At 43.4% G+C, this 57671-nt stretch carries 59 protein-coding genes, 1 rRNA gene and 1 riboswitch (1 of these 61 running past the window's edge); of the genes, 21 read left to right on the forward strand and 39 right to left on the reverse strand.

The genetic code is table 11. The features are described from left to right. Together ABE021_RS04825 and ABE021_RS04830 are read right to left on the reverse strand one after the other, a co-directional pair. A 16S ribosomal RNA gene (locus ABE021_RS04825) occupies positions 1-71 on the reverse strand; the annotation flags it as partial. 325 nt (positions 72-396) lie between these two features. Continuing rightward, a complete protein-coding gene (locus ABE021_RS04830) occupies positions 397-1281 on the reverse strand; it encodes a DMT family transporter (RefSeq protein WP_430287167.1) in 885 nt (294 codons plus the stop codon). A gap of 192 nt (positions 1282-1473) precedes the next feature. Between ABE021_RS04830 and ABE021_RS04835 the strand changes: the two genes are divergently transcribed. Further along, entirely contained in the window at positions 1474-2472 is a 999-nt protein-coding gene (locus tag ABE021_RS04835; RefSeq protein WP_430287168.1) for a cation diffusion facilitator family transporter, read from the forward strand. A gap of 45 nt (positions 2473-2517) precedes the next feature. On the opposite strand, the gene ABE021_RS04840 is transcribed toward ABE021_RS04835, so the two are convergent. From ABE021_RS04840 to pruA, 4 genes are all read right to left on the reverse strand, one after another. Continuing rightward, a complete protein-coding gene (locus ABE021_RS04840; protein WP_430287169.1) occupies positions 2518-3681 on the reverse strand; it encodes an iron-containing alcohol dehydrogenase in 1164 nt (387 codons plus the stop codon). Positions 3682-3801: 120 nt separating this feature from the next. Further along, the gene (locus ABE021_RS04845) at positions 3802-5046 is read right to left on the reverse strand and encodes a Glu/Leu/Phe/Val family dehydrogenase (protein ID WP_430287170.1); all 1245 of its coding nucleotides are present in this window, start codon (positions 5044-5046) and stop codon (positions 3802-3804) included. Positions 5047-5126: 80 nt separating this feature from the next. Next, on the reverse strand, positions 5127-6320 hold the full coding sequence (locus tag ABE021_RS04850; protein WP_430287171.1) for an ornithine--oxo-acid transaminase: 1194 nt from the start codon (positions 6318-6320) through the stop codon (positions 5127-5129). 72 nt (positions 6321-6392) lie between these two features. Then, positions 6393-7940, reverse strand: a complete 1548-nt coding sequence (gene pruA, locus ABE021_RS04855) for an L-glutamate gamma-semialdehyde dehydrogenase (RefSeq protein ID WP_430287350.1) — start codon at positions 7938-7940, stop codon at positions 6393-6395. Between the two features lie 133 nt (positions 7941-8073). Between pruA and ABE021_RS04860 the strand changes: the two genes are divergently transcribed. Continuing rightward, positions 8074-9393 (forward strand): sigma 54-interacting transcriptional regulator, encoded by a 1320-nt coding sequence (locus ABE021_RS04860; protein ID WP_430287172.1) that lies wholly within the window; start codon positions 8074-8076, stop codon positions 9391-9393. A gap of 15 nt (positions 9394-9408) precedes the next feature. On the opposite strand, the gene yugI is transcribed toward ABE021_RS04860, so the two are convergent. Then, on the reverse strand, positions 9409-9783 hold the full coding sequence (gene yugI / locus ABE021_RS04865; RefSeq protein ID WP_430287173.1) for a S1 domain-containing post-transcriptional regulator GSP13: 375 nt from the start codon (positions 9781-9783) through the stop codon (positions 9409-9411). A gap of 128 nt (positions 9784-9911) precedes the next feature. Beyond that, on the reverse strand, positions 9912-10175 hold the full coding sequence (locus tag ABE021_RS04870) for a DUF1871 family protein (RefSeq protein ID WP_430287175.1): 264 nt from the start codon (positions 10173-10175) through the stop codon (positions 9912-9914). 77 nt (positions 10176-10252) lie between these two features. On the opposite strand from ABE021_RS04870, the gene ABE021_RS04875 reads away from it, so the two are divergent. Continuing rightward, the gene (locus tag ABE021_RS04875) at positions 10253-11428 is read left to right on the forward strand and encodes a MalY/PatB family protein (protein ID WP_430287176.1); all 1176 of its coding nucleotides are present in this window, start codon (positions 10253-10255) and stop codon (positions 11426-11428) included. 13 nt (positions 11429-11441) lie between these two features. On the opposite strand, the gene ABE021_RS04880 is transcribed toward ABE021_RS04875, so the two are convergent. Next, positions 11442-11666, reverse strand: a complete 225-nt coding sequence (locus ABE021_RS04880) for a hypothetical protein (RefSeq protein WP_430287177.1) — start codon at positions 11664-11666, stop codon at positions 11442-11444. Positions 11667-11701: 35 nt separating this feature from the next. Beyond that, positions 11702-12292 carry a peptidylprolyl isomerase gene (locus ABE021_RS04885; RefSeq protein WP_430287351.1) on the reverse strand — a complete coding sequence of 197 codons (591 nt, stop codon included), beginning with the start codon at positions 12290-12292 and terminating at the stop codon, positions 11702-11704. Positions 12293-12579: 287 nt separating this feature from the next. Here ABE021_RS04885 and ABE021_RS04890 point away from each other — a divergent pair, with 287 nt between their 5' ends. Then, entirely contained in the window at positions 12580-13809 is a 1230-nt protein-coding gene (locus ABE021_RS04890) for an MFS transporter (protein ID WP_430287178.1), read from the forward strand. 73 nt (positions 13810-13882) lie between these two features. Next, on the forward strand, positions 13883-15736 hold the full coding sequence (locus ABE021_RS04895) for a transglycosylase domain-containing protein (RefSeq protein ID WP_430287179.1): 1854 nt from the start codon (positions 13883-13885) through the stop codon (positions 15734-15736). On the opposite strand, the gene ABE021_RS04900 is transcribed toward ABE021_RS04895, so the two are convergent. Further along, a complete protein-coding gene (locus ABE021_RS04900) occupies positions 15733-16335 on the reverse strand; it encodes a DUF5366 family protein (protein ID WP_430287180.1) in 603 nt (200 codons plus the stop codon). The two genes, ABE021_RS04895 and ABE021_RS04900, sit on opposite strands and share 4 nt — an antisense overlap. A 314-nt stretch (positions 16336-16649) precedes the next feature. Here ABE021_RS04900 and ABE021_RS04905 point away from each other — a divergent pair, with 314 nt between their 5' ends. The 7 genes from ABE021_RS04905 to mnhG are packed head-to-tail and all read left to right on the forward strand — an operon-like array spanning position 16650 to position 22392. Further along, positions 16650-19055, forward strand: a complete 2406-nt coding sequence (locus ABE021_RS04905) for a Na+/H+ antiporter subunit A (RefSeq protein ID WP_430287182.1) — start codon at positions 16650-16652, stop codon at positions 19053-19055. Then, positions 19045-19467, forward strand: coding sequence for a Na(+)/H(+) antiporter subunit B (locus ABE021_RS04910; RefSeq protein ID WP_430287184.1), 423 nt, complete (start codon positions 19045-19047; stop codon positions 19465-19467). Before ABE021_RS04905 ends, ABE021_RS04910 begins: the two co-directional genes overlap by 11 nt. Further along, positions 19467-19808 carry a Na(+)/H(+) antiporter subunit C gene (locus ABE021_RS04915; protein ID WP_191690395.1) on the forward strand — a complete coding sequence of 114 codons (342 nt, stop codon included), beginning with the start codon at positions 19467-19469 and terminating at the stop codon, positions 19806-19808. The genes ABE021_RS04910 and ABE021_RS04915 overlap by 1 nt, the downstream gene beginning before the upstream one ends. Continuing rightward, positions 19801-21282, forward strand: a complete 1482-nt coding sequence (locus ABE021_RS04920) for a Na+/H+ antiporter subunit D (RefSeq protein WP_430287186.1) — start codon at positions 19801-19803, stop codon at positions 21280-21282. Before ABE021_RS04915 ends, ABE021_RS04920 begins: the two co-directional genes overlap by 8 nt. A 6-nt stretch (positions 21283-21288) precedes the next feature. Then, positions 21289-21768: a Na+/H+ antiporter subunit E gene (locus ABE021_RS04925; RefSeq protein ID WP_191690397.1), complete on the forward strand. Its 480-nt coding sequence runs from the start codon at positions 21289-21291 to the stop codon at positions 21766-21768. Continuing rightward, positions 21765-22046: a Na(+)/H(+) antiporter subunit F1 gene (locus tag ABE021_RS04930; protein WP_025782963.1), complete on the forward strand. Its 282-nt coding sequence runs from the start codon at positions 21765-21767 to the stop codon at positions 22044-22046. The genes ABE021_RS04925 and ABE021_RS04930 overlap by 4 nt, the downstream gene beginning before the upstream one ends. After that, positions 22030-22392 (forward strand): monovalent cation/H(+) antiporter subunit G, encoded by a 363-nt coding sequence (gene mnhG, locus ABE021_RS04935; RefSeq protein ID WP_430287188.1) that lies wholly within the window; start codon positions 22030-22032, stop codon positions 22390-22392. The genes ABE021_RS04930 and mnhG overlap by 17 nt, the downstream gene beginning before the upstream one ends. A 44-nt stretch (positions 22393-22436) precedes the next feature. On the opposite strand, the gene ABE021_RS04940 is transcribed toward mnhG, so the two are convergent. Together ABE021_RS04940 and ABE021_RS04945 are read right to left on the reverse strand one after the other, a co-directional pair. After that, positions 22437-22697, reverse strand: a complete 261-nt coding sequence (locus tag ABE021_RS04940; protein WP_430287189.1) for a hypothetical protein — start codon at positions 22695-22697, stop codon at positions 22437-22439. A 62-nt stretch (positions 22698-22759) separates the two neighbouring features. Further along, on the reverse strand, positions 22760-24274 hold the full coding sequence (locus ABE021_RS04945; protein ID WP_430287190.1) for a leucyl aminopeptidase: 1515 nt from the start codon (positions 24272-24274) through the stop codon (positions 22760-22762). Between the two features lie 102 nt (positions 24275-24376). Here ABE021_RS04945 and ABE021_RS04950 point away from each other — a divergent pair, with 102 nt between their 5' ends. Beyond that, a complete protein-coding gene (locus tag ABE021_RS04950; protein ID WP_430287191.1) occupies positions 24377-24853 on the forward strand; it encodes a divergent PAP2 family protein in 477 nt (158 codons plus the stop codon). Positions 24854-24888: 35 nt separating this feature from the next. Here the strand turns inward: ABE021_RS04950 and ABE021_RS04955 are convergent, their stop codons facing one another. From ABE021_RS04955 to ABE021_RS04965, 3 genes are all read right to left on the reverse strand, one after another. After that, positions 24889-25218 (reverse strand): YuiB family protein, encoded by a 330-nt coding sequence (locus ABE021_RS04955; protein WP_430287352.1) that lies wholly within the window; start codon positions 25216-25218, stop codon positions 24889-24891. Between the two features lie 430 nt (positions 25219-25648). Continuing rightward, the gene (locus tag ABE021_RS04960) at positions 25649-26866 is read right to left on the reverse strand and encodes an NAD(P)/FAD-dependent oxidoreductase (RefSeq protein ID WP_430287193.1); all 1218 of its coding nucleotides are present in this window, start codon (positions 26864-26866) and stop codon (positions 25649-25651) included. Between the two features lie 860 nt (positions 26867-27726). After that, positions 27727-28092, reverse strand: coding sequence for a HesB/IscA family protein (locus tag ABE021_RS04965; protein ID WP_430287194.1), 366 nt, complete (start codon positions 28090-28092; stop codon positions 27727-27729). A gap of 119 nt (positions 28093-28211) precedes the next feature. Between ABE021_RS04965 and ABE021_RS04970 the strand changes: the two genes are divergently transcribed. Beyond that, positions 28212-28889, forward strand: a complete 678-nt coding sequence (locus ABE021_RS04970; protein WP_430287195.1) for a DUF2225 domain-containing protein — start codon at positions 28212-28214, stop codon at positions 28887-28889. 47 nt (positions 28890-28936) lie between these two features. On the opposite strand, the gene ABE021_RS04975 is transcribed toward ABE021_RS04970, so the two are convergent. Further along, the gene (locus ABE021_RS04975; RefSeq protein ID WP_025782972.1) at positions 28937-29173 is read right to left on the reverse strand and encodes a NifU family protein; all 237 of its coding nucleotides are present in this window, start codon (positions 29171-29173) and stop codon (positions 28937-28939) included. An 82-nt stretch (positions 29174-29255) separates the two neighbouring features. Here ABE021_RS04975 and ABE021_RS04980 point away from each other — a divergent pair, with 82 nt between their 5' ends. The 4 genes from ABE021_RS04980 to ABE021_RS04995 all read left to right on the forward strand — a co-directional run bounded on the left by ABE021_RS04980 (position 29256) and on the right by ABE021_RS04995 (position 33179). Next, positions 29256-29585 carry a YuzD family protein gene (locus tag ABE021_RS04980; RefSeq protein WP_430287196.1) on the forward strand — a complete coding sequence of 110 codons (330 nt, stop codon included), beginning with the start codon at positions 29256-29258 and terminating at the stop codon, positions 29583-29585. A gap of 595 nt (positions 29586-30180) precedes the next feature. Further along, positions 30181-31026, forward strand: a complete 846-nt coding sequence (locus ABE021_RS04985) for an MBL fold metallo-hydrolase (protein ID WP_430287197.1) — start codon at positions 30181-30183, stop codon at positions 31024-31026. A gap of 156 nt (positions 31027-31182) precedes the next feature. Beyond that, a complete protein-coding gene (locus ABE021_RS04990; protein WP_430287198.1) occupies positions 31183-31809 on the forward strand; it encodes a LysE family transporter in 627 nt (208 codons plus the stop codon). 137 nt (positions 31810-31946) lie between these two features. Beyond that, entirely contained in the window at positions 31947-33179 is a 1233-nt protein-coding gene (locus ABE021_RS04995) for an MFS transporter (RefSeq protein ID WP_430287199.1), read from the forward strand. Positions 33180-33314: 135 nt separating this feature from the next. Here the strand turns inward: ABE021_RS04995 and ABE021_RS05000 are convergent, their stop codons facing one another. After that, complete coding sequence (locus ABE021_RS05000; RefSeq protein ID WP_430287354.1) at positions 33315-33590, reverse strand: YqhV family protein; 276 nt, start codon at positions 33588-33590, stop codon at positions 33315-33317. Between the two features lie 444 nt (positions 33591-34034). On the opposite strand from ABE021_RS05000, the gene ABE021_RS05005 reads away from it, so the two are divergent. After that, positions 34035-34895, forward strand: a complete 861-nt coding sequence (locus ABE021_RS05005) for a manganese catalase family protein (RefSeq protein WP_430287200.1) — start codon at positions 34035-34037, stop codon at positions 34893-34895. Positions 34896-35335: 440 nt separating this feature from the next. Here the strand turns inward: ABE021_RS05005 and ABE021_RS05010 are convergent, their stop codons facing one another. Next, positions 35336-36079: a polysaccharide deacetylase family protein gene (locus tag ABE021_RS05010; RefSeq protein WP_430287201.1), complete on the reverse strand. Its 744-nt coding sequence runs from the start codon at positions 36077-36079 to the stop codon at positions 35336-35338. 375 nt (positions 36080-36454) lie between these two features. On the opposite strand from ABE021_RS05010, the gene ABE021_RS05015 reads away from it, so the two are divergent. Beyond that, on the forward strand, positions 36455-36754 hold the full coding sequence (locus ABE021_RS05015) for a hypothetical protein (protein ID WP_430287203.1): 300 nt from the start codon (positions 36455-36457) through the stop codon (positions 36752-36754). 1322 nt (positions 36755-38076) lie between these two features. On the opposite strand, the gene ABE021_RS05020 is transcribed toward ABE021_RS05015, so the two are convergent. Next, positions 38077-39141 carry an NAD(P)/FAD-dependent oxidoreductase gene (locus ABE021_RS05020; protein WP_430287204.1) on the reverse strand — a complete coding sequence of 355 codons (1065 nt, stop codon included), beginning with the start codon at positions 39139-39141 and terminating at the stop codon, positions 38077-38079. 139 nt (positions 39142-39280) lie between these two features. Here ABE021_RS05020 and ABE021_RS05025 point away from each other — a divergent pair, with 139 nt between their 5' ends. After that, positions 39281-39517, forward strand: coding sequence for a YuzB family protein (locus ABE021_RS05025; RefSeq protein ID WP_430287355.1), 237 nt, complete (start codon positions 39281-39283; stop codon positions 39515-39517). Positions 39518-39551: 34 nt separating this feature from the next. Here the strand turns inward: ABE021_RS05025 and ABE021_RS05030 are convergent, their stop codons facing one another. The 19 genes from ABE021_RS05030 to sufD all read right to left on the reverse strand — a co-directional run. Next, positions 39552-40331 (reverse strand): TIGR01457 family HAD-type hydrolase, encoded by a 780-nt coding sequence (locus tag ABE021_RS05030; protein WP_430287206.1) that lies wholly within the window; start codon positions 40329-40331, stop codon positions 39552-39554. Continuing rightward, positions 40318-40782 carry a type VII toxin-antitoxin system HepT family RNase toxin gene (hepT, locus tag ABE021_RS05035; RefSeq protein ID WP_430287207.1) on the reverse strand — a complete coding sequence of 155 codons (465 nt, stop codon included), beginning with the start codon at positions 40780-40782 and terminating at the stop codon, positions 40318-40320. The genes ABE021_RS05030 and hepT overlap by 14 nt, the downstream gene beginning before the upstream one ends. An 88-nt stretch (positions 40783-40870) precedes the next feature. Beyond that, positions 40871-41230, reverse strand: coding sequence for a YutD family protein (locus ABE021_RS05040; protein ID WP_430287208.1), 360 nt, complete (start codon positions 41228-41230; stop codon positions 40871-40873). A 6-nt stretch (positions 41231-41236) separates the two neighbouring features. Continuing rightward, on the reverse strand, positions 41237-42166 hold the full coding sequence (gene lipA / locus ABE021_RS05045; protein ID WP_430287356.1) for a lipoyl synthase: 930 nt from the start codon (positions 42164-42166) through the stop codon (positions 41237-41239). Between the two features lie 355 nt (positions 42167-42521). Continuing rightward, positions 42522-43229 carry an ABC transporter ATP-binding protein gene (locus tag ABE021_RS05050; RefSeq protein WP_430287358.1) on the reverse strand — a complete coding sequence of 236 codons (708 nt, stop codon included), beginning with the start codon at positions 43227-43229 and terminating at the stop codon, positions 42522-42524. A gap of 2 nt (positions 43230-43231) precedes the next feature. Next, positions 43232-44008: an ABC transporter ATP-binding protein gene (locus tag ABE021_RS05055; protein ID WP_430287209.1), complete on the reverse strand. Its 777-nt coding sequence runs from the start codon at positions 44006-44008 to the stop codon at positions 43232-43234. Further along, on the reverse strand, positions 43998-44948 hold the full coding sequence (locus ABE021_RS05060; protein ID WP_430287210.1) for a branched-chain amino acid ABC transporter permease: 951 nt from the start codon (positions 44946-44948) through the stop codon (positions 43998-44000). The genes ABE021_RS05055 and ABE021_RS05060 overlap by 11 nt, the downstream gene beginning before the upstream one ends. Before the next feature lie 13 nt (positions 44949-44961). Beyond that, a complete protein-coding gene (locus ABE021_RS05065; RefSeq protein WP_430287212.1) occupies positions 44962-45837 on the reverse strand; it encodes a branched-chain amino acid ABC transporter permease in 876 nt (291 codons plus the stop codon). 79 nt (positions 45838-45916) lie between these two features. After that, positions 45917-47104 (reverse strand): ABC transporter substrate-binding protein, encoded by a 1188-nt coding sequence (locus tag ABE021_RS05070; protein ID WP_430287213.1) that lies wholly within the window; start codon positions 47102-47104, stop codon positions 45917-45919. Positions 47105-47395: 291 nt separating this feature from the next. After that, a complete protein-coding gene (locus ABE021_RS05075) occupies positions 47396-48973 on the reverse strand; it encodes a Na+/H+ antiporter NhaC family protein (protein ID WP_430287214.1) in 1578 nt (525 codons plus the stop codon). Positions 48974-49107: 134 nt separating this feature from the next. After that, a riboswitch (Lysine riboswitch) is annotated at positions 49108-49288 on the reverse strand. 54 nt (positions 49289-49342) lie between these two features. Further along, entirely contained in the window at positions 49343-50110 is a 768-nt protein-coding gene (gene yunB / locus ABE021_RS05080) for a sporulation protein YunB (RefSeq protein WP_430287216.1), read from the reverse strand. A 54-nt stretch (positions 50111-50164) separates the two neighbouring features. Continuing rightward, positions 50165-51547 (reverse strand): bifunctional metallophosphatase/5'-nucleotidase, encoded by a 1383-nt coding sequence (locus ABE021_RS05085; RefSeq protein WP_430287218.1) that lies wholly within the window; start codon positions 51545-51547, stop codon positions 50165-50167. Continuing rightward, entirely contained in the window at positions 51544-52368 is an 825-nt protein-coding gene (locus ABE021_RS05090) for a sulfite exporter TauE/SafE family protein (RefSeq protein ID WP_430287220.1), read from the reverse strand. The genes ABE021_RS05085 and ABE021_RS05090 overlap by 4 nt, the downstream gene beginning before the upstream one ends. A 2-nt stretch (positions 52369-52370) precedes the next feature. Further along, positions 52371-53231, reverse strand: coding sequence for a DUF72 domain-containing protein (locus ABE021_RS05095; protein WP_430287221.1), 861 nt, complete (start codon positions 53229-53231; stop codon positions 52371-52373). Between the two features lie 439 nt (positions 53232-53670). Then, entirely contained in the window at positions 53671-54375 is a 705-nt protein-coding gene (locus tag ABE021_RS05100; protein ID WP_430287222.1) for an N-acetylmuramoyl-L-alanine amidase family protein, read from the reverse strand. A 127-nt stretch (positions 54376-54502) separates the two neighbouring features. Then, the gene (gene sufB / locus ABE021_RS05105; RefSeq protein ID WP_430287224.1) at positions 54503-55900 is read right to left on the reverse strand and encodes a Fe-S cluster assembly protein SufB; all 1398 of its coding nucleotides are present in this window, start codon (positions 55898-55900) and stop codon (positions 54503-54505) included. 22 nt (positions 55901-55922) lie between these two features. Next, positions 55923-56360 carry a Fe-S cluster assembly sulfur transfer protein SufU gene (sufU, locus tag ABE021_RS05110; protein WP_430287225.1) on the reverse strand — a complete coding sequence of 146 codons (438 nt, stop codon included), beginning with the start codon at positions 56358-56360 and terminating at the stop codon, positions 55923-55925. Continuing rightward, the gene (locus tag ABE021_RS05115; protein WP_430287226.1) at positions 56360-57580 is read right to left on the reverse strand and encodes a cysteine desulfurase; all 1221 of its coding nucleotides are present in this window, start codon (positions 57578-57580) and stop codon (positions 56360-56362) included. Before ABE021_RS05115 ends, sufU begins: the two co-directional genes overlap by 1 nt. Beyond that, positions 57580-57671 carry the 3' portion of a Fe-S cluster assembly protein SufD gene (sufD, locus tag ABE021_RS05120; protein ID WP_430287228.1) on the reverse strand. Its footprint extends 1216 nt past the window's final position, so the window shows 92 of its 1308 coding nt (coding positions 1217-1308); its start codon lies beyond the right edge, outside the window — the gene reads right to left on this strand; the stop codon is at positions 57580-57582. Before sufD ends, ABE021_RS05115 begins: the two co-directional genes overlap by 1 nt.

Consider the following 57671-nt stretch of genomic DNA (forward strand, 5'->3'; position numbering starts at 1 on the left):
ATTCGCTCGACTTGCATGTATTAGGCATGCCGCCAGCGTTCGTCCTGAGCCAGGATCAAACTCTCCATAAAAGAGAATTGATTGCTCAATTCGTACTGGCATCATTTAAGATGTCTATCAGATCCGTTAAGATCTGTTGTGTTTGTTCCACCGGCAGAACCAGTTTCCCAAACGATAATTCGTTGACATTTTGCTGTTCAGTTTTCAAGGTTCATAGTGTTAATGTTATTCGCTGTGCTGTTGTTTCAGCGACTTTTACATCATAACATGGTGTAATCATCGTGTCAACAACTATTTTAAAAAAATATTACTTGCCTTTGAAACCGATTAAACGTGTTCCGAAGGACAAGTAATAATATACATCATATAGCATCCAGTTGGCAAGCTTTTTTTTAATTAAACCGGATTTTTTTTGCGTCCATCGATAACAAACAGCAAAATCCCCAGTAAAACAACGATTCCTCCCACGATTTGAGCTGTCGATAAACTTTCATGGAAGATGTAATACGCTAAGATCGACGCGCCTACAGGTTCGAAAAGTATTGCAATTGAAATCGCATTTGTACTCACCCATCGAATCGCCCAGTTAAATAAAGTGTGCCCCAGTAAGTTCGGTATGAGCGCTAAAAGTACAAACCACATCCAGTCTGACTGCGAATGCGGACCGAATGATTCCCCTTTTATTAATACATAGAAGAAAAGAGTAACCGTACTGATTGAGTAAACTACAAAGGTATACGTTACAAGAGACAACCTTTGACGGACATCCTGGCCGAATAATAGATAAGCTGTAATTAACGCACAACCGATCAACGCAAGGATATCACCAAAAAACGCAGTTCCTCCAAGTTGAAAATCACCAAAACTAATAATGACACTTCCGCTTATTGCGATAACTGCTGACATGATAGTTTTGAAAGACAATTTTTCTTTAAAGAAAAAGTAAGTTCCTGCAAAAGCAAAAATCGGTTGAAGTGTCACTAAAACTGTAGAACTTGCCACAGATGTATAATTCAGTGATTCAAACCAAAAGATGAAGTGGAACGCTAAAAACACACCTGCAAGTGTTGAGAATATCCAATCCCTCTTTTTCAGCACCGTTATTTCTTTTCGGTATTTCAATAAGAATATCGGCAACATGAAGAGGACCGAGAATAACATTCTGTAAAATGCAGTAACCCCCGCCTCTGCGGATACTAATTTCACAAAAATTGCCGATAAAGCCACCGAGATAACCCCTATAATGATCGGGATAGCAGGGTGTATAGCTGGTTTTTCCATGAACTCACATCACTTTCCTTCTATTGATGATTACAATAGTTTGTTTGTGGATATAGCATATAGTATATCAGAGATCTCCAGTCTAAAAATTCGGCATTTACCATCTCACAACTTAATTTATCGGTAATCGCTAACAGTTTAAGGTAAAATCAAATGAATCACCTATTCTCATTGTAAAAGGAGCACACATTCATGACCAATTGGGTTCAACTATTAAAAAATGGCAACAAACCCGCACTTTTAGCTGCAATTGTTAACGTGATTATCGCCGGCCTTAAAGCAGGTGCTTTCTTTCTGACAGGAAACGTTGCCATGTTTGCTGAAATGATGCACTCTATTGGAGATGCTGCAAACCAAATGTTTGTTTATGTTGGTTCTGCCCTTTCTAAAAAAGCACCGACGCCTAAATATCCTAATGGGTTTGGCAGGATTGTTAATCTTGTCTGTCTGGGGGCAGTCTTGATTGTTGCCATTCTTTCTTACGAAACCATCGTTGGAGGAATTCATCATATCCTTCATCCTACAGAAAGCGGAGGATTGTGGATCAATCTTGGAGTTCTCGGAATCGGGATTATGTTAGAATCCTTCGTTCTCTATAAAGCGTCCAAAGAAGTCTTTCACGATGCAGGTATAGAACATAGGGGATTATCTTCTTTCCCTAAAAGTTTCTCCCATCTCAAAAAAGCCAAGCCTCCGACGAAGTTAGTGTTCATGGAAGATTTGGTTGCAACTAGCGGCGGTATTATCGCGTTTGTTGCTGTGTTACTTGCTCATTTCTTTGGATGGTTCGCTGCTGAAGGTGTTGCTTCCATAATTATTGGACTGATGATGTTTTACGTAGTAGGAAAAGTCTTCCTTGAAAATGCGCGAGGGGCAATCGGAGAAACCGATGAAGAAATGCTTGCACATATTTCACATCTGCTTGCAGCAGACCCTGATATTGTCGATATTCAACGAGTTGAAGTAGTGAAAGAAGGCGAATATCTGCATGTGGAAGTCATTGCGGAGGTTGCCACTTCCCACACTGTCGATTACGTTCTGAAAGTTAAAGATCGGCTCCTAATGACTATTCTGAATCAGAAAGGCATTCAAGATGTCATCATTTCTTTAGTAGGTGATGACGGAGTTGAGTCTTGGACTGGTACAAATAGCTCAAAGCTCATTGAAAACCGAAATAAGCTCCCTGAATAACAAAATGCGAGTCAACTGAAAGTAAAGTTGACTCGCATTTTGTTATTACAATGAATTCGTTAAAATCTGGATGACATCTTTTTTATTGAGTTTGGCAAAGTTACCTAGAGGTCCTCTTGACGCAGCTTTCTCTGCCATCAATTCTATTTTGGAAGAATCAATGTTGTAATGAGACAGTTTACGTGGTGCACCGATCGAAGACCAGAATTCCTCCAGCTTACTAATTCCTTCTAAAGCAGTCTCTTCATCCGACTTACCTGTCGGGTCAACCTCAAATGCTTTCACAGCTAATTGAGCATATCGTTGCGGATTCAAATGCATCGTATAACGCATCCACTCCGGGAATAGAATAGACAGCCCGCCTGCATGGGGGATATCATACACTGCTGATACTGCGTGCTCGATCTCATGCGTACCCCAGTCACCATTGTATCCCATGCGCAGGAAGCCGTTCAGTCCCCACACACCAGCGAGCATCATCGTCGCTCTTAAGTCGTAATCAGTTGGATGATCGACAACTTCGGCGCCCGTAGCGATTAATGTACGGAGAGCACTCTCACACATCTCATCTTGGAAAGGCGTATTGGAAGATTCATTGAAGTATTCTTCAAATATATGGGACATCGTATCCACAATTCCATTCACCGTTTGATCACGAGGTACTGACATCGTATATACAGGATCCAAAACCGAGAATTTAGGATAATTCAACGGAGTTCCCCAGCCATACTTTTCTTGAGTTTCTTCATTAGTAATAACGGAGCCTGCATTCATTTCAGAACTAGTGGCAGACAACGTCAATACCGTACCGAACGGCAGGGCATCTTGAGGTACTGCTTTACGGATTACAAAATCCCATGGATTGCCATCGTATTTAGCAGCACAAGCGATTAACTTAGTACAGTCAATGACAGAACCGCCACCGACCGCTAGAATTACGTCAATGCTTTCACGTTTACATAGCTCCGCTGCTGCAATTGCAGTGGAGAGTCTAGGGTTAGGCTCTACTCCACCAAATTCGTGAACATCCAGCTCCCCTTCTTTCAATGCACCCATTACTTCATCGTATACACCATTCTTTTTAATACTTCCCCCACCGTATACGACAAGGACCTTATTCCCGTATTTTTTAAGCTCTTCAGCCAAATTCGCAACTTGACCTTTACCAAATAACAACTTTACTGGATTTTGAAATACGAAGTTATCCAAACTTATCGCCTCCTCAGACTATTTCTATTATGTTTTACGACTGTTTCTGTTGCAACTGTTCTGCCCGCTAACAAGACATGAAAAAGAGCACCCCTTTTATAGGAGTGCTCTAAATAGGTGTTATGCCCAACCACGGAAACGTGAAGCTTCCGCTGTTTTACGAATACCGATCATATACGCTGCAAGGCGCATGTCAATACCTCGTGTAGTTGACTGAGAATAAACATTCTCAAACGCAGTTACCATCTTAAGCGTCATTTTTTCACGAACTTCTTCTTCAGTCCAGTAGTAACCCATGTTGTTCTGTACCCATTCAAAATAAGAAACGGTAACGCCGCCTGCACTAGCAAGCACGTCAGGAACAAGCAAGACTCCGCGGTCTGATAGAATTTTAGTCGCTTCACTTGTTGTTGGTCCATTTGCTGCCTCGACCACAATAGAAGCCTTGATTTTATGTGCATTGTGTTCTGTGATTTGGTTTTCAATCGCTGCAGGAACAAGGATATCACAATCCAATTCCAACAACTCTTGGTTCGTCAATGTGTTTTCGAACAAAGTCGTTACTGTCCCGAAGCTATCACGGCGATCGAGCAAGTAATCGATATCCAAGCCATCCGGATCGTGTAATGCACCATAAGCATCGGAAATACCAATCACTTTAGCACCTGCATCGTGTAGGAATTTTGAAAGGAAGCTACCTGCGTTACCAAAACCTTGGATAACAATACGAGCACCTTTCATATCGATACCACGGCGTTTAGCTGCTTCATTAATAATAATCGTCACACCTTCAGCAGTTGCACGGTCACGACCTTGCGAACCGCCTAGAACGATAGGTTTTCCTGTTATGAATCCTGGTGAGTTGAACTCATCAATTCTGCTGTATTCATCCATCATCCACGCCATGATCTGTGAGTTTGTGAATACGTCAGGTGCTGGAATGTCTTTTGTCGGCCCCATAACTTGAGACAACGCGCGGACATAACCACGGCTAAGACGTTCTAATTCATCCATAGACATTTCACGGGGATCACAAATGATGCCGCCTTTACCGCCGCCGTATGGTAGGTCTACAATACCAGCTTTAAGTGTCATCCACATAGAAAGTGCACGCACTTCGTCCAAAGTAACATCCGGGTGGAAACGTACTCCGCCTTTTGTTGGTCCAACAGCGTCGTTATGCTGGCCGCGGAATCCAGTGAAAACTTTCACTTTTCCATCGTCCATCTTAATCGGGATACGTACTTCCGTCATGCGCATTGGTTCTTTCAGAAGTTCATACATTCCTTCATCGTAGCCCAGCTTGTCAAGTGCTTCTTTGATAACAACTTGTGTCGATGTGAACAGATTCAGGTTTTCAGTCATTTTAATGGCTCGCCTCTTTGTTTCATAATGTTTTTCCTTACTCATAGTATCATATTGACTATCGTAATTGGAAAGAATTTTTAGTTAGTGAAAACGCTTTTAATTTTTTCAAGTGCCCAATCTAATTCTTCTTTAGTAATAACTAATGGAGGAGCAAAACGAATTACCGTGTCGTGTGTTTCTTTACAGAGCAATCCAAGTTCTTTGAGCTTTTCACAGTAAGGACGAGCTTCTACAGTTAACTCCATCCCGATGAATAAACCGCGCCCGCGTACTTCGGTGATTACGTCATTTTCAATCTTTTGCAGCTCTTCTTTAAAGTAGTTCCCAAGTTCAAGTGACTTGTCTGCCAGTTTTTCGTTTTCAAGTACTTCTAGAGATGCGATTGAAACCGCACAAGCCATCGGGTTTCCACCAAATGTGGATCCGTGTGAACCTGGGTTGAATACTTCAAGTACTTCTTTGTCCGCTACGACACATGAGATCGGGAATACCCCGCCGCCCAGTGCTTTACCGAGGATATACATATCCGGATTAATATCTTCCCATTCACACGCAAACATTTTACCAGTACGGCAAAGACCTGCTTGGATTTCGTCAGCAATGAACAGAACATTATTTTCTTTACATAATTCACTAGCTTTTTTGAGATATCCTGCAGGAGGGATGATAATTCCAGCTTCCCCTTGAATCGGCTCGATGATGAATGCTGCTGTGTTTGGTGTAATCGCTTTTTCCAACGCATCAATGTCACCGTAAGGCACTAGTTTGATACCTGGAAGCAACGGCCCGAATCCACGCTTATATTCAGGATCTGAAGAAAGGGAAACTGCACCCATCGTACGTCCGTGGAAGTTGCCTTCACAGCCGATGATTTCAGCTTTATTATCTTCAACACCTTTAACATCGTATGCCCAACGACGTGCAGCTTTGATTGCTGTTTCAACAGCTTCAGCACCTGTGTTCATTGGCAACGCCATTTCTTTACCAGATAGTTCAGTTATTTTTTCATACCAAGGTCCCAACTGATCACTATGGAATGCACGTGAAGTTAGAGTAACTTTGTCTGCCTGATCTTTAAGCGCTTGAATGATTTTAGGATGACGGTGTCCTTGGTTCACTGCAGAATACGCTGAGAGCATATCCATATATTTGTTGCCTTCTGGATCTTTTACCCATACACCCTCTGCTTCTGAGATCACGATTGGTAGCGGATGATAGTTTGGAGCACCATATTTATTAGTTTGTTCAATCACTTGTTGAGATACTGACATTCAAATTCCCTCCTCGGTTAGGTATGTAGATACAGCGCCTGTCTTTTGACAGGCGTCTGCTTGAAGATGAACTTATAGCATTTCTGAAGTTGTTTTACCTTGCATGTGAAGTTGCAAGTAGTCTGGGCCACCCGCTTTTGAATCAGTACCGGACATGTTGAACCCGCCGAATGGCTGGTATCCAACGATCGCGCCTGTGCAACCGCGGTTGAAATATAAGTTACCACAGTGGAAATCTTCACGGGCTTGCTCAATGTGTTCACGGTTATTTGTGATGACTGCACCTGTCAAACCATAATCTGTATCGTTTGCAATTCGAATTGCTTCTGTAAAGTCTTTCGCTTTACCGATTGCTACGACCGGTCCGAAGATTTCTTCCTTCATAATGCGTGCATCTGGTGCCACATCAGCGAATACAGTCGGTGCGATGAAGAATCCTTTTGAGCTGTCGCCTTTTCCTCCAGCGATCAGACGGCCTTCTTCTTTCCCGATTTCAATGTAGCCCATGATTTTGTCAAATGCAGCTTGGTCAATTACCGGGCCTGCAAAGTTCGACGGGTCTTCTGGGTTACCGTAAGTCAATTCTTTAGTTAGTTCCTCAACGCGAGCAACTACAGTGTCATACACATCTTCATGAATAATCGCACGTGAACACGCTGAACATTTTTGTCCGCTGAAGCCGAATGAAGATTTCACGATGGATTGAGCAGCTAATTCAAGATCTGCTTCGCTGTCCACAACGATCGTATCTTTACCGCCCATTTCGGCGATAACACGCTTCAACCAGATTTGGCCTTCGTTGACTTTTGAAGCGCGTTCGAAAATGCGCGTTCCAACTTCACGTGAACCTGTGAACGATACGAAACGTGTGCGTGGGTGATCCACTAGGTAGTCACCGATTTCAGAACCAGAACCTGGCACGTAGTTAACGACGCCTGCAGGCATTCCCGCTTCTTCAAGTACTTCCATGAATTTGTAAGCAACTACTGGAGTTGTCGAAGCCGGCTTGAGTAACACTGTGTTTCCTGTAACTAGTGCAGCTACTGTAGTCCCTGCCATGATTGCAAATGCAAAGTTCCATGGAGAGATGATAACGCCAACACCTAAAGGAATATAGTCAAAGCGGTTGAACTCGCCTGGACGACTTTCAACTGGCATACCGTCTTTCAATTTCAGCATTTGACGAGCGTAGTATTCAAGGAAGTCAATTGCTTCAGCTGTATCTGCATCCGCTTCGTTCCATGGCTTGCCCGCTTCTTTTGTCAAGAGTGCTGAGAATTCATGCTTGCGGCGGCGAACGATTGCTGCAGCTTTGAAAAGGATGTCCGCTCGCATTGCCGGCTCAGTCTTTCTCCAAGTATTGAATGTTTCATCTGCAATTTTCATCGCTTTTTCTGCAATATCTTTACTTGCCTTAGATACACGGCCGATAACTTCTTCTTTGTCAGATGGATTGAAAGATACGAGCTTATCATCAGTCATGATGCGCTCTCCGCCTACGATTAGGGGATAATCTTTACCCAAGTAAGCTTCCACGGTTTTAAGACCTTCCTGGAATGCTTTTTTATTTTCTTCGATAGTGAAATCTGTGAATGGTTCGTGTTTGTAAGGTATCATAATAGTCCTCCTCAGATAAGTCATGCAAATAATATTTGCACTTAGTTGTTAATTACACTTATAATAATGCAAGATAATGTTGCACATTGCAAGTATTATTGTTTAAGCGAAGAAAAAAGTTGGGCGGTGACAATCTGTGAGTGCTTTCGACGAATCACTATTTCCTTTTTATGAATTTGCGGTTCAGCATGCAGGTGTTGGTATCCATGCTGTTGACAGCGAAGGCCGAACTATTATTTATAACGATAAAATGAAAGAGATCGAAGGACTGGAGCTCGAGGATATCCGTGATTTATCCATCCTGGAATTATTCAATTTCCGGCAGCACCCGAGTACATTAATGGAAGTACTGCAAAGCGGAAAAGAGCAATTGAATATCAAACAGACCTATTGGAACCAAAACGAAACTGAAATTACAACGATTAATAACACATATCCTATTGTAAACGACGGATTACTGATTGGTGCTGTTGAACTCTCCCATGACGTGACAGCACTTGAAAAGTTTGTTCTTCAGCCGTTGACCAAGGACCGGGAACCTGTTCTGCTCAACAACATTGTCGCTGAATCCGATTCCATGAAAAAAATTATCGCTACAGCAAAAAAAGCAGTTCGTGCAAAACTTCCTGTCCTCCTTGTCGGTGAAGCGGGTACTGGGAAAGATCTCGTTGCTCAAGGAATCCATCATGAAGTTCCTATGGCCGATTCATCCTTTTATACGCTCTACTGTAATCGATCTGATAACCAATCGATTGATCGTCTTGCGACTGAGTTGAAAACGGATGCACCATTCACTCTATTTTGCGAACGAATCGACTTTTTATCCATCGAGCTGCAACGGAAGCTTCTCAGGATATTGGAAGGCTCCGATCTCCACAAACGTCAATTCATCGCAAGTATAGGGGAAGACCCTGTCGAACTTATCGCTTCAGGCAGCCTATTAAAGGAGCTGTATTACTTTTTCGCTTCCTTTACAATCCGTTTCCCACCGCTTCGGGAGAGGAAGGAAGACATTCTCCCTTTCGTCAAAAGATATTTAGCAAGACGCAAAGAAAGTTTAGGTACTGCTTTAAATGACGTTACGGATGAGGTTTCTGCACTATTCCTTTCCTATGCATGGCCTGGTAATATCCGCGAATTGGAATTGTTATTGAACGAAGTGGCGTCCCTCTCTTCAGCGGAAACCACAATTACGTATGACATGCTCCCTCAATATTTCAGAAGTAAAAGTGCTGTGAAAGAGGAAGGCACAATTCCGTTACCCTCTTTCATCACGCCTAGCGAAAAGGACTTGCTCCCTCTCGATAAATTCTTACGGGAAGCAGAATCTTACTATTTGCAAAAGGCGCTGGCCATTCATGACGGCAATATCACTAGAACCGCCAATGCGTTATCGATGAGTCGGCAAAATCTACAGTATAGACTTCGAAAAAACAAAAAAGGAGAAGAGGCATAAACGCCTCTTCTCCTTTTAATATCCTGATTTGTCGATCCAGTCTCTCAGTTTATCTTTTAGAGAGTTGAATCCTTTCTCATCTTGTTCGTCCACCCGTTCTTGTAATGATTTGCGAGGACGACTGAATTTCTTTGTAGGTGCCGGAGGTTCTTGTAAGGCACGGATGGATAAACTGATTTTGTTGTCTTCCCCGTCCACTTCCAACACTTTTACAGTTACTTGCTGACCTACCGATAAATGCTCATGGATGTCCTTCACAAATCCGTAAGTGATCTCAGAAATGTGTACAAGTCCCTGAGTGGATTCATCAAGAGCGATAAATGCACCATAAGGCTGAATGCCCGTAACTGTACCTGACAGTTCTTCACCTGCTTCGTATTTACCTGTCATGTGAACAGCTCCCAATTGTGTTTTGACTATCTGAAATTGCCATTGCGGCCATTCTCAGTATACCATTTGAACACTTTTGGAGCAAAAGATAGTCACATAGACTGGGATCGAGCTTCAGAAACCGGAATTTATGAAATGATACATTTAGCTTCAAATTTCACAGCTAATAATTTGTATGAAATTTGCATGCACTCTTCTAGAGGAATCCATGTTGCATAAGAGTGTTCATATATTTCACGTATTCGTTTCGCCAGATCTGTTGGATGATCCAGTAGCTGGAGATCTGCTACGACATCCGCTATTTCTACTTCATATGCATCTGGCCCCGCAAGGAAAGGATCCCATTCTTCTAGTAAATGAATCGCTTTTTTATTCATTTCTACAGTTTGCACGTCAAGTCACCTGATTTTTTCTTTTTGTTTATGATAGCATAGGTAAGGAAAAGAAAACAGACTTAGGGGGATTATGTATGAAAGAATTCACTGCCACAAAAGACCGTCGGAATACGTCGTCAATGAAGTGGGACCGGATGGATCGTATTTATGGAATTGAAAATCCGGAAGAAATCCTTCCCATGTGGATCGCAGATATGGACTTTGCTGCACCTCAACCTGTCATCGATGCTTTGAAAGAGCGGTTGGACCATGGGGTGTTCGGATATTCTTACGTCTGTGAAGGATGTAAAGACGCGATACGCGAATGGATGTTCAACAAACATGGTTGGCAAACTAAGAATGAATGGATGTTGTCCCACCACGGAGTCGTACCAGCGATTGCCTCAGTCGTTGAAACACTAACGAAAGAAGGAGAAACGGTTCTCATCACTCCTCCTGTCTACCCACCGTTTTCTGGAATACCTAGTTTACAAAACCGTACCCTTGAAGAATGTACGCTCATTGAAAACAACGGAACTTATGAAATTGACTTCATCGAATTCGAAGAATCTCTAAAGAGAAATGTCAGATTATTCATTTTTTGTAATCCGCACAATCCGGGTGGTATTGTTTGGCCGGTACATGTATTACAAGAGATCGTCCGACTGTGTGCTAAATATGATGTCATTATATTGTCCGACGAAATCCATGCCGATCTAGTGTTTGCTCCATACACCCATACTCCTTTACACTCAGTTGCAAAAGAAGAAGGAAATCGAATCATCACATGTGTCGCACCTACCAAAACGTTCAACCTAGCCGGTATTCAAGCGGCTATGATGATTATTCCGGATGATGAGTTGCGTGAGCAGTTGCGCGATAACGGAATGGCACATGGCCAAATGGAATTGAATGCTTTTGCAAATGTTGCATTGAAAGCTGCCTATCGTCACGGTGAACCTTGGCTTGAACAACTACTTCAAACAGTGTCCGAAAATATGGATTACGTGATCCAAACTTTGCCTGCCCGAGTCCCTGGAGTTACAATCACGAAGCCTCAAGGAACGTACTTACTTTGGATAGATTACCGCGGAACAGGTCTTTCAGAGGAAGAAATGATGGACAAGTTACTCAATAAAGGAAAATTGGCACTGGAACCAGGCACAAAATACGGAGAAGCCGGACGCGGTTTCTTACGGATGAATGTCGCCACTTGTCTTTCCACTGTTCAGGATGGCGTCGAACGTTTCATAAAAGGCATGGATCACTAAAAAACGAGCATCCTCATGAATGAGGATGCTCGTTTTTTTGTTCACGCGTTGCTCTGCGTTCCCGCAGAATGCGTTCTTCCAATTCTTTCGTTTCCAATTCTTGCTTTTTGGAATTGCGCTGAATCCACCTGAAAGTCAGCACAAGAAGTACCATGAAAAAAGCAAAGGAAATGGCCGCTGGGATATATTCTGATTTGTCTTCCGGAAAATACAGGAAGGGCATTAGAACGGTCACCATGGATAACACTTCCTAACCGATAAATTTAGTCGCAATTACTCGCCTTGAATATCGATAGACTCGATTTTCACTTCTTCAACCGGCTTATCTTGAGCGCCCGTTTTCACTGTAGCAATCTTGTTTACTACGTCCATTCCCTCGATAACTTGTCCAAAAACAGTATGCTTTTGGTCCAAGTGAGGAGTACCGCCACGCTCTGCATACGCGTCAGCGATTTCTTCAGGCCATCCGCCTTTTTTCAACTGATCCGCATTAGCACCAGCTAAATTAGAAGCCTGAACGATGAAGAACTGGCTGCCATTTGTGTTCGGTCCAGCATTCGCCATGGACAATGCACCATTCAAGTTGAAAAGATCCATCGTGAATTCGTCTTCGAACGAATCGCCATAGATACTTTCTCCTCCCATACCTGTTCCAGTTGGGTCTCCACCTTGGATCATGAAGTCTTGAATGACACGGTGGAAAATAATACCATAATAATACCCGTCTTTTGCATGGGTTAAGAAGTTTTTCACCGTTTTTGGTGTTTTTTCTTCAAATAACTTGATTTTAATCGGGCCAAGCGTGGTATTCATAGTAATAAGTTTTTCTCCTGCTGCTACTTCATTAGATAATTGCGGATACATCTGGGAGTCCTCCTTAGGAATCGTTTTTTCTGGTTCGTCTGCTGGAGTCGTTTCACCTTTTGCAGGTGCCGCCTCTTTCTCTTCAGCCTCTTGTTTTCCGCAAGCGGATACAACAAGAATCAGTGCTAAAGCAAGCATGAGCATAGTCAGTTTTTTATGCATTTCTCTCACCCTAAATCATTTTACCACATGATCGGATGAAATCGAACTACGAGCACTTGCCTTCCTTCGGGAGTCGAATTGTTTTATACTACTTAAATATAGTTCTTATAGAAGGAAGGTCACCTATGGATATTCAAAAAAGAAATTTCATCATTATCTGGGTGTCAAACTTTCTAGTTGCAGGGACAATGACAATGATCATGCCGTTTTTGTCATTATATATTGAAACGTTTGGCGATTACTCGGATGCTTACGTGCAAAAATGGTCTGGACTCGTTTTTGGCGCAACTTTCATCTCTGCCCTCATCATGTCTCCGATTTGGGGAAGAGTTGCAGATAAATACGGATTTAAACCCATACTTATTATAAATGGTTTCGGAATCGCGATTTCAGTTTTCCTTATGGGGTTTGTCCATTCCGTTGAAGCGTTTTTCTTACTCCGTCTGCTGAATGGGGTTGTTACGGGCTTCATCCCCACTTCCCTTGCATTCATCTCCGCGAACACAAAACGTGAAGAAGCCGGTAAACGGTTAGGTACACTTCAGATGGGGAGTGTGACCGGTACGTTGTTCGGACCTGTGTTGGGCGGGCTTCTTGCCGATGCTTTCGGGTTCAAGTACACATTTGTCATCACTTCGATTTCTGTCATCGTCGCTGCCCTCATCATCGTATTCGGCATTAAAGAACAACGGAAAGTGAAAACGGGCCGGGAAATTGTCTACTCACGTAAGACGATTTTAAGCAGTATCTTTCACCATCGGTTGATGTTGAATGTAATGATTGTAACTGCACTCATTCAAATTGGGAACTTCAGTATACAGCCGCTGCTCTCCCTATATGTCTCGCATTTGACCGACTCAAAAGACGTCGCTTTTCTAGCAGGGATCACATTCAGTGCGGCAGGTGTCGGCAACTTATTGTTTGCTCGTAAGTGGGGCAAGCTTGGTGATGATATCGGGTATGAAAAAGTCCTCGGATTTCTATTGGTGCTGTCATTCATCTTCATCGTACCTCAAGCATTTGTCGGCAGCTTATGGCAGCTTGTTATCTGGCGATTGCTCTTCGGTATTGCTATGGGCGGTATGATCCCTATAACAACTGCACTCGTTCGAAGGGAGGCACCGATTGATATTCAAGGTGAAGTGATGGGTTACAATACGAGCTTCCGTTTCCTTGGGAATATCATCGGGCCTATGTTTGGCGGGATTATTAGTGGCTTCGTCGGTATTTCATCGGTCTTCATCTTCACTGGCGTGCTGTTCTTGCTTGGTTTCGCATTCCTCTACTATGCAAAACGTAAACCGACACAAGATTTCGAAGACTTCTTGACAGATTCACAACAGAATAACACCTAAAAATATAGCACACTCCAAATACTGGAGTGTGCTATATTTTGTATAGGTACATGTAAGAACGGAGGGACTAGTTGTGAGACAGCTCGCAGGCTTTGCTGTCGCTTTGTTAAGTCTCCCGCTACTTTTCTGGCTCCAACAGGAAGTCGCAGCGGAATGGCATGAAGCGAATGAGTATAAAGAACAAGTAGAAAAAACCATTGAATTATCTGAACCTGTTGTCACCATCCCCATGTCACTCTTCGATCGCAATGGACGGTTATTTGCAGAAGAATATGCGGAGTGGCGCGATCCGCTTGCCTTATCTGAAATTCCGTTGTTCGCTAAACAACTATTTCTTGAAAGTGAAGACAAAGGGTTTTACGAACATAGAGGATATGATGTCGCTGCGATTGCGCGGGCATTTGCGGTAAATGCGAATTCCAATGGATTGAGTCAAGGGGCATCCACCATTACTCAACAAGTCGTCCGGATGCGTTTTCTATCTCCCGAAAAAACCTATGAACGTAAATTCAAAGAAATCCTATATGCTGCAGAACTGGAAAAGCAATCGACTAAAGATGAAATTTTGGAAATGTACTTGAATGAGATGTTCTTCGGTAATCAGGTTTATGGAATTGGTGCTGCGGCTACTTATTACTTCAGTAAACCATTAGCAGAGTTGAACGAAGCGGAAACCGCTTTTCTAGCAGCGATTCCGAACAACCCCTCTCTATACGATCCATTGAAGCATTTTGACAGGACCAAAAAGCGTCAGGAGCGACTTCTTCAAGTTCTGGTGAACAGTGGAGTCCTTTCAGCTGAAGAGGGGGAACTTGCTCAGAACGCTCCCGTCGAGCTCCGGTTAAAACAGAAGAACAGTCAATTCCCTGCCTATCATACGTATGTAGTGGACGAACTAAAACAATTGATCAGTGAAAAAGAAGGCTTTACTGCTCAGTTGGAGAACGCAAAAGATGAAGAGGCGAAAAAAGCAATTCAACAAGCGTTATCGCAACGTATTTCAGAAGTGATCAATTCAGGCGTTCGGATCGACACTTCACTGGACCCGATTAAACAATTCAGTCTCGAGAATGGGATTACACGTGTGCTTTCGGGAAGCGGGATACAATCCGGTGCAGCTGTTGTGGATAACCAATCTCGTGAACTGATTAGTGTTTATGGGGGGTTCGGGTACCGAAAAACAGACTTCAATCGGTCGTTTCAAGCTGTGCGTCAGCCCGGATCGATCATTAAACCACTGCTCGTATATGCGCCCTATTTAGAAAGTGGAACGTATACGGAAAACTCTCTTGTCGATGGTAGTGGAATTTGCATTGGAAGCTTTTGTCCTGAGAATTTCGGAAGGTATTCGTATGGAGTTTCGACAGTGAAAAAAGCGTTTAGTCAAAGTTACAATACAACAGCAGTCCGGGTTTTACAACGTGTCGGAATTGACAAGTCGTTTGCTTATCTCTCCCCTTTTCGGTTCAAGTATGTCACCGAAAAGGATCATCAGTATACTGCAGCTCTTGGAGGATTTGAAAAAGGGATGACGCCCTTCGAAATGGCAAATGCCTATTCAAGCTTCATAGATGGTACGTTTAAACCTGCAAGAGCGATTCGTTCTGTAACAGATCGACATGGGAAGTTATTATACCAATGGCAGGATGAACGTAAAGAAGTGTGGTCACAAAAGACAACAAATACTATCCGCTCGATGCTCGAAGAAACTGCACGGAGCGGAACAGCTCGCGGCCTTCGTTCAACAACTGGATATACAGGAGCCAAAACAGGAACTACGAGTCATTATAAAGACTTATGGGTTGCTGGCTTAAACAAAAAGTATACTGCCGCGATCTGGATGGGTTATGATCGCCCACAATCACTTCAGCAGCAGAGCGAACAAAAATTGCATCTGAAGGTGTTTTCAGCTGCTCTTTCCGACTAGCTGCCAATTGGCAGCTGGTCTTTTTCAACTCCAGGGATACTTGCAGCAATCCCGTTATACAGTCTTAGTAAAATGTAAACCACAGCAGAAAGCAATAATGCCCACACGATGAATTCTAAGAAGATAATACCTATAATTGCTGAAAATGGAAGCTGATGGTGCAACATATATGTACTGTAGACAAAGTAAATGAACGTAACTGTTAAAAACACGATCAGCAGCCAGTAAAGCGATTGGATCGCAAAAGCAGATGCAAGTGCGCCAATGAAGTAAATGAGTTTGCCACCTCTTTCGTCTGTTGCGTATTGAACAGGAATATCTGTTTCGGGGGCGGCTTTGTAAAAGAATAACAGAGCTGTTTCATGAATCGTTGCCGCAATCAGTTTGAGTGCACTGAATACCATGAAGTAAAAAAGCGCATAGACGGTTAGCAAGAACAACCGGAGCTGGGTATCTGTCAGAAATTCCAACAGCCCATCATATAAACCGATTTCACGAAACAAGCTCATTGAAAAGCCGACTGTATACACGCCAAACGTTAAACTGAACAACATTATTGAAAAGAACGGCAAATAACTGAATAAATACGGATTTTTCACATTGCACCTCAGACTGACTATATCTGTTGAAAGAAGTTGATTATGCGTTTATACACTATAGTTGTTTGGAGCCAAGGGCGGTAACTCCGCAGGGATCATTGAAAGCATTTACGGGAAACAACGGTATTATTCAGCATACACTCTAATCCAACTAATATGGTTATTTTATATGGTTTTTTCCATGTCTCTATAATATAGGAAGAGATTGAGTTATCGCAATCCCTTTCAAGTGCCCGCAGTGCAAAATGCGCTTGTTTACGTTATACTTTAAACCAATGTCGACATCATGTTAGTACAAGGAAGGAGGATTTTTAGTGGAATTTGTTTGGTTGATTTTCTTGCCTGCTTTAGCAGCTCTTTTCATTCCGACGTTGTTCCGTCGAGTCGCTGGCATACATACAGGTTGGTTTGTTCTGATTATCCCAGTAGCCTTGTTTGTCTACTACAGTACATACTTACCACTGACAGCAAGTGGAGAGCATGCAGTCTCATCGTTTGATTGGATTCCCTCACTGGGAATTTCTTTTGTCTCCTATCTGGATGGTCTCAGTCTTCTCTTCACACTGCTCATTACGGGGATCGGTGCGTTGGTCGTCTTGTATTCCATTTTCTATCTGGATAAGCACAAAGAAAAACTCGGTAACTTTTATGTATACTTACTGCTTTTCATGACGGCAATGCTTGGTGTTGTCCAGTCGGATAATGTCATTTCACTCTATCTATTTTGGGAATTGACGTCCATCTCCTCATTCCTATTAATCGGTTATTGGTACACTCGGGACGGTTCCCGATTTGGCGCCTTGAAATCTATGATGATAACCGTCGGTGGAGGACTCATGATGCTCGGGGGCTTTGTGGTTCTCGGGATTTTAGGAGATACATACTCGATCCGTGAACTGATTTCCGGATTAGCCGATTACTCTGGAGATCCATTATTCACCCTTGCAGCGGTGCTTCTATTATTCGGGGCATTTACAAAGTCTGCTCAATTTCCATTTTATATTTGGCTTCCGGATGCTATGGAAGCGCCTACTCCTGTCAGTGCCTATCTGCACTCAGCGACAATGGTTAAAGCAGGATTATATCTTGTTGCACGATTCACACCGATTTTTGCAGAGTCTTCCGTATGGATCTGGCTTGTTTCAGGAATTGGATTACTCACGCTGATGTGGGGCTCGTTCTTTGCTGTGAAGCAAACCGATTTAAAAGGGATTCTTGCATTCTCGACAGTGAGCCAGTTAGGGTTGATCATGTCTTTACTAGGTGCAGGAGCAATTGCTTATCATTCGGACGATGCACTATTCCGATTAGCGATGTTTGCTGCCATCTTCCACTTAGTGAACCATGCCGTCTTTAAAGGCAGCCTGTTCATGATTGCAGGGATTGTCGATCATGAGACCGGCACGCGCGATATCCGTAAACTCGGCGGTCTGATGAGTGTCATGCCGATCAGTTTCACGGTAGCATTCATTGGCGGACTTTCAATGGCTGGTATCCCGCCATTCGGAGGATTCCTTAGTAAAGAGCTGTTTTTGGAATCCATGGTTGCTCTAAAGCACTTTGAACTGTTCAACTTTGATACGTGGGGTATTCTTTTCCCTATCATTGCATGGGTTGCAAGCGTATTTACTTTTGTTTACAGCTTCTACTTTGTATTCAAGACATTCACAGGTGAGAAAAAATTCGATAAGCTTCCGCTTAAGCCGCACGAGGCACCTATCGGCATGCTGATTTCCCCTATCATTTTAGCAGTCAGCGTTATTGCCCTTTTCTTCATCCCGAACGTTGTCGGGAAATGGATTGTCGCACCAGCGGTGATGGCTGCACAGCCACAACTCTACAGTTTGCCTTCTGAGGCTGCTGTTCATGTACAAGCCTGGCATGGATTCAATTATGTACCGATGTTGCTGACAGTAGCTGTCATTGCGATTGGTACGTTGTTATTCATTTCAATTAAAAGATGGCAGCCAGTCTATGCATTGCAACCGGATAAGTTCTCTTTGAACGCATTATATGACGGCGTGATGACATTCTCGGAAAAAGGGATGAATAAGCTTTCCCGTTTCTATATGAATGGTCTGATCCGTACGTATTTACTTTATATGTTTGCGTTCTTCTCTGTTATGACAATTGTAGTTTTGTTCGCTAAAGGTGCGTTTGAGATGGATATGAGCAGCCTTTCCCCGATTACGCTATTCGCCGTTTTGAATGCGATTGTAGCAATTTTGGGAACAGGCATGGTCATCATGTCAAAAAACCGGATCTCTGCCATTATTGCATTAGGTGCAGTCGGCTACTCAGTGGCTTTGTTCTTCGTCTTGTTCAAAGCACCCGATTTGGCGTTGACCCAGCTCGTGATCGAAACGATTTCAGTCGCTCTATTCTTGCTTGCATTCCGTCATCTCCCTGCGTTAAAGACACACGGAGAGACGAAACAGAACAAACTGGTGAACGGAATCATTGCAATAGGTGTCGGGCTTTCTGTCACTCTGGTTGCGTTGTCCGCTCATTCCAATAAGCTTGTTTCAAGTATTTCACAGTACTATAAAGATACCGTCCATACAGAAGCAGGTGGCGGAAATATCGTGAACGTCATTCTCGTCGACTACCGCGGTTTCGATACATTGTTTGAAATCGCCGTCCTATCGATTGCTGGAATCGCGGTTCTCGGCATGATCCGTCTTCGCTTGTCGAGAAAGGGGTCCGATGATGAAAAATAATAATGTCATATTGCAAACAACTACGAAAGTGACGTTCTTCATCATTTTCCTTTTCTCGATCCATATTTTCTTTGCGGGACATTTCGCTCCTGGCGGCGGTTTTGTCGGAGGTCTGCTAACGACAGGTGCCATTGTACTGCTTTTACTTGCATTTGATTTGGAGACCGTGAAAGAGACATTGCCTTTTAACTTCACCATTGTGATCGCTGTCGGGTTACTGTTATCCCTTGGAACAGCAGCCGGCTCCATTCTGTTCAATGTTCCATTTTTCACACATGCATTTGCACATTTCGAATTACCGCTTTTCGGAGACACTGAGCTGCACACAGCGATGATTTTCGACTTAGGCGTTTACCTTGTTGTCGTGGGTGCAGCAATTACAATTATTCAATCGATCGGAGGGGATGAGTAATGGAGTTACTCATGGCTATTGTAGCTGGGATTTTATTCACAGCTGCGATTTACTTAATTCTCTCAAGAAGCTTGATTAAAGTAATCCTGGGTACCGGTTTGTTAAGTCACGGAGCACATTTGTTCATCCTGACGATGGGTGGTCTCGGCGGCAGTTCGCCTCCCGTACTCACGGATAGCGCATCTGATTTTGCAGATCCCCTTCCACAAGCTTTGATTTTAACCGCAATTGTTATCAGCTTTGGAGTAACGGCATTCATACTCGTCCTTGCCTATCGTACGTATGCCGTACACAAAACTGATGATTTGAATTCGATGAAAGGAAATGATGAGCATGATTAACCTTCTATTGTTTCCGATCATCATCCCGTTTTTCTTTGCGATTGTACTTCTGTTTTTCAAAGAGCAAGTACGCATCCAACGAGTCCTCACTGTCATTGGACTAAGTGTCAGTATTGCTTCAGCAGTAATGCTAATGATGAAAGTGAAACAGGATGGGATCCAAACACTGACACTCGGTAGCTGGCCAGCACCATTCGGGATCACTATGGTTTCGGACATGTTCTCCGCGTTACTCGTAACGTCTACACTAGTCATTACCTTATTGGTGTCCGTTTATAGCTTCAGCTCAATCGGTGAAGAACGGGAGCGGTTTTTCTACTATCCTGCCATCCTCTTCATGATTACAGGAGTGAATGGAGCCTTTACAACGGGTGATATTTTCAACATGTTTGTATTTTTCGAAGTGTTGCTGATCGCTTCTTACATGCTCATCGTTCTTGGCGGAGAGAAGAGACAGTTACGGGAGTCCATCAAGTACATACTTGTAAATGTCATTTCATCTGCTTTCTTTGTCGTCACTGTTGCGTATCTGTACTCTATCGTCGGAACGCTCAACATGGCGGACATTGGTCAGAAAATTACAGACATCGGCCAGCCGGGAATCGTCTCGGTCATCGGGATCCTGATGCTTCTTGTCTTCGGGATAAAAGCGGGGATCTTCCCTCTCTACTTCTGGATGCCGGGATCGTATGCTGCTCCCCCTATTCCGATACTTGCACTGTTTGGTGCGTTGCTGACAAAAGTCGGGGTGTACGCCATCACAAGGACTTACACACTGTTCTTTGTCCATGATCTTGCGTTTACACACACCATCCTGATGGTACTTGCGCTGCTCACCATCGTTGCAGGTTGCATCGGCGCACTCGCTTATTTCGATTTGAAACAGATTATCATCTACAACATCCTGATCGCAATAGGTGTTATTCTCTTCGGAGTATCGCAAATGAACGAAGCTGGGATGCAAGGTGCCGTCTTCTACCTGATTCACGACATGCTCATTAAAGGCGCATTGTTCCTGATTATCGGGATTATGATTGTTGTCACCGGCACTTCCAATTTGCGAGAAATGGGAGGACTTATCAAAACCCATCCGTCACTAGGTTGGCTATTTCTTATTGCCGCTTTCGGACTTGCCGGTATCCCTCCATTAAGTGGGTTCGTCGGGAAATTGCTGATTGTCCAAGGCGGGTTTGAACACGGTCAACTATTCGGAACGATTGTGATTCTCGCTTCCAGTCTAGTTGTTTTACTATCCGTCATCCGGATATTCATCTATGCGTTTTGGGGAGAGCCGGTCACGTTACAGCCGACGAACCGTAAAACGTATCAACAGATGATGTTCCCTGCTGTGATTCTAGTAGCTCTGTCCGTTTTATACGGAGTCGGAACTGAGTGGATTTTCCCGTACGTATCAGATGCGGCCCATGTGCTGCTCGATCCGTCGAGTTATATTAACGCCGTGTTAAAGGAGTAGATCACGTTGGCATTTCAAATATTGCTTAACTTTTTCATCGCAATTACGTGGGTGCTTATCACGGCGTCCTTTACCCCCTCCACTTTTGTTATCGGTTATATCATTGGTTTGCTGCTTCTCATATTGACTAGACGGTTTTACAACGGTCGCTTGTACTTGGGGCGATTATGGGCGTGCGTCAAGTTGACGTCCATCTTCTTTAAGGAATTGATCCTTTCCAATATTTCCGTCGCACTATTAGTCTTAAAGCCGAAATTAGAATTACAGCCGATGATTTTTGCGATGCCGACAGTTCTTGAAAAGGACTGGGAGATTACATTACTCTCAAGTTTAATTACATTGACGCCTGGAACAATAGTCGTTCATGTATCGGATGATCAGCGAACATTGTACATCCACGCAATCGATGTGAATGATGTTGAAGAAGCCATCAGTTCCATCAAACAATCTTTTGAAAAAGCAATCATGGAGGTGAGCCGGACATGAAGATTTTCATATGGATCAGTTTAATCATCATCTTCCTGTCCATGCTTGGTACGCTCGTCCGAGTATTCAAGGGACCTTCCACTCCAGATCGCCTGATTGCTTTGGATGGCATCGGAGTGATGCTGATTTCAATCATCGCATTACTGTCAATTGTTTTTGACACGATATTTTTCATAGATGTGATTTTGCTCATTGCGATTATGTCCTTCATCGGAACCGTATCGTTCTCAAAATTCATCGAAAAAGGAGCGATTATAGACCGTGATACTCATCGCTAATATTATTATCGCTCTGTTCATACTCGTAGGAGTGTTCTTTACAGTTGTTACGGTAGTCGGGATTCTGCGATTACCTGATGTCTACACTCGAGCGCATGCCGCTTCAAAAAGCGCAACTCTCGGTGTTCTCGGAATACTCATTGGCGTGTTCCTTCACTTTTGGTGGATAAAAGGACATTTCAGTATACAACTGCTGCTCGGCAGCGTCTTCTTATTCATCACGTCCCCTGTAGGCGGACACTTAATGAGCCGCGCTGCGTATATGTCTGGAGTGAAGCCGACAGAACTGACTGTCGGTGATGACCTTGGAGATGCAATAGGCGAACAAAAATCTCATGAAGAATGAACAAAAAACGCAGTGTCCTGAATCGGACGCTGCGTCTTTTTTGTTTACCAATATCCATAGGGGCTGTAATAAGGCGGGTATGAGTATGGATAGTAGCCATACGGGGGATATCCGCCATATGGTGGGTATCCTCCACCGTAGCCTCCGCCATACCCATAAGGTTGAATCGCATTTCCGAGAAAGCTCCCAAAAAGCCCCCCAAGGAACGGGCCTCCGAAGCCGGCACCAAATCCACCTCCACCGAACCCTCTTCCTCCGTCGAAACCTCTTCCACCGCCGAAGTTGTTTCCTCTATATCTTGACATTTCCCTCCCCCTTTCCCACTTATCCTATTCATTGGGCAGTGGAAGGGGTAGGCTGACACCTATTACGCCTCCGTAGTGTCTTCAGCTAACCGTTCGATGAACGTAGCCAACGTCCTTGTCATGGCTCCTGTAGCGCCTTTAGGACCGAGTGCATGGGGCGCATCCGCCTCAGACGTTCCTGCGATATCCAAGTGGATCCAAGGAGTATCTCCTGCAAACTCTCCGACGAAACCGCCGCCAAAGATCATGTGGCCATCCCGACCTGGTGAGTTGTTGAGATCCGCTACTTCACTTTTACGAATTCGTTTTTTATCGCTTTCAGTTAATGGCAAGCGCCAAACGAATTCACCTGTTTCGAGGGATGCTTCCATAAATTCCTCGAAGAAGGCTTCGTCGTTCGTTAACGCACCTGTTTTATCTTTACCAAGTGCTACGATCACTCCGCCAGTCAGTGTGGCAATATCGATCAGATAATCCGCACCTGATTGTTTTGCATATGTCACAGCATCCGCTAATACGAGGCGACCTTCTGCGTCTGTATTCAAGACTTCAATTGTTTTTCCCGACAAAGAGGTGATCACATCGTCCGGCTTGAACGCATCCCCGGAAACCATGTTGTCAGTTGAAGCAATGACAGCGATTACGTTTTTGGCGGGACGGAGTTCACCGATGATTTGCATCGCGCCAAATACTGCTGCAGCACCACCCATGTCCCCTTTCATGCCGACCATGCCTTCACGCGGCTTCAAAGAATATCCGCCTGTATCATACGTAATTCCCTTGCCGACGAGTCCGACTACGTCAGTCCAGTCTTCGTTTCCACCAGCATATTTCAGGACAATCAGACGGGGCTCTTCGACGGAACCTTTGTTGACCGCAAGAATGGCACCCATTCCAAGCTCTTCCATTTCTTGTTTACCAAGTATCTCGATTTCAAATCCGTATTTTTCAGCTAGCATCTCACCATGCTCCGCCATTTTAACAGCAGTTAAAATATTCGGAGGTGTATTGACAAGTGTACGTGCTGTATTGACAGCATCCGCATGTACAAGTCCTACTTCTGCTGCCGCTTTAAGTTCATCTTCATCAGCTGAGCTAAGCAATTCAACTGTATTGAATTCGAAGTCTTTTTCATTTGAAGTCGTTTTGTAATCGGCAAATTTGTAGCTGCCTAATACGAGACCTTGCAAAGATGCGAAGGCTACATCATCCGATTCCAGTTCTTCTGTGGTAAAGGAATCCATCCAAATGGAAACGCTTTCTGCTTTCATCGACTTAAGTTCTTTACCGATCTTGGAGAATACTTCAAGCAGTCCTTGATCTGTTAACTTTTTAGATGCTCCAAGACCAATGAAAACCACACGTTTGAATGCACTGTCACCTATAGACGGCAGTTTAGTCACTGCGTTAAGATCCGTCTTCACATCACCTGTTTTAACCCAATCCGTTAACTTCCCATTGAATACGTCATTTATGACATTCCAATTGGTCGAGTTCTCTGGATGTTCGGGGATACCAACTACAACTACGTCATGGTTGCTCTGTGTGATCTCTTTGTTTGTAATGATAGTTTTCATTTGACTACCTCCTCATTTTCCTACATTCTAATTATATACCAGTTGAAGAAGAAACGAAAAAAATTCTTCGGTTACCGGATTATTTTTACGAGGAGTGCCTACATGACAATATTGAGCAACGTGCCACTGTTGGTTGCACTATTCGGAATTTTTTTCGCACAGTTCGTAAAGATTCCGATTCATTTTCTACTCACTCGTGAGCTCGATTGGAAGCTAATGACCTCTACAGGAGGCATGCCAAGTTCTCATTCGGCTGCAGTTACCGCACTGACGACTGCTATTGCTTTCGAACACGGAATGGATTCTTCCTTGTTCGCCATTTCAGCAATTTTTGCAGTGATTGTCATGTTCGACGCAAGCGGTGTCCGTTACCAAGCAGGACAGCAGGCCTTGATCATCAACCAAATACGTGCAGATTTCCAGACATTCGTCAGTGGAACGAAAGAATGGATAAAAAAAGACGAAGAACAGAAAATCATTGAGCTGAAAACCTTGCTCGGCCACAAGCCAAGCGAAGTATTCGCAGGCGCAGTGACAGGTATCCTGATTTCAATTATTACGTATACATTTATAGTATGAAAAAACGCTCTGGCAGCTTCTGCCTGAGCGTTTTTTTAAAACATCTGATATCCTTGCTTGCGTAAAAGCTTACTCACAATCCCTGAAATGATTGCTCCCACCAAACCGCTCGAGAGAATCACGATATCGACTGTATGTAACGCCATCAACTTGTCTCCGAGCATACTGAACGCATGACCCGGTTTTGTAATATATTCATATGCCTTCACTTCGTCAATGATCAAAATTACGACAATCGGATAGATAATCGCCATGACCCACGACATGCGCAGTAGCATATTCAGCAAAAATCCGATTCCGAAAAACATAACGATAAAGATGAGGACAGACAGAATAATCTCTGTAAGTGAAATTGTTCCCAAAATGATGACCTCCGTTTTCCTTAGTTCATTTTACCGGATTGCGGCACTTCTTTCAACAGCTGACGCAAGTGTCACGAAGTTGTTGGAAAGTAGTAAACACCGGTTCGTTAGCACAAATTCTAAATACTGGTCATCAAGAAAAATTATAGAGAGATCGCGATGAAGTTGCTTTACGTTGCAGCCAGACGCTTTCCGAGGGGCTCGATTTCAGCCTCCTCGTAGCTATCGCTAGTGCGGAGTTTTCAACCTTCGTTGAGCCCTCCAGAGTCGCCGGCTTCCACTTAAACCAACGGATACTTCTTAGTCCAATACAAGTAAACATAAAGGGTGCCTATGTCGAGAAATATCAATTTTTTTGTCTACTCACTAGTTTTGTGTATGAACAAAAAAACACTCGCCACTAAATGAGTGGACGAGTGTTTCCCAAACTGTATTAAAGGAGGTCGAACTTTCCTTTTTTCAATGTTAGACCAGCACCGCCGATTAAGTAAAGTGCACGGTTATCGACCATCTTTTTCATGAACGATGCTTTTTTACCTGTCATCTTCTTACCGAAAGCAACTCCGATCGCATCGTTAGAACCGAGGGAAGCAATGCTGCCTTTCAAGTCTGGAACGAATGTTTGAGTCGGCTGACCTTTCATAAGAGCGATCAAGTTATTGGCACACATATCCCCTTGCTGCATCGCGATTTGAGCAGTTGGCGGGTATGGACGGTTGATCTCTTCGTTGATCATCAATGCACAGTCACCTACGATGAATACATCGTCGAATCCTGGAGCACGAAGATCTTTTTCAACTTTAACGCGGGCACGCATGTTTTCAATGCCTGTCTCTTCGATTAAACGGTTACCGCGGACACCTGCTGCCCATACAACGGTACCTGCTTCGATGAATTCGAATTCGTCGTCGCCTTTTTTCAGTTTTACACCTTCTGGAGTCGCTTCCACAACGGGCGTACCAATTGAGAATTCAATTCCTTTGGATTTCAACTGACGTACCGCGTATTCTACCAATTCAGGGTCGAATCCTGGAAGGACCATAGGTGCTGCTTCTACACAAATTACTTTTACTTTGTCAGCAGGCACATCGAATTCTTCACAAAGTTCAGGAATGCGATCTCCGAGCTCACCAAGGAATTCAATTCCTGTGAATCCAGCCCCTCCGACAATAATCGTCAGACGGCTGTCTGATTTCACTTCTTCAAGAGACCATGTCGCAAACTGGTATTCGATATGCTCACGGATTTGACGTGCTGCCTTCACATTTGCAATTGAAAGCGCGTACTTATCAAGACCTGGGATTCCGAATGTTTCTCCTTCGAAGCCAAGACCGATCACCAAGTAGTCATATGTGTGCTGTCCAGCTGATGATGTTACCATTTTGGCTTTTACATCGATCGCTTGAACTTCAGCTTTCACAAACTTCACTTTGTCTTGCTGAATAACGCGGCTGATCGGATAGCGAACTTGTTCAGGCTTCAATGTACCTGCTGCAGCTTCATGAAGCCAAGTAGATTCATAGTGGTAGTCATTTTTATTGATCAGGATGATTTCAACATCGTCTACGCCAAGAGATTTTTGCAGATTCACAACAGTAGCTAATCCGCCATATCCTGCGCCTAGAACTAGGATTGTAGGTCTTTTTTTCACGGGAATCGGTTCCACCTTTTTTGTATGATGTGCCGGTTTGTAAAAATCACGTGATTCCTACAATCCAGCGCTTATTATTTATATTCCTCATTCATAGTAGCCTTTTTGACCTGCTATTTCAATAGCTTATTAGGAATATACCCGGACATTCCTAAATAACTTCTCATAGTCTTCATAAATTGACGAGAAATGTTGAATTAAGCCATGTTACTTACTTAATCTGTAAATTACACCTATCTAAAAGTCACTGAATTAACAAATATACTTTTAGTTTCACCGGATGCGGTGTGGGTGTTGGGACTTAGTTCCATCTTGAGTGATATCATTTGCAATGCTATAGTTAATTCAGCTCACAGATGTCAGAGAATTCACTATTTAAACAGAACCAAAAGAGGTGCTGGATGAAGTGATTGGTCGGTGGATTACTGTTCGTATTAGTTTTAGTTTTAGCTGGCTGTTCTGCATCCGCTTCCAGTTTAAAAGAAATGAAAACTGCTCCGAAGAATGTGGAAGCGGTCATGGACAGTTCTGATCCCTTCAATATAATACAATGGGTAAGACTTTTTCCTATCTTATTTTCAATTCGGCTGGTGACGTAGAGGCGGACACAGAAATTCAAGACCATGTACTTCTCGTCCATCTGGATGTTACGAACGAAGATTCAAGAGAACGGAAGCCGCATATTTACAAATTAACGTCTGATTCAAAACACGACTCGATTGATTTCCGAGTGAATGACGTGTCACAAACAATCAGTCTATATACAATTGATGATTAGATTTCCTAAACAATAAAAAAATCTCTTCGACTAGAATCCGAGTGAACAGACCTGGCGAAGAGACTCTTGTTAGTTCTATTCATTAATCGCAGCTTGCAGGAGTTCCCGCTTTCTTCGCCGTTCTAAACGACGTCCCACAACCGCATGACGCGATGGCATTCGGATTTTCGATGGTGAACCCGCCACCCATCAGAGATTCTTTATAGTCAATTTCTGTACCTGCTAATATATCTGTATCCTCAGAGGACACGACAATTTTCACTCCATGCATTTCCAATAACTGATCCGTAGCGTTCTGTTCTGCATCGAACCCCATGCCGTACGTAAGTCCGCTGCAGCCCCCGCCATTGACTGAAACACGCAGAAAAGATCCTTGCTCCCCATTGTGATCCATCATTTCTTTTACGCGATAGGCGGCTGCTTCAGATAAGTTAACTAGTTGTGTCATTAATATCCCTCCTAAGTAATATCTATCATATCAATGTTGTAAATTGCAGTGCAATGAAACACCCTTGTTCTAGAGAGGTTTGCTATAATAGGGTTGAAAGTATGAAAGGGTGGTGCACCATGGAAGTCACACCATTTTACGATAAGAAAATCGGTTGCCTGAACTGTAAGGAATCCTTCACAACAACCCGAGTCCGTTCCCGTTTTGCTAGGGTTGCTTCAACTGATAGTGATTTTAAACCGAACTATGCGGACAGCGGAGTGAATCCGCTGTTTTATAATATAGCTGTATGCCCATCCTGCGGTTTCTCCTTCACAGATGACTTTGCACCCTATTTTGCTCCGGGAACAAAAGAACAGATTGCATCCGGCATCACAGCCGGCTGGAAACCTCATTCACTTGGTGGAGAACGCACTGTTGAAGATGCCATCGCCGCTTACAAGCTAGGCTATTTAAGTGCAATGATGAAAAAAGAAAAATCGCTCACGACTGCAGGAATAACCTTGAGGACAGCATGGCTCTATCGCATCTTGAATAACGATGAAGAAGAACAGCGTTTTTTAACACTTGCTAGAAATTTATATGAGAAAGCGTATTTTGCAGATGATCACGTGGGAACCCAAATGTCTGAATCCCGTGTGCTCTATATGGTGGCGGAATTGTCATGGCGTGTGAGAGATCGAGAAAAAGCGGTACAATACTTCTCGAAAATCATTGAGACGCAGAGAACTTCTGCTGAACCTCAACTAATTGAGTTGGCGAAAGAACGATGGCATGAAATCCGAGTGAGAAAATAAAACAGGAACGGACGCTAGAGGCCCGTTCCTGCGAAGCCAGATGGCCCTTAGAAAACTTGTTCTACTTCTACAACGCCAGGTACTTCCTCAAGAAGAGCACGTTCAATACCGGCTTTCAATGTTATGGTCGAGCTTGGGCACGTACCGCATGCGCCTAGAAGACGAAGTTTTACAATTCCGTCCTCCACATCGATTAGTTCACAGTCGCCGCCGTCACGTAAGAGGAACGGACGTAATTTATTCAACACTTCTTGAACAGATTCGTTCATTGTTGCTTCTGTCATAAGTTTTATACTCCCCTTTCCTTATAGTTATTATAAACTGGATCACGAAAAAAATCCAATAGAGAATCAGGAGGCGTTAGCTATGAAAGCTAAACACGTTACAGTTGAAGTATACGGTGCAGAGGTCGTTTGTGCAAGTTGTGTGAACGCTCCGACGTCTAAAGATACATATGAATGGCTGAATGCTGCCATCCAACGGAAATATCCCAATCATGCATTTGATATTGTTTATATTGATATTGAGTCAACCATTGACGATGAACGTCAGCGTAAACTGGCTGATCAAGTAAAAGAGGATGAATATTTCTATCCGCTTGTACTCGTGAACGAAGAAGTGATCGGCGAAGGGTATATTCAATTAAAACCGATTTTCAACGCACTTGAAAAACATGGATTCGTTTCAGCGTTCTGAGTGATAATAGTTAAAATGTAATTGAGAACTTTAATGCTTGTTCTAAACAAGACGGAAAGCAGAAGACACGGGGACTCCCTGTCTTCTGCTCTTATTATTTTCTGCCCCCCTATCCTATTTCTAAAAGTGGTGTCTGATTTCAATTTTATTTATGTCTGTACCGAGTCTAAGACGGTATAGAGTTAATTTATAGTGTAATTTATGAGGAAAGTGATGAATCGTGAAAAATTGTGACACTAATTTAATCTACTTAAAGGATAGCACGCAATCTGGAGAATATACTACTGTTCATCCAACATCGGATGCGATAATAATACCAATGAGTAGGCATCGCCCCTTGTCATTTGTTTCACCCTCTGAAGTTATCTGTTTTCTTCAAGCGATTTTCCATTTGACATTGAAATTCCCGTTTAAAATTGAAGAGATAAGGTTAGAGTAGAGCAGTATAAAGGTCGTAATCCTTCATTTAGTGTTGGATAAATTGTATAGCGACATGAAGTTCCGACTTTAGAAAAAGCTTCTTCTGTTATTAGAGCACTGGCATTTAACAACGGCTAACTATTCGAGCATCTACTATGAAAAAGGAGGGTCCCCAATGAAAAGAAGTTCATCAACCGAGCGTTTTCAACCGATCACTTCGGAAAACAGCAACAAAGGATTTGAAGTGGCTCCTGATTTGTATTGCTATACAATTCAAATTGTCAATGTAATCTTTTATGGGAAACCAGGTGAAGAAGACTGGGTCCTGATTGATGCGGGAATGCCTAAATCGGCTGAAAAGATTAAAGAAGTTGCTGCTGCACGATTTAGTCCGAATCGACCTCCAAAAGCGATTATCCTGACCCATGCTCATTTTGACCATGTGGGTGGTCTAGTCGATCTACTCGAAGAGTGGAAAGATGTTCCTGTCTATGCTCACGAAAGGGAACTTCCCTTCATCACCGGTCAGCAGAACTACCCTAAGCCAGACTCCCTTGTAGAAGGTGGTATGATTGCCAAGTTATCCTTTATGTTTCCAACTGAATCGATAGATATTGGAGGTCGTGCACAACCATTGCCATCTGATCATTCAATACCTTTCATGCCGGGCTGGAAATGGATACATACGCCCGGGCATTCAGTTGGCCACATCTCGTTGTTCAGAGAATCCGATCAGGCGTTGATTGCAGGCGACGCTTTTGTAACCGTAAAACAAGACTCGCTCTACAAAGTTATCACACAGAAAATAGAATTGAATGGACCTCCCCGCTATTTGACGCCTGATTGGGAACGGGCAGAACAATCAGTTCAAACATTAGGTCGCTTACACCCCAAACTTGCGATTACAGGTCATGGTGTGCCGGTTACCGATACTCATTGGCTACAGAACAATTTAGTGAAATTGATAGATCATTTTAAGGAATTGGCTGTTCCAGATCACGGAAAGTATGTAGATGAATAATAATAAGCTTGCCTGCAGAGAATTCGTTCTACGGGCAAGCTTATTTTTTGGGTACCTTTGAAGTTCTTCCCAAGATAAATTCACCTTCGGCTAGTTGTAAACTCCATGGTCAATGAATAAAATACATGGAGATCAATTTTTTGGAGGGCTATTTCCATGAATTCCATACTTGTCTATCTATTTTTAGGTGTATCATTAGCGGCTCCAATAGGTCCGGTTAAGTCAGTACTTCTTCATACCGGACTAAAAAACGGGTTTTTTCACGCTTGGTTTTTTAGTCTCGGATCCCTCGCCACGGACGTCTTGTATATGGGTTTGGTCTATTTCGGAATCGGAAAATTCATCGATTCACCTTTGCTGCAAATTATTCTTTGGTCTTTCGGATGTTTTGTTCTTTTGTACACAGGGATCGAAAACTTACTAACATTGAAAAAAAACGAACTGGACACAAAGACAAGGAATTGTGACCGTCTCCGGAAGTCAATAATGACCGGTTTCCTAATGTCTCTGCTCAATCCTCTTACCATCCTATTTTGGTTAGGGATTTATGGGTCAATTCTTGCCAAATCTGCAAACATCGCAACAGGTTATCAAATCATACTGAACAGTTCAGCTATTTTGGTGGGTATCATGTTAGTGGATTTCATCATGTCCTCATTATCAAACGGAGCCCGCCGCTTATTATCTTCCAAGCTTTTGACATGCGTTTCGATCCTTTCATCGTTATCTCTGATCGGCTTTGGAATATTTTTCGGTATCCAGGCTTTTCAGGCATTATTTTAGTCTTGAATTACCCCCTTCTCGCAACACTAAAATACATAATGTACGTGTTTTCATTACCGACAATCTTACGCTGCATAAAAATGAGGGATTAGGAAACCATACCACTACTAAGAAAATCTTTATAGTTGAGGTGTGGTATGGAAGAAGGTAAAAAACAGGTTAGTATGTGGTGCATTCTCAGTATGGCTTCAATTCCTCTTATCATGACCTTAGGGAATTCCATGCTCATTCCCGTCCTTCCGATACTAGAAGAGAAGGTCGGAATTTCAGCCTTCCAATCGAGTATGATCATCACGAGTTATTCAGTTGCCGCGATTTTACTAATACCTGTAGCTGGGTATTTATCTGACCGCTTTGGCAGGAAGATTGTGATTTTGCCAAGTTTGGTGTTTGCTCTAATCGGGGGACTGATTGCGGGATTCGCCTCTTGGAAGCTGGAAGATCCTTATACCGTAATTATTATCGGTCGGATTCTTCAGGGAATCGGGGCGGCTGGGGCTATGCCAATTGTCTTACCGCTTGTAGGAGATCTTTATCAAGATGACGAGGAAAAAACGAGTTCATGCTTGGGCATTATTGAAACGTCGAATACATTCGGAAAAGTGCTAAGTCCCATCTTAGGTTCCGTATTTGCCGCTATCTTATGGTTTTTGCCGTTTTTTTCAATTTCAGCGCTCAGTTTAGTTTCAATCGTTCTAATTTCCTTTTTTGTTAAAGTTCCGGAGGAGAAAGATGAGCCTGTGAGGTTCAACACGTTTCTTAGTAATACGAAGAAAGTATTCAAGGAGGAAGGAAAGTGGCTGGTTACAGTATTTCTTAACGGGATATTCGTTATGCTAATATTATTCAGCATGTTGTTTTTCTTATCAGAAAACCTTGAAAAGACCCATGACATTAAGGGAATTAAAAAAGGCTTTGTTTTAGCTATTCCCCTTCTTATACTATGTATCGCTTCATTCATCTCCGGTAGACTGATAAAAGGGAACTTAAAGACGATTAAAAAGCTTATGATCGCTTCTTTGGTCATTATATCCATAAGCGTAGTTTTCGTCGGCTTTACAAGTGAAAAACTGATTCTGTTGTTATTGGTCACCAGTTTGGTCAGCTTGGCTATCGGCGCTTTGTTACCGGCGCTGGATGCGATCATTACTGAAAACATACAAAAGGAATATAGAGGAACCGTGACTTCTTTTTATAGTTCTGCACGTTTTATCGGAGTAGCCGCTGGTCCTCCGGTTATGTCGCTCGTTATGAAAGATCTTCTGAACGTCAGCTATATTACAGCCGGAGTATTGGGAATCATTCTATTGATTGTTGTTTGGAAATTTATCCAAGTCGACAAAATTGGTGTGCCGGCAAACACCACATGAGGTGTACGAAAATTGTGGGCTCCCACACTTCCCGCACTTTAAGTGGAAATATATTCCAATAAAAGGGAAATAGGGACCTGACTCAGTATTTGCAGTCAGGTCCTTTTGTTATGGAATAGATTGTTAAGGTTATCCTCATTTTGATTTTAAACTGATGAGGATTAGGATAATACCTGCAAACAAGCAAATCATTCTTGTAAGCGAAATTTTCTCAGTCAGCCCAGTTAACGCGATCCCTGTTGTAACGATCAATATAAACGGTCCTACCAAAGCAAGTAAACTATTAATATAAAAAGCCTTCTCCAAATCATTAAATTTAAACATTAAAGCTGCTGCTGATATTTCGATGCTTCCTGAAATCACTCTTAACAAAATGATAAAAAATAGTGCCCTTTCAATAAATGTGACCACATCCTCAGTAGTATTTGCATTTAATATATGCAACTCGTCCCACCTTTAGTTAGAGTTTCCTAAGAGATCCCATGAAAAGCGATTGCAGCCAATTTTTTTGCTCTAAAAGACAAAGTTGATAACACTTTAAGAACAAATAATATTCTGTATCCCTTCAATTTCATTAGAGAGTCAACATCTGCTTACCTGGGAGTGGTCGTGGAGTATGCATATCAGTTATTCCATCCCTTATTCAAATAAGCCCTTCATCAGTAATCCGTTCTTCTTAATTCCTCCGGTAACGTTTCCTAGCTACCACTCCTCGTTATGAAACAAAAAATGGACTCCACAAAGTTGCCATCAAATATCATGCCCGTTTGTTCCAAGAGATCTTTTTTGCTATAGAATATTTTTTCCCTATTGGTCAATACTACGTATCATAAATAACTGAATGAGGTGCTAATTTTGTATTACTACAAAGAAGAACTGATTAATCCCATCACTCCACCTGACAGACCAGACCCTGCAGCTGCAAAAGTCCTTCAAGAAATACTAGGTGGGCATTACGGTGAAATGCGTACCATGATGCAGTATTTCTTCCAAAGTGCTAATTTCAGGGGAAAAGACACTCAGTACCGTGATCTACTTCGCGGTGTATTTCTAGAAGAAATTGCACACGTCGAGCTTGCACAAAACACGATCAACCAGTTGCTAAATGGCTCCGGTGAAACTGATTTACCAGGTAACAGCGGGGATGATCATGCGCCACTGGAAGATGCTGTTCGACACGCAAACCCTCATCATTATATTGTAGGTGCCCAAGCTTCGCTTCCAGTAGATGCTGCAGGAAACCCATGGAACGCATCTTGGGTATATAATCACGGGAATTTGATTAGTGATTTGCTCGATAACTTAGTGCTGGAATCGACCGGTGTCTTACAAAAAACACGAATTTATGAAATGAGCTCAAACAAAACTTTCCGTGAAACCTTAGCATTTCTTATTGTTAGAGACAATGCACATCAAAATGCTTTTGCTAAAGCACTAGAAACGCTAGGTGTAGATTGGGGAAAACTTTTCCCTGTCCCAAATTATGATCTAAATAAATATCCTGAGTGCAGAAAATATGTGGATTTAGGATATCACAATGCCCAATCCAATTTCCGTTTAGATCCAACTAGAATCGGTGAAATTTATCAAGGACAAACACCAAGTAGGAATAATGGGGAACTTAGAGTTACTCCTCCGCCAGCAGGATTCCCAGTTCCATTAATGCCTGACATGCCTAATGAACATAGTCCAGGTATCAGCGATATGAATCGTTAAAAGTCATGGGATTCCAAGTTGTATACTTGGAGTCCTTTTTCTCTTCTAGATCTAAAAACCTTCAGTTTGAGTTTGTATACGGACAGGAAACTCATTTGTAATCTAGCGAACTCGAACACAGTGGAAGTATATCTGTTGAAAAATAGAAACCCCTCCATAGACGAAGGGGACTATCATAACTTTGGGCGGGATGATATCGGGAATCTATGTAGAAATCCACAAAACAAACCGATGCATTATGAAGAAGTTCTTGCTACTTGAACATATAGTTAATAAATAACGGGCTGATAGCTGCATGTCCGACGATTTTTTCCCTGGATGAAATCATTCTACACAACCAGCTTTCATGACATTGGTGCTACCAGTTCTTTCCCCACCAGAGCTCCTCCTCGCGAGGTACACTAGTGTCGACCCTGGGGGGAAATACAGGTTATTTATTTTTACTTTGTTTCATTAATTTGTCTTTCTTGGTGGTGAGTTTCTTGAATCTTCATGAGCTCAGAAATGGATACAAACCGATAACCTTCCTTTTTAAGTTCAGGAAGGATTTCTTTTAGTGCATCCACTGTTTGTCTTCGATTTCCTCCCCCATCATGAAAAAGTACGACATTGCCTTCTTTCGCACCATCTACTACAAAATTCACGATTTTATCCACACCTGGATTTTTCCAGTCTAACGTATCCAGATGCCAAGACCACATAACCAATTTATATCCCTCTTTACTCACCGCTCTCACTAAATCATCCGTGTAATATCCTTCAACAGGTCTAAATAATGTTGTTGGATGACCAGTAATTGCTTGAATCGTGTCGTTTGTTTTTCTCATTTCCTTTATTACTTCAGATGTTTTCATACTTCGATCATGTGTATAGGTGTGATTAGCTATTTCGTGCCCTTCGTCAGACATGCGACTTACTAGTTCGGGATTCTTGTCAACATTTACTCCAACTACAAAGAAGGTGGCATTTGCATTATGTTCTTTCAAAACGTCTAATATTTCTTCCGTATATTTCCTATGAGGACCATCATCAAAAGTTAACGCAATCACCTTCTCATCTGTACGGATTTCCCACAGGATTTGTCCTGCCTCCTCATAATGTTGTCTTCCCTTGTCGGCATAAGTACTTTGCACTCCCCAAAACAGAAGAATCACGATCACTAAAGACCAAATCGCCTTTTTCAAAATTTCACCCCTAACCTACATGAATTTATCGTTAGTATTCATCGTTAACTCAAATTTATGCCTGTCCCTTTTTCGGTTTTCCCCTGATTCAACCACCCATGAATCTTTTCTCACACGGTAAACATCACTGTATCCGTTAATTCGTTATGTCATTTATCGTTTTTTATCGGATGCATCTATCACCTGGAATTTTCAATTTATATTTCTTGTACTGCTCGCTTAAACTTTTGTAACCATAGGTAAAAGATGTATGTAAAGAGACGACAGATTGAGTAATCCGCTCTCTTTTTCACTCTCACTTATATGCCCCACAACGAAACCCACCTGCGCCTCCAGCCGTGTTCATCAACTCAATATTATTGGCATATAATTAGTGTGAACTTTTTCACTTTAAATGAGAAAGGAGAAGTTGTTACGAAAAACTCCTACAATAACTCCAAAGCTAAACAGGATGAGCCACAACCGGTAAATACCAGCCTGCAACTTGCCCTCATATCATCCATCCTTATGCCAATTGCTGATGGCATTGCCACGATATCCGCGATCGCTGCAATCGAAGAAGAAGCGAACGAGAAACAAAATCAAGAAAATTCAGATAAGAGGCTGGACCAAATGCAACAGCAAATTGATAAATTAGCAAAAGAAATAGCTGAAGTAAAATCTGCAAAATCATAATATTATTCAATATTTTAATCGTCCTCGATAAATGGTTGTGCATCACAGGTTGGAGCCGTTGGAAGGTTGACGGAAAACTGTTCCAAGAAATTCATAAACCGGGATAATAAAAAGCATTGAATAGCTGGAACTGGATATGTTAAAGGGTGCACTTTCTTTTTTTGGATAAATTTAACGGAAAACTAGAAAGGAAAACGTCTCCTATATGATCATAACTATAAAGCCAATCGGATGATTCGCTAATTGGAATTCTTTTTTCCATTCCGAGGATACATGGTCCCTAGCATCTTTCGGGGCCACATAAGTCTCGGTTCCCCCATGAGATGGCCTCTAGGAAGCGGCTTTTCAGGGACTTCCATCATGTGAATAAGGTATACAACGTACAACTTGGACTTGGTTCGTAGATCATCCATGAACAGATCGGATTGAGCGATGAGGCATCTGGAGAAACGGTCACGTGAATCAACTGAATGAATCCCCTACTTAAAATACAAGAATACGCAGCATTGTGATGACACTGAGCCAAAGAGTGGTAACGGGAACTGTGTGCTAATCGTCCAATAAATCGGAAGGAATACCTCACCAAATCCAAGTAGTGAAAACCTTCTACAGAACCATGAAATATTCAGAGTTCTGTAAGGTGAGGGGCAGCAGACTGATCGGACCTTAACTAGACGGACAAGCTAAAATCAGCAAATCTGGGTGAAAAAAAAGTGGAGGGTTCGTTCTTTGAGGTTTTCAATCGGACCTGGTTTATGAAATTTCATGAGTAATCCTGAAATGGTTATTGTACATTCCAAAATGCGCCGAACTGTTACGGATATTAAAGGAACCGGTAAAGAGGTTTCAAGGATGCTTTTCCACTACATAAAGAATAATTTAATCTCATGGCATTTAAGGGGATGCGTGTGGGAGTATTGTGTCTACGGAGAAATCGTATTAATGTTGAAAACAATGCAATACGTATTACGAAGACCTCGGACGTGCTAGACAATAATAGGCGTATGTTCAAATTCATGACTCAAAAATCATAAGCATCCACCTATACAAGTGACCCCAATGAAGATAGTCAGACGCCCCTTACTGATCAGGTATCGGCTTGAAAGCCATCATGGATAAGGTTATTTTATAACTACGCTGGAAATCCATACATATGTCACCGTCGAATTGAAAGAAGATGCCACCGCGGAAATGACTATACGCCACGGTGACATCTTCAAATTAACCATTCAAAAGGGATATGTGAGAGAAGGGTGAAATTTTGTCCATCCCATTGGAATGTACCCTTTCAACCATTATCCTATTTACATTCCCAGGGCGAATCATCCATTATGCCATTTGTACATCCAGAGCACTCCGGATTTCAAAAGACGTGCAATTCTGCCGGTAACAGTTCGATCCGCTAAGTATGCAAATCCTTGTTTTTTTCCGAGTGAGCCCATAAAGCCTTTGAGCTTGATTTCCGGCATTTTTTCCGGTAATGGTTCCCCATTCCAAGTATGTTTGAGGACCGTGACGATTTGTTCCCCTTGTCCTTCTGCCAGCTGGGCACTTGGTGCGTGAGGCAGTGCGGCGATGTCACCCACGACATATACCTCTTCATAGCCAGGAATCTGATGGTACTGATTCAACACAATACGGTTTGATTTGTCTTTTTCGACAGCCAATTCCCGAACCACTTTTGTTGGCTGAATCCCTGCAGTCCATACGACTGCATCGACAGCAATTTGCTCTTCGTGGTTATGAAGCAGGTTCATTTCAACCTTTGTAATATTTGAATTTGCAATCACATCCACGTCATTTTTTTCAAACCAGCTCTGGATGTAATTACTCAAACGTTCCGGGAAGTCCCGTAAAATACGCGGTCCTCTATCGAATAATTTGATATTCAAGTCCGAGCGGCTTTCCCGCAATTCGCTTGCCAGTTCGATACCACTCAGCCCCGCACCGACAATTCCGACAGTCGCTCCGCCATTCAAATTCAAAAGCTTTTTGTACGTTTCACGGGACTGACCAATGGTTTGAATGCTATACGTAAATTCGTCAGCACCTGGTACATCGTGATAATTATCTTCGCATCCTAGGCCGATGACAAGCTGGTCGTAGGCAAGTTGTCTGCCGTCTGTCAGTAAGACGCACTTTTCACCGACTTCGATAGACGCAATTTCCCCTTCAACCACTTTCAAACGTTCATGTGTCGGTAAAGCGACACGCACTTCGCTATCCGATACCGTCCCTGAAGCTAATGCATAGAATTCTGTTTTTAAACTGTGGAAAGATGTACGATCTACAAGCGTCACTTCTACATCTGCAGGTAAATTATTCAAAACTCGCAGTAAGATTCGCATATTGCCGTATCCAGCACCTAATAATAGCAATTTTTTCATGATAGTCTCCTTTATCTTAGAGATTTCCGTCTTTTCCTCACGTATGAGTATACCAGTATGTGACGTTCTTCACAATAAGGCAAGGGTTTTGACGAGTAAAGAAAAAAAGAGTACGATCGTACAAGGTGAGGTGATGGGTGTGAACCCGATAGTTGAGTTTTGTATTAGTAATTTAGCCAATGGTTCTCAAGAGACACTAGAAGTACTTGAGAAGGATCCGAATCTTGACGTTCTGGAATACGGTTGTCTGAGTTATTGCACGAAGTGTATGGATTCCCTGTATGCATTAGTGAACGGAGAAGTCGTGGAGGCGGATACACCAGCTGAGCTGACAGAGAAGATTTACGAGTTCATCGAAGAGAATCCTCTCTTTTAATAATAGGAAAATAAGAAAGGACTTGTCTAAGCTGTTAGACAAGTCCTTTCTTATGATTCCATTCGGAAAGCGTTTTAAACATATAAGTCGGTGCTTCCATTTTCCCTAGTACTTCCTCAAGTGAAGTGACGCCGCCTTGGAGATGGACCGTATCGATGCCGTAGCGGATGCCGGAAAGGATGTCCGTGTCATAGTTGTCACCGACCATAAGCATTTCTTCTTTGTTCGCACCTGTTTGTTGTTGAACGAATTCCAGCATGTAAGACTGCGGTTTCCCAAGTATAGTCGGTGCAACTCCGGTAGAAGCTTTGACGAGTTCTATAAATGCGCCGTTACCAGGTACCAACCCAATTTCGTTCGGTAAAGCGAGATCTCCATTTGTTGCAAGAAAACGTGCACCTTTACGAATCGCCAAACAAGCGGAAGCCAATTTTTCATATGTAATTTCATGATCAATCCCCATGATCACAATGTCTCCGTCCGATTCGACAAGTGGAATTCCTTCGTTTAGCAACGCTTCACGTAAACCCGATTCCCCAATCATTTGAACGGTCTTACCTGAATAGTTCTGTGAACAATACTTAGCACTGGCGATCGCTGAAGTCATGATTTGGTGTTCAGAAGTTTCCACTCCGAGCCGTTTCAGTTTTTGCTGTTGTTCCAATACTGTACGAGAGGAGTTATTTGTTATGAAATAAGGCTCGATTCCAGACTGCTGCAACGTACGGATGAAGTCAACCGACTCCCGAATAGCTTGGTTACCTTTATAGACAGTCCCATCCAGATCCAAGCAAATCGTCTTATAGCGTTCCATGTGGAGAATCCTCTGGAAGAAATGCAGATACCGGTCCTAGTTCATTTTCCAAATAGTTCAGTACACAGCTCGGGAATTTTTCCAGTGAAGGGTAACTTGTTGAGATGGTTTTTTCCACTTGCGCTAGATCGACCTTCATGAAGTCACGCACGAGCATTTTTCGTAACTCAATCATCTCTTTAAGGGGTTGTTCCATCTCACTATCGATTACTTTTTCATCTTCCATAATATCGATAATGTCTTCGTAACTGCCAGGATCCCGCATGATGAACCCATCGATCATCGAATTCCCTACATCGATGATCGACTCGATGATATTTTGTGCGATCCGTTCCAGTGCCAAATTCTTCAACATGCTATCATGCCAATTAGATTCACTTGTAAACTGTGCAAGCAATTCTTCCATATAGGCGAGTGTTTCACTAATTTTTTTCCGGTCGATAAAATACATACTGTTTCCTCCTCAATTGTCTTCACATAATAGACATATAGAAACGGACGCCGCAGAGAATTCTCTAAGACGCCCGAATGGAAAGGGATTATGTCATTTGTGGATGTTCTTCAGCTGCAGGTGATTCCTGCTGCACTCCCGTCTCCACTTGCTCCTTCTTCACTTTCCCATTTTTCTTCAATATGAAATGGGCACAGCCAAAGTTGCAGTATTCATATAGATAGTCCTGCAGCGTGCTGATTTTCGTTTCGTAAGTCGCTTTCGCATTACGATCATCGAAAAAACCTTTCAAACGGAGTTGTCCATAACCCCAGTCTCCGAGAATATAGTCGTATTTCAACAGTATTTCACTGTAACGACTCATCAGTGCTTCACTATCGAAACCTTCCCGAAAGTTTACGATGATCTCGAATTCATACTGATCCAACGTAATTAGTCGTTCTGTCATGTCGACTCAGCCTTTCACAGTCAAGGATTCAAGCATCTCTTCGCCCTTGCGTTGACGCTCTTTCGCAGCTGCATTCACTTGCTCATCTGCATGATAACTCGAACGGACGAGCGGACCGGATTGGCAATGCGAGAAGCCTTTACTCATCGCGATTTCAAAGAGTTCCTTGAATTCCTTTGGCGTGTAATATTTTTGTACAGTTAAGTGCTTTTTACTCGGTTGCAAATATTGACCAATTGACATGATGTCCACTTGATTCGCACGTAAATCATCCATTGTTTCCAAGATTTCATCCCAAGTCTCACCTACACCCAGCATGATCGACGACTTAGTAGGAATTTCAGGATACAATTCTTTAGCACGACGAAGTAACTCCAATGAGCGATCATACTTGGCCCGTGCACGGACTCTCGGTGTCATCCTTCTGACCGTTTCAATATTGTGATTCAAAATATCCGGTTTTGCATCCATTAACCGTTTAATATTATCATACTCTCCTCCCATATCAGAAGGAAGTACTTCGATTGTGGCAAACGGATTTTTTCTGCGAATCGCTCGGATCGTTTCAGCGAACACACCAGATCCGCCATCTTTTTGGTCATCCCGAGCAACCGCAGTTACCACGACATGTTTTAAATTCATGAGCGCAACTGAATCTGCCACACGTTCCGGCTCTGCTAAGTCCAGCTCTGTCGGCAATCCTGTCTTCACTGCACAAAAACGGCAGGCACGTGTACATGTATCTCCAAGAATCATGAATGTAGCAGTGCGGCGTTCCCCCCAGCACTCATGGATATTCGGGCAGCGTGCTTCTTCACAAACGGTATGAAGGTTCTTTTCACGCATCAATTTCTTTAAATCGGTATAGTTTTCGTTCGTATTCAATTTGATTTTAAGCCAATCCGGTTTACGGATGTGTTCTTTTTTCTTGTCCACCCCTGGTTTGCATGACACAGCATTCAGCTCCATTCCCATATCAATTGCGCCTTGGCGTCATCACGTCCAGATTTTTTTGGACGAGCTTGAGTAGCTCCCTTGAAAATCTGTGAAATCCGCCGCAAGTTTTTACTTAACTCAGCCGGTTCGAAATCGACTGAAAGAAAAAATTCCGTATTTCTACTATCAATTATAGAAGAGGAAGATTTCTGCTGATTTCAGCTAGACGTTTACTGTTTTCCCCACTTTCAATAATGTAACATATATTCAGAAAGCGAACAACTTGATGAGTAAAGGATGACAACAAGAAAAGCGCCCGTTGATCGGACGCTTTCTCCAGTACTGATTCAGTAATTCAATGACCACCCAGATAGGCATTCTTCACTTCTTCACTCGCTTGTAATTCCGCTGCAGTCCCCGATAGAATGACACGTCCTGTTTCAATTACGTATCCTCGATCCGCGATGGAAAGAGCGATATGAGCATTTTGCTCCACCAGCAGAATCGTCGTTCCTGCCTTACTGATATCTTTAACGGTTTCAAAAATGGTTTTGACCATAAGTGGAGCTAAACCCATAGATGGCTCATCTAATAGAAGTAACTTAGGTCTCGCCATAATCGCCCTTCCCATCGCGAGCATTTGCTGCTCTCCTCCTGAAAGTGTCCCCGCAGTTTGCTTACGGCGCTCATACAATCTTGGAAAGATGGTATAGACCTTCTTGAAGTCCTTTTCGATCTCACTTTTATCTTTCCTCAAGTACGCCCCTAGTTCAATATTCTCTTCCACTGACATGTCTGCGAAAACACGTCTTCCTTCAGGTACTTGGGAGATTCCCATCTTCACAATGGATTGAGCGGGTTTACCGCTTATCACAGTATCTTGATAGTGGATGGTACCTTGTTTTGGATTCAGTAAACCAGACAACGTTTTCAGCAATGTACTCTTCCCTGCACCGTTTGCGCCAATAAGCGTGACAATTTCCCCTTCATTGACTTCGAGAGAAACTCCTTTTAATGCATGGATGCTGCCGTAGTAGACGTTCAAATCTTGGATGCTCAGCATGCTCATACAATTTCCTCCCCTAAATACGCTTCAATCACCTTTGGATTGTTCCGGATTTCTTCAGGTGTTCCTTCAGCAAGCAGAACCCCATGGTCAAGAACGTAGATCCTTTCACAAATCCCCATGACCAAGTTCATATCATGCTCGATCAAAAGAATCGTCAATCCGAACTTTTTCCTAATAAAAGCGATGAGTTCCATCAGCTCTTTTGTTTCAAAAGGGTTCATCCCCGCGGCTGGTTCATCCAACAACAGCAAATGCGGATTCGCTGCAAGTGCCCGAGCGATTTCCAGACGCCGCTGTTTCCCGTATGGAAGATTTTTTGCGGTTTCATCTTTATACTTTTCAAGTTCAAAGATTTTCAAAAACTCCATCGCTTTGTTTTCCATTTCATGCTCATTTTTAAAATAAGAGGGCAGTCGCATCACTGAACTCAAGACAGAATCATTTGCAAGTGTATGGTATGCGACTTTCACATTATCCAAAACGGAGAGTTCATTGAACAACCGGATATTTTGGAATGTACGACTCATCCCTAATCGAGTCACCTTAAAGGGTGGCAGTCCATTGATTTTCTTTCCATCAAAGAAAATTTCACCCTCAGTCGGTGCATAGACACCCGTCAATAAGTTGAAACTAGTTGTTTTCCCTGCACCATTGGGTCCGATCAGTCCCACCAATTCACCTTTATTGATTTTCATGTTGAATCCTGAAACTGCTTTCAGCCCTCCGAATTGGATGCCTGCGCTTTGCACATCTAATAATACCTCACTGCTCATGCTGGCTTCCCCCTTTCGGACGCATCCACATCTTCAAGTAATCTGTAAACTCCATTTTGCCCATCAATCCTTTTGGACGGTATAACATGACGATGATTAGGACGAGACTGTAAATAATCATCCGTGTTTCAGGGAAGTCCTGAAGGAATGTCGAAACAACCGTAAGCAGGATGGTCGCGACAATTGCTCCTGATAGACTACCGAGTCCTCCAAGCACGACATAGATCAAAATATCAATCGATTTTAAAAATCCAAAGTTAGCAGGTTGGATAATGTAAAAGTTATGTGCATATAACGCACCTGCAACTCCTGCAAAGAACGATCCGATGGCAAATGCGAGCACTTTATAATACGTAGTATTGATGCCCATTGCATCTGCTGCAATTTCATTTTCCCGAACAGCGATACACGCTCTTCCATGTCTGGAATTGGTAAAGTTCACGATGACTAGGATGGTTACGAAGAGACAAATGAATGTATACGTCCAAGTCGTCAAATGCGTGACTTGCATTCCAGCTGCGCCACCTACGTAATCGATGTTCAAGAAAATGATTCGGATAATTTCAGCAAAACCAAGTGTCGCGATAGCTAAATAATCCCCACGCAACCGCAAACTTGGAATTCCCACTACGAGACCCGCAAGCGCTGCTGCAATTCCCGCGATGAGAATGGCTGCGAAGAATGGCAAGTCAAGTTTCATCGTCATGATGGCGGATACGTAGGCACCGACTGCTAGAAAACCGGCATGCCCGAGGGAAAATTGTCCCGTGATCCCGATGACTAAGTGCAGACTGACAGCAAGCATGATATTTATTCCCATGAAGATGAGTGTATTCGAATAGAAATTATTTAGGAATCCACCACTAATCATGAACTGGATGGCAGCGTAGATCGCGATAGCAAAAACCGCAAAGACCCAAAACTGCTTAGATTTTTTCATCATTTCAATTCACCTACACTTTCTCTCTTGTGTTTTTACCGAAGATGCCTGAAGGTTTAAAGATTAAGATCAAAATCAAAATGATGAACGCAGCCGCATCCCGCCACAATGAGAATCCGAGAGCGCTTACAACCGTTTCGACTACACCTAATACAAGTCCGCCTGCAACCGCGCCGGGAATAATCCCGATACCACCGAGCACAGCTGCCACAAATGCTTTCAAACCTGGAATAACACCCATTAACGGATCGATTTTCGTATAATAGAGTCCGAAAATGACCCCAGCCGCTCCAGCAAGTGCAGATCCGATTGCGAACGTTGCTGAAATCGTATTATCCACGTTGATGCCCATTAGTTTTGCAGCTTCAGCATCATACGATACAGCTCGCATCGCTTTTCCGATCTTTGTCTTATGTACAATGAACTGCAGAACAAGCATGAGCGCAACAGAGACCGATAAAATAAGAATCGCCTGTGTACTGATTTGAGCGCCGAACAGATTGAATGATTTGTTGGCAAACACTTCAGGATAAGCAGCCGGTTGTGCTCCTCTGAAATAGATGACTCCATTCTGGATTAGAAGCGAGACACCAATTGCTGTAATGAGTGCAGCAATCCGTGTTGCATTCCGCAAACGCTTGTAAGCGATGCGCTCAATAACGACACCGATCACTGCACAAATCGCCATGGAAAGTAAGAGTGCCGGGAAAAAGCCTAGCCCCCATCCTGAAATCGAGATATATCCAATGAAAGCACCGATCATGAACACTTCACCATGCGCAAAATTGATTAACTTGATAATGCCGTAAACCATCGTATAACCTAGCGCAATCAGCGCATAAATGCTGCCTAACGAAATACCGTTGATGAGTTGCTGTAGCCATTCCATGAAGTTTCACTCCTTTTTCCTCATCTGACTTTCTTCCAAAAAAAGAAGGTAGGGAGAGAGCTCCCCACCCCTCATGAAATTAAGGATTCACCTTCGTATTGAACACTTGCTCGCCGTCCTTGTATTCCAGGATCGTAGCAGATTTAATCGGGTGGTGGTTTTCGTCGACTGAATATTTACCTGTTACAAGGTCCAGACCATCCGTGTCAGCAAGGGCATCTTTAATCTTTGTAGAGTCCACACTGCCTGCGCGCTCGATCGCATCTTTCAACAAGTACACGGTGTCATATCCAAGTGCGTTGAACGCATCCGGGGACTTACCATACTCTTCGTTGAACTTATCGTTGAATGCTTTGACCGCTCCATCCGGGTCATCAGAAGAATAGTGGTTTGTCGTATACGTATTGTTTAGAGCATCTGCTCCTGCAAGGTCCAGCAATGTTGGTGAGTCCCAACCGTCAGCACCCATCAATGGAACATCGATACCCATTTCCCGTGCTTGCTTAACAATCAAGCCGACTTCTTCATAGTATCCTGGGATGAAGATGAATTCCGGTTTTGCTGACTTGATACGCGTCAGTGTTGAACGGAAATCAGAGTCTTTAGCAACGTAGGATTCTTCAGCAACAATTTTCCCGCCTGCTTTTTCAAAGTCTTCTTTGAACGAAGAAGCGAGACCTTTTGAATAGTCACTCGCATTATCCGAGAAGATGGCAACGTTTTTAACACCAAGGTCATTCGCCGCAAAATTCGCTGCTACAGTCCCTTGGAAAGGATCGATGAATGAAGTACGGAATACGAACTCATTTACTTCCCCTTTTTCGTTTACCGTCACTGTCGGGCTTGTTCCAGACGGACTAATGAGTGGTGTCTTATTGTCGTTCGCAATTTGGGCTTGTGCAACTGTAGCTCCACTTGTTGCCGCACCAATGATCGCAACCACTTGTTCTTGTGTTATCAATTTGATCGCTGCGTTTGTCGCTTCAGCAGCATCTGATTTATTATCAATCTTTACAAGCTTGATTTTCTTACCGTCAATTCCGCCATCATCGTTGATTTCATCGACAGCAAGTTGAATGCCATCCGCTTCGGATGTTCCGTACGAAGCAACTGCTCCAGAGAGTTCGAGGTTCACCCCGATTTTGATCTCCCCGCCGCCATCCTTCGATCCTGATGCTCCGTCCTTGTCTTCTTGACCGCAGCCTGCTAGGAGGCCAACGCCAAGCGTCATTGCTGCAAGTAAACTCCATGCTCTTTGAAACTTCATTTTTCTTCCCCCTTATTTAACTATTCTGAAATTAGAACAGAAAGGACAACATTAGTCCGAGTGTCGACGTCCGCACCCTTTCTTTTCTTTCTGTATCCCTATTCTAAAACAAACTTCTAATTCAGTCTATACAAATTTTCAAAATCTTATTACTAGATTGTTAAATTGTTTCGGTTCCCGTCACTTCTGTCTTCTAGATAGTGGGAACTATTGCTAATTTCCTAGAGGAAACCGTTTCATAACAGACAAAAAAGGTATTCCTCACAACTATGCAGGAATACCTTTCTTGAATTATTTTGTTGCTATGCCCACTACTTTCTGTGAATTTCTTACATTCCAGAAAGTGAACAGCACGGCAAGAATAACAATTACTGCAACCAGCCCGATCCATATCGATCCTGTCAACCCGAGGACAACGTACCCAGCAGTGGCAATTCCAGCTGCCATGAGCGCATAGGGTAACTGCGTTGAAACGTGGTCCATATGATTGCTTCCTGCTCCTGTAGAAGATAATATCGTCGTATCGGAAATAGGTGAACAGTGGTCACCGAACACCGCCCCCGCAAGTACCGCCGATAATGCCGGTAATAGCAATTCGGGTGCTGCGTTGACCATGATCGTTCCGGCAATCGGGAGTAGGATCCCGAATGATCCCCAAGACGTCCCTGTTGAGAAGGCCATCAATCCGGCTAATATAAACAGTACCACCGGTAAGAAAGCGACAGGGATATTCGACTTCCCAACTACTTCAGATAAGTAGATTCCAGTTTCTAAAACATCGATCAAATGTGTCAATGACCACGCCAGAATAAGGATTAGTACTGCTGGCATCATCGCTTTCACTCCACTGACAAATGCTCGCCCTATCAACCCGGCTGATGCGGTCTGATTCACCTTGAATTGTGTGGAATATAGAATAATGGCAATTGCAGTTCCTGCAAGTCCGCCAATGACTAGTGACAGCGGAACATCGGTGTTCTCAAAAATCGCCCAGATATTCATTTCTTTGCCATTTCTGATTCCGGTTACGACCATTGCCGTCAATGTCACAGCAACAAGTGTGACAATCGGTGCAACCAAGTCTCTTACCCGTCCATGAGAATGCTCCGGGAATTCATCTTTCAATTGACCGGGAATCTCCTTTTTAGGATCAAAGAGGACTCCTGTTTTTTCTGCACGCTGTTCATGCTCTTTCATAGCGAAAAAGTCGATATTCGTCCAAGCGAAGAAAAACACCATCGCCAATGTAGCGATTACGTAGAAATTCATTGGCGCCATCATGAGAAACGCTGATAACGGTGAGTAATTGACGGTTGCAGTCGTCGCCAGAATGATAGCAAGTTGACCGATGAGGAACGCTCCCCAGCTCGATACCGGAGAAATCACACAGATCGGAGCGGACGTTGAATCGATGAAATACGCAAGTTTTGCACGAGAGATTTTATGACGATCTGTAATAGGACGTGCGATTTGGCCTACCGCAAGTGCGTTGAAATAGTCATCTACAAAGATTGCAATTCCTAATACCATCGTAAGAATTTTTGCACTTCGGCGAGTTCTGATTCTCGTTACCGCCCACTCTGCAAAGGCGCGGCTTCCACCTGAAAGACTGACAAGTGCGGTAATGACACCTAACATTAATATGAATAGCATGATGAAAATATTATACGTATTCAATTCTCCTTCTGCCCAAAATGAGACGATGAGTGCTTTCCCTAACTGTGTCAAGGTTTCCATTGGTGCAAAGGAAGCGACCAGTAATGCAGCGGAAAGAATTCCTGCCCCGAGTGATAGCAACACCCTCTTTGTCGTAAGCACCATCACAATGGCGATTACTGGCGGCAGTATCGATAACCAAGTTCCAATCATTCCAATCTCCTCCTTCAAATTGTTCGTGTAACCGGGGAAACAAAAAAGCCGGCGCCCGTTTCACTTTGGTCAAGTGGGCCGGGTACCGGCTGTCTACATGTCGTTTGTTTGATAATCACTTTCGATATCTCACTGACGATTGTAGCTCATCATGGACAATATAGCTGTCCCTGACAGTGCCATCCCTTTTCGAAATGACCCCAGCCTCATGGAATTGACGTTCCACCAGACTTCGGCAATGCTTCCTTTCACGCATGGTCTACGATGTCACCCTCGCATGCGGTACTTTTAAACAATGCAGCCTCTACCCTATCGATTACGTTATTACTCTTTTATCATAACAATAATCGAATGAACATGCAAGGTGACTTATGGCTTCTTTACGTCTTGCATCGGGATTTCAATATTCGCTGGACTCTGCCCTCCTTTCGTATAGATTTGAGGAACGACTCCTTGGATAATGCCGATAGCGATAGGAAACTGCTGAACGACCGTACTTTGCTTCGTTGCGATCGGAATAATGATTTGGACATTCACCGTCAATTCCATATTCACTTCCATATAGACATTATTAATACCAAACTCTTTTAATTTAGTATCTACGTCCGCATGTACGTTCCCTACAATGTGAAACCGGATAGGAATCTTAGGTCCTAAATTCCCGAGCAGCGGGATATCCGCTACTTGGCCGATAGGTACGAAAAAGACGACACCTCCATGTTTCTCCATTTCCTCAGTATCGAATTGGATACCATCACTTTGGGGCAACATCTCAAGATCACCCGATTCTGCGCGATCCAAGTGTTCTTCCACCAATTCGTGCAGCTCCGCCATGACCTGATTTATGGTTTCCGTATCGACCTTTAATGTCACCGTCTCAGAAGAATCATTAGGAAGGTTCAAGAGCACATCATTCGCATCCAACACACTTTCCGACCTCGATTGGATAGCTTGACTGATGACATGCGCCGCAATTTTGTGGGTTTGGACTTCTGCATAATTCATGTAAACCGGCTTCAACTTCATATTTAAATAGTAAAAACTTCCGATTATTGATAAAAGAAGTGCCGGAATGAGGAACTTAAGCCATCTTCTTTTAGGTTTTCGTTTTTTAGGGACTTGCATATGGAATTTCAAAAAGCGACGCCTCCCTATTCCACAATATGAAAGGGAGAAGCCGCTTATGTCTTGTTATGAAGTTGTTCCGAAGTTTTCGTGACCGGACCAGCCCGCAATATCACGGATGAGTTCAGGCACAAGATAGTCGATTTTTTCAAATTTCATATTCGGATAAAAGAACCCGAACGTAAACATATCAAGAGTTGCGAGTTTGTACTCGGCTTCAGGATCCACAGCTTTTTCACCGACATACAGCACATCATCGACCATCTTCAGGTTCACATGAATCATGGCCCCCATCAAACTCCCTCTGAATCCAAGACCTCTCACTTCCGTTCTAGGCCAATCGGGATGGCAGGATATCTCGTAATAATCTCTCAGCGCTCGGCCTTTTACAGTGACAACACACGCATTAATCGGATGAGGTAATATACGATGCAAGTCCCGTTTAGTCACGATGCCTTGCCGTACACTTCCAAGGAAGATTCCTGCATTAAACAATCCACAATCTGCTTTCGTATACTCGAGTAATGCCCGTCCGAAAAAGTCCGATAACGGGCTATCCCCGAACAGATTTTGCCTAAGAGGCAGCGGAGCATTAAAAACTTCTTCATCCAATCGGTCCGTCCCGAAGGTGATCATCTGCTGAATACCTTCCACTTCTTGGGCTTCTGCTTTCAGGTCATCCGCAGGGATTACAGCTGCCTTCTTCTCCACCACTTGACCATTCTCGAGACATAGGGTGACATGCCCTACATACTGACCGAACTTTCCTGTCGCAGCTAACAGCGTGTTTTCAACCATTTCACCGCAGACAAACAAATGATGCGTATGTGCGCCTAAAATGACATCGATGTCAGAAGTCTCCGTCGCTAACAAACGGTCTTCATTGACGCCAAGATGAGAGAGACATATTACGCAATCCACTGTGTTCTTCAGTTCAGAAGCAAGATCCGCTAACAACTGGCGTGGTTCTTGGATCAACCAGTCGAGCTTACTGTAGAATAGCTCATAAACAGCAGTGGCTCCGATCACGCCAAGTTTCACGCCGTTGTGCGTCGTAAAACACGTATAGGGTACAGCCCATTGCAATTCTCGCCCATCCGTATTTTTCAGATTGGCAACAACCACTTCAAACTGGGCATCCGAATATAATTCTTCTAGCGCTTCATGTGACAGCGTAATCCCTTCGTTATTCCCGATCGTCACTGCATCGTATTTGGCACGGTTCAGTAATTCAATATTCCCTTTGCCCGTGGTCGCTTCCGTAAATGGATGGGAACGATCAACGAAATCCCCAAGATCGAAAACATAACAGGACTCTCCCGCCAGGTCATGTTCAGTTCGCCGTGCCAATAAGAATTCACTGATTCCCGGCCAATTGTCAAAATGACTATGAATGTCGTTTGTATGATAAATATGAATGGTTTCTGTCTTTCCAGCGATCATTGTCATCCCCAAATCCCATCAATTATTGAGTTAATCCCGAATAATAGCAGTAGCACGCGTAACACTAAAACAAGCGTTTCAGAACTCATCTTTTTGTTTAACATCGATCCGAGAGTCCCTCCGATATAGGCACCTGGAATGACTGCGAGTGAGTAGAGCCAAGGAACATTACCGAGAACAATGTGCGTCCCGGAGTTGATGAGCGCTGACAAAAATACCATGAGCATTGACGTCCCCACGGCCACATGAGGTGGGAAGAGGAACAGCAATAACATCGCAGGTACGATCATTGCCCCGCCGCCGATACCAAATAAGCCCGACATTAAGCCGATAACGAATGTCAACAGAAGGGCAAACCAGATCGGATACCCATACACATGGGTTTCACCTTGCGGATCTGTAAACGTGATTTCCTTTCCGTGATTGACAAACCAATGAATCGGTTTCAAATACTTTTTGACGAGCAATAGACCCGCTAAAAAGATCAGTAACATGCCAAAGTATAAGTTAAAAGAGCCTAAATCGAGACTCTTGTTAAAAAACGCACCTAAGATGGTACCAGGGACACTTCCTGCGAAAAAGATGAATCCGCTTCGATAGTCCACCGTTTTCGCCTTCATATGAAACAACGTCGACGAAAGCCCGTTGAATACCATCATGATCACGGACATCCCAACGACTGTCTGGGGTGTCACATGGGGAATCCAACCTAAGTCGATCCCGACTAATATCGTAACCGGGACAAAAATCGTACCTCCGCCGAGTCCGACGAGTGAACCGACCACTCCTGAAAGCATCCCAATGACAATCAGCAAAACATATTCCATCGTTATTCCCCCTCAAAGATGTCGAGCTGTTTAGGAGCCAGGTCATCGAAAGAGAGATGGAGCATTTTCTGAAACCGTTTGGCATTCTCTGCAGCATGTCCTCCAGAATTATTATTGAAAATAACCGCGACATAATCGCACTTCTTTTCTAACTGCTGAACGGCTGTTTGAACCCCTTTCAACTCATTGTCCGTATAATCATATAAATAACGCACTTTCCGCCACGCTTCCCTGCTGCCGCCTGGGTTACGCCAACCTGCTACATTGCGCCCATGAAGACGGATAACGGCTTTATCGCTCCGAGTGATCCTTGGAACAAAAGGAACACTCCCGGTACCTGCTTGCGGCTCATCCGCAATGACATGGATCAGGTTGTTGATTTCCAAGAATTCCAACGTTCTTTCACGGAACTTTTCGTCATACCAGGACTGGTGACGGAACTCGATCCCGATATCGAACCCTTCCAATTGCTTACTTATGTATCGTATTTCTTCGACGTTTTCTTTCACACAATCGAACCAAGGCGGAAACTGGACTAAGATCAGCGATAGTTTGCCCGCTTGTTGGAGAGGCTGCATGGACAGTCGAAAGAGCTCGAACATCTCTTCTTTCGATTCATAGGGCAGTTCCCCGCGTAAATGTCCTGTCATGCCCTGGTACGCTTTAACAACGAATCCGAAGTGGTCAGGCGTTTCGCGAATCCATTTCCGGATATTCCGCTCCGGCTGGATGGCATAGAAAGTCGCATCGAGTTCTACTATTGGAAAATGTGAACTATAGTCCAGCAATTTCTCTTTTGCAGTGGATGAGGGTGCATACACATCAGGGTGATCCCCCCATCCAGTTAAGCCGATTTCAATCATATACAGCCCTCCAATCGTGTACCAATCAGTTACCCACATCATATCATAACTAATCCGGTTTCCTGGTCTTCAAAGCTGTTTATGGATAAAAAATGGCCACTACATCTATATAGATTGAAATGAATAATCTGAGAATGAGCCATAGTTTTTCGTTCCAAGTGGAGGCATTCCTTACCTCGAATCAAGGAATGCCACACACTCAATTAAGAAGAGATGATTACTCCTTTCATCAATTGCTTTTCGTTCCAGGACTCGCTTTCCGGCGGCCATGGCTTGCGCCTCCTCGTTCCATTCGCTTCCTGCGGGGTCTCCCCGCAGGAAGCGAGCCTTCCACTACAAGCAATTCAGGCTAGGTACAAGATGCCTAGGTGGCAGGAAGTCCCTTACATAGTAAACAGTTTAACTCTTTACTTCAACATATTTAACCATAGGTCGTCTTTCACAATTCTTCTTTTACATAGACGGTCCATCCATGTTGTTCTCTCAGACGGTTGGCGGAAGTCTCTGCTTCAGATTTGGATTGGAATGTCCCTGTCACTAAACGGAATTTCTTACCTGAATCCAAATCCGATGCTTGGCTGGATTTCTTTTTGAGCTTGTAATAGTCGATGATGGCGTCCGCTATTGCTTCGCCTTGAGTTTTCAACCGCTGAGGATTTCTAAGTGCTTGGATATCAGTCCGGGAATCCATGAAGCCCCCTTCAATGAGGACAGCAGGCATTTGAGTTTCACGGAGTACGTGCAAGTTTTTCTTTCTTACACCTCGATCCCGCAACCCCATTGCACGGACAAGTTTCGGTTGAATGAGCAATGCAAGATTTTTCGCCTTTGACACTGTCCCCTCATAGATGTACGTCTCCACACCGCCCCAGTCACCCCAAACTCCAGTATTGGCGTTGTGATGAAAGGACAAATAGACATCTGCTTTCCAAGCGTTCGCATGGTCTGTGCGTGTTTTCAGTGGAATATCCGTCTTGCCTGTTGAGTCATCCACCCGCAGCAGATCGACTTTTTCATACATTTTCAGTTTCGACAGAGCCGCTAGAAGGACCGCGTTGTTAAAGGTCCACTCTTTTTCACCGTCAGGAGTCTGTTTTCCTGCTGTTTGTAATCCATGCCCTGCATCAAGTGCAATTTTCATCATTTGCAATTCTCCTTTCCAATGATCGTACGGATCATCTTTTATATAGGATTCCGATGACGAAAGAGATAGAGGACACGAAAAAAGCCCCATACACTTGAGTGAACAAGTGTACGGGACTGTATAGGGATTAACCGATGGATCCTTCCATCTCGAATTTAATGAGACGGTTCATTTCAACGGCATATTCCATTGGAAGTTCTTTTGTGAATGGCTCGATGAAGCCCATGACGATCATTTCAGTCGCTTCCTGTTCTGAGATTCCGCGACTCATCAAGTAGAAGAGCTGCTCCTCAGAGACTTTGGAAACTTTTGCTTCGTGTTCAAGAGAAATGTTATCGTTCAGGATTTCGTTATACGGAATCGTATCTGATGTCGATTTGTCATCCATGATGAGCGTATCACATTCGATGTTGGAACGAGCGCCTTCCGCTTTACGTCCGAAGTGGACGATTCCGCGGTATGTCACTTTTCCGCCGTGCTGTGAAATGGACTTCGATACGATCGTTGAAGACGTATTCGGAGCCAAGTGCATCATTTTCGCACCCGCATCCTGGTGTTGGCCTTTACCGGCGATGGCAATCGACAACGTCATACCGCGTGCGCCTTCACCTTTGAGGATAACTGCAGGGTACTTCATTGTGAGCTTCGAACCGATGTTACCATCGATCCACTCCATCGTTGCGTTCGCATCACATACTGCACGTTTCGTTACTAGGTTGTACACGTTGTTCGCCCAGTTCTGGATCGTTGTGTAACGGCAATATGCATCTTTTTTGATGATGATTTCAACAACTGCACTGTGAAGTGAGTTCGTTGTATAAACAGGAGCGGTACAGCCTTCTACGTAGTGAACGCTTGCGCCTTCGTCAACGATAATAAGGGTACGCTCGAATTGTCCCATGTTCTCCGAGTTGATGCGGAAATACGCTTGTAGCGGTGTTTCCACTTTAACGCCTGGCGGCACATAGATGAATGATCCACCTGACCAAACCGCTGAGTTCAGTGCAGAGAATTTGTTGTCAGAGTTCGGAATCACGGTACCGAAATGCTTCTTGAACAATTCTTCGTTTTCACGAAGCGCTGAATCTGTATCTTTAAAGACAATCCCTAGGTCTGTCAGTTCTTGTTTCATGTTGTGGTAAACCACTTCAGATTCATACTGTGCAGATACTCCTGCAAGGTATTTCTGTTCTGCTTCAGGAATTCCCAATTTGTCAAACGTACGTTTGATTTCTTCCGGTACTTCATCCCACGAAGTTTCTGTTGCTTCAGATGGTTTTACATAGTACGTAATCTCATCGAAGTTCAACGAATTCAAGTCTCCGCCCCATTGAGGCATCGGCTTGCTGTAGAACAATTCCAATGACTTCAGACGGTAATCCAACATCCATTGCGGCTCATCTTTCATACTAGAGATTTCTTCAACAATCTCTTTCGTCAAACCACGTGCAGAACGGAATACAGATACATCTTTGTCGTGGAAACCGTATTTGTAATCGCCGATTTCAGGCATCTTTTTAGCCATTTGCTATTCCTCCTTCATCCGATTATTCGGAATCGCTTGTAATCCCTTTTTCCATCGCTTTCCATGGCAGAGTAGCACATTTAATACGCGCCGGGAATTTAGCAACCCCAGTCAACGCTTCAATATCTCCCAAATCCAGAGAATCATCGATATCTTTACCCAACATCATATCCGAAAACGCATGAGCTGCATGGACTGCATCCTCGGTATTCTTGCCTTTGATTAACTGGGTCATCATGGAAGCGGATGCCATTGAAATCGAACATCCTTCTCCTTCAAACTTTGCATCTTTCACGATGTCATTTTCAACTTGAAGAGTTAAATGGATCACATCTCCACAAGTAGGGTTATTCATATCTATTGTCACATTACTGCTTTCAAGAACCCCTTTGTTACGGGGAGTTTTATAATGATCCATAATGACCGAGCGATACAGCTGATCCAGTTTTTCGTTTCCCATTATTGAAAATACTCCTTTGCCATGCGAAGGCCTTCAACAAGACGGTCCACATCTTCTTTCGTGTTATAGAGATAGAAGCTGGCGCGTGCTGTAGCAGATACCTCCAGCCATTTCATAAGTGGCTGGCAACAATGGTGTCCTGCACGGACAGCGATACCATTCATATCCAACACGGTCGCTAAATCATGAGGATGGACTCCTTCAAGATTGAACGTCACAATTCCAGCACGCTTGCTTGAATCCCGAGGGCCATAGATTTCAAGACCTTCAACAGTATTCATTTGTTCCATTGCATATGCAACGAGTTCATGCTCATGCTTCTCGATAGCATCCAGTCCAATGGATTCAATGTAATCGATAGCTGCTGCCATCCCGATTGCACCTGCAATGATAGGGGTGCCGCCCTCGAACTTCCATGGCAGCTCTTTCCACGTTGAATCATAAAGTCCAACGAAGTCGATCATCTCACCACCGAATTCGACAGGCTCCATTTCATTCAGCAAGGCTTTTTTTCCATACAATGCACCGATACCTGTCGGACCACATAACTTATGTCCGGAAAAGGCGAGGAAATCACAGTCCAAGTCTTGGACATCCAGCTTTAGGTGAGGGGCCGCTTGAGCTGCATCCACCACCATGATCGCATTGTGCGCATGAGCAATTTCCGTGATTTCTTTAATAGGATTCATCGTTCCTAAAACATTGGATACATACATCATCGAAATGATTTTTGTCCGATCTGTCATGGCATCGCTCACTTTTTCAAGTGACAGCGTTCCATCTTCTTCGAGATCGATGTATTTCAAGACAGCACCCGTTGCTTTGGCTAATTGCTGCCAAGGGATGATGTTCGAGTGGTGCTCCATATATGTGATTAGAATTTCATCACCTTCGCCGATGTTTGCGAGGCCATAGCTTTGCGCAACCAGATTCAGAGCGGTAGTCGTGCCACGCGTAAAGATGATTTCTTCTGTCGATGAAGCGTTTAAGAACTTGCGCACCGTTTCGCGGGCACCTTCATACCCTTCTGTTGCTCTGTTGCCGAGAGTATGGACTCCACGGTGAACATTGGCATTATCATGTTGATAGTAGTTAGTAAGCGCCTCGATCACTTGACGCGGCTTCTGGGAAGTTGCCGCACTGTCCAGGTATACGAGGGGGTAACCGTTGACTTCTTGGTCGAGAATCGGGAAATCGTTGCGAATGTCTTTGTTCAGCATTAGCGCACTTTCCTTTCAATGACCTCCGTCAACTGTTTCTTGACGCCCTCGATCGGCAATTTGCTGACAACCGGTTCAAGGAAACCATGGA

This window comes from Sporosarcina gallistercoris (genome assembly GCF_050459885.1).
Taxonomy (GTDB): Bacteria; Bacillota; Bacilli; order Bacillales_A; family Planococcaceae; genus Sporosarcina; species Sporosarcina gallistercoris_A.

What these genes read in the sequence shown, in the direction of transcription:
- ABE021_RS04835 (WP_430287168.1), top strand. Translation starts at nt 1,474, where the DNA reads ATGACCAATTGGGTTCAACTATTAAAAAATGGCAACAAACCCGCACTT.
- ABE021_RS04845 (WP_430287170.1), bottom strand. Translation starts at nt 5,046, where the DNA reads ATGACTGAAAACCTGAATCTGTTCACATCGACACAAGTTGTTATCAAA.
- hepT (WP_430287207.1), bottom strand. Translation starts at nt 40,782, where the DNA reads ATGTATTTTATCGACCGGAAAAAAATTAGTGAAACACTCGCCTATATG.
- ABE021_RS04980 (WP_430287196.1), top strand. Translation starts at nt 29,256, where the DNA reads ATGAAAGCTAAACACGTTACAGTTGAAGTATACGGTGCAGAGGTCGTT.
- ABE021_RS04875 (WP_430287176.1), top strand. Translation starts at nt 10,253, where the DNA reads ATGAAAGAATTCACTGCCACAAAAGACCGTCGGAATACGTCGTCAATG.
- ABE021_RS05100 (WP_430287222.1), bottom strand. Translation starts at nt 54,375, where the DNA reads ATGATGAAAATTGCACTTGATGCAGGGCATGGATTACAAACAGCAGGA.
- ABE021_RS04830 (WP_430287167.1), bottom strand. Translation starts at nt 1,281, where the DNA reads ATGGAAAAACCAGCTATACACCCTGCTATCCCGATCATTATAGGGGTT.
- ABE021_RS04970 (WP_430287195.1), top strand. Translation starts at nt 28,212, where the DNA reads ATGGAAGTCACACCATTTTACGATAAGAAAATCGGTTGCCTGAACTGT.
- ABE021_RS04990 (WP_430287198.1), top strand. Translation starts at nt 31,183, where the DNA reads ATGAATTCCATACTTGTCTATCTATTTTTAGGTGTATCATTAGCGGCT.
- ABE021_RS05030 (WP_430287206.1), bottom strand. Translation starts at nt 40,331, where the DNA reads ATGGAACGCTATAAGACGATTTGCTTGGATCTGGATGGGACTGTCTAT.
- ABE021_RS04975 (WP_025782972.1), bottom strand. Translation starts at nt 29,173, where the DNA reads ATGACAGAAGCAACAATGAACGAATCTGTTCAAGAAGTGTTGAATAAA.
- ABE021_RS05040 (WP_430287208.1), bottom strand. Translation starts at nt 41,230, where the DNA reads ATGACAGAACGACTAATTACGTTGGATCAGTATGAATTCGAGATCATC.
- ABE021_RS05095 (WP_430287221.1), bottom strand. Translation starts at nt 53,231, where the DNA reads ATGATTGAAATCGGCTTAACTGGATGGGGGGATCACCCTGATGTGTAT.
- ABE021_RS05075 (WP_430287214.1), bottom strand. Translation starts at nt 48,973, where the DNA reads ATGATTGGAACTTGGTTATCGATACTGCCGCCAGTAATCGCCATTGTG.
- ABE021_RS04940 (WP_430287189.1), bottom strand. Translation starts at nt 22,697, where the DNA reads ATGTCAAGATATAGAGGAAACAACTTCGGCGGTGGAAGAGGTTTCGAC.
- ABE021_RS05060 (WP_430287210.1), bottom strand. Translation starts at nt 44,948, where the DNA reads ATGAAAAAATCTAAGCAGTTTTGGGTCTTTGCGGTTTTTGCTATCGCG.
- ABE021_RS04890 (WP_430287178.1), top strand. Translation starts at nt 12,580, where the DNA reads ATGGATATTCAAAAAAGAAATTTCATCATTATCTGGGTGTCAAACTTT.
- ABE021_RS04915 (WP_191690395.1), top strand. Translation starts at nt 19,467, where the DNA reads ATGGAGTTACTCATGGCTATTGTAGCTGGGATTTTATTCACAGCTGCG.
- ABE021_RS04945 (WP_430287190.1), bottom strand. Translation starts at nt 24,274, where the DNA reads ATGAAAACTATCATTACAAACAAAGAGATCACACAGAGCAACCATGAC.
- ABE021_RS04885 (WP_430287351.1), bottom strand. Translation starts at nt 12,292, where the DNA reads ATGTATCCGCAATTATCTAATGAAGTAGCAGCAGGAGAAAAACTTATT.
- ABE021_RS04920 (WP_430287186.1), top strand. Translation starts at nt 19,801, where the DNA reads ATGATTAACCTTCTATTGTTTCCGATCATCATCCCGTTTTTCTTTGCG.
- ABE021_RS05115 (WP_430287226.1), bottom strand. Translation starts at nt 57,580, where the DNA reads ATGCTGAACAAAGACATTCGCAACGATTTCCCGATTCTCGACCAAGAA.
- ABE021_RS05050 (WP_430287358.1), bottom strand. Translation starts at nt 43,229, where the DNA reads ATGCTGAGCATCCAAGATTTGAACGTCTACTACGGCAGCATCCATGCA.
- yugI (WP_430287173.1), bottom strand. Translation starts at nt 9,783, where the DNA reads ATGACAGGTAAATACGAAGCAGGTGAAGAACTGTCAGGTACAGTTACG.
- ABE021_RS05065 (WP_430287212.1), bottom strand. Translation starts at nt 45,837, where the DNA reads ATGGAATGGCTACAGCAACTCATCAACGGTATTTCGTTAGGCAGCATT.
- ABE021_RS04930 (WP_025782963.1), top strand. Translation starts at nt 21,765, where the DNA reads ATGAAGATTTTCATATGGATCAGTTTAATCATCATCTTCCTGTCCATG.
- ABE021_RS04880 (WP_430287177.1), bottom strand. Translation starts at nt 11,666, where the DNA reads ATGGTGACCGTTCTAATGCCCTTCCTGTATTTTCCGGAAGACAAATCA.
- ABE021_RS04995 (WP_430287199.1), top strand. Translation starts at nt 31,947, where the DNA reads ATGGAAGAAGGTAAAAAACAGGTTAGTATGTGGTGCATTCTCAGTATG.
- ABE021_RS05070 (WP_430287213.1), bottom strand. Translation starts at nt 47,104, where the DNA reads ATGAAGTTTCAAAGAGCATGGAGTTTACTTGCAGCAATGACGCTTGGC.
- ABE021_RS05055 (WP_430287209.1), bottom strand. Translation starts at nt 44,008, where the DNA reads ATGAGCAGTGAGGTATTATTAGATGTGCAAAGCGCAGGCATCCAATTC.
- ABE021_RS05020 (WP_430287204.1), bottom strand. Translation starts at nt 39,141, where the DNA reads ATGAAAAAATTGCTATTATTAGGTGCTGGATACGGCAATATGCGAATC.
- ABE021_RS04850 (WP_430287171.1), bottom strand. Translation starts at nt 6,320, where the DNA reads ATGTCAGTATCTCAACAAGTGATTGAACAAACTAATAAATATGGTGCT.
- ABE021_RS04910 (WP_430287184.1), top strand. Translation starts at nt 19,045, where the DNA reads ATGAAAAATAATAATGTCATATTGCAAACAACTACGAAAGTGACGTTC.
- sufB (WP_430287224.1), bottom strand. Translation starts at nt 55,900, where the DNA reads ATGGCTAAAAAGATGCCTGAAATCGGCGATTACAAATACGGTTTCCAC.
- ABE021_RS05085 (WP_430287218.1), bottom strand. Translation starts at nt 51,547, where the DNA reads ATGACAATGATCGCTGGAAAGACAGAAACCATTCATATTTATCATACA.
- ABE021_RS04985 (WP_430287197.1), top strand. Translation starts at nt 30,181, where the DNA reads ATGAAAAGAAGTTCATCAACCGAGCGTTTTCAACCGATCACTTCGGAA.
- sufU (WP_430287225.1), bottom strand. Translation starts at nt 56,360, where the DNA reads ATGGGAAACGAAAAACTGGATCAGCTGTATCGCTCGGTCATTATGGAT.
- ABE021_RS04965 (WP_430287194.1), bottom strand. Translation starts at nt 28,092, where the DNA reads ATGACACAACTAGTTAACTTATCTGAAGCAGCCGCCTATCGCGTAAAA.
- ABE021_RS05090 (WP_430287220.1), bottom strand. Translation starts at nt 52,368, where the DNA reads ATGGAATATGTTTTGCTGATTGTCATTGGGATGCTTTCAGGAGTGGTC.
- ABE021_RS04950 (WP_430287191.1), top strand. Translation starts at nt 24,377, where the DNA reads ATGACAATATTGAGCAACGTGCCACTGTTGGTTGCACTATTCGGAATT.